Below are 53,869 nucleotides of genomic sequence, written 5' to 3'. Positions count from 1 at the left end.
AGAGCTTGCGAAACGAGTTGAACTGCCAGATGAACAACAGCAGGATCGCACCCAGCGCATGCGGGAAGTACTGCAACAACGCCTGGTTCGCTTGCTCAGAGTCCTCGATCTCGCCCCCCAGTTCGATCCGGTAGCCTGGCGGCAATTTCAGCGCTGCCACCTGACCGGAAAGTCGATCGACGATCTGGGTGGCGGTGAGAGCGGGATTGTGACCCGTCACGGTGATCGCACGACTCAGATTGCGCCGCATGATCGTGGATGGCTCGGTGTTGCTTTGAATCGTCGCGATGGCCGTCAGTGACACTGATGTTCCGCGGCCCTGAGGGTACACAACGGTGTCTCCCGGATTGCTGTTGGCGGCGCGCTCGCCTGCATCGCCGCGCAGAACGACCGGGACATTGACCCCGTCGTCGCGAATCACTGATGCATCTGCGCCGCTGTAGCGCATCTGCAGCGCCTGTGCGATGTCCTGGCTGGTGACGCCGGCACGGCGCGCCTTCAACTGGTCGATGTGCACCACGTAGCGCGGAATCCGCGCATCCCAGTCGTCGTAGACATCCTCCGTCCCTGGCAGGGCGCGCAGGGCTTGTGCGATCTTTTCGGCGGCGGCACGCAACACGGCCTCGTCAGGACCGACAACGCGATAGATCGCTACCCCCGCCTCGGTCGATCCCATCGAGAAGCGCTTAGGCTCGGCTCGCACTTCAGGATAGTGGGCACGGGTGTACTGGCGCGCGCGCGCGATGACGTCATCGATGTCGGTGCCCGCGCGGACGCTGACCGTGAAATAGGCGATGTTTGCCGCTGGCAGCGGCGGATTGAGGCCAAGCACGATGCGCGGTCCGCCGTCGGCGACGTAGCCAATGCTGTCAACCACCTCCGGATTCGCCTTTTCGTCAGCGAGCCATCGGCTGATCGATTGGACCGTCTGCAGCGTCTGCCGGGAGTCGCTGCCCGGCTGCAGAGTGACTGGCATCTGGAATTGCAGTCGATCTGATTTCGGCAGGAAGTCGTAGGGAATGGACGCGATGACCGTGATCGCTCCCGCCAGCAACAGCACCATCGTTCCTACGAATATCAGCTTGTGCCGCAGAAGACTTTCGATGATCTTGCGATAGCCCCTGTAAAACGCTGATTCGTAGTGCCCTTCTCCCTCGGTCGGGGATGCATGGGCACGCGCGAAATGCAGGCAAAGCAATGGTGTGACCGTGATGCTGAGCAGCCAGGATCCCAGCAACGTGATCGCCAGCACGATGGCCAGCGAACGCAGGTACTCGTTGGTACTGGTCTGACCAAGGAAGAAGGGGGAGAACGCCAGAACGATCACCAGCGAGGACGTCAACAGCGGCAATGCCAGCGTGCGCCCGGCGTCGATGCAGGCGGCACGGCGGTCTTCGCCAATGCCGAGCCGGCGCTCGATGTCCTCGGCGATGACGATCCCGTTGTCGACCAGCAGGCCGAGCGCGAGGATGATCGCTGCAATGGAGACGGTTTGCAGTTCCACACCGAGGGCGCGCATCACGATCAGTGCGCCCAGGATGGTCAGGGGCACGATCGCGCCCACGATCAGGCCGGTGCGCCAGCCGAGGAACAGCATGACCACCGCCATGACGATGACCACCGTCTCCCCCATGACGTGGTGCATCTTGCCCATTTCCCGCTCGACCACATCGGCTTGGAAGGTCACGATGTGTTGCTCGAAGCCCGCCGGCAACAGGGCAGCAGTCTCGTCAAGTTTGTGGCGCAATGCCTGGCCGAACTCAGCGATGTTTCTTCCGGGGGCCATCGATACCGAGACCACGACCGCGGTCTGTCCTTGGTAGATCGCAGCGCTCTCGGGCGGGTCGGCCGGCATCACCTGGATCTGTGCGAGCTGGGAAAGTGGCGTCTCTCGTGTGCCCGAGGCCCCGGGCACCGTCACGAGGAACTGACGCAGCTCGTCGACCGTGCGCACCTCGCCAGAGGTGGTGACGGTCATCGTCAACCCGGATGCAGAGACTTGACCGCCGGGCGTGACAATGTTCTGGGCGCGCAACTGTTCGACCACGCTGGCCGGGGTCAGGCCGGCCTCGAGCAGGCGGGCGCGATCGAACGTCGCATAGACGCGCTCCTCCTGCAATCCGTACGTGGTCACCTGCTCCACACCAGGCAAGGTGTAGAGCTGCTCGCGCATCCTCCGCAGTGGGCCGCGCATTTCGCTCATGCTGAAACTCGGCGCGACGATGGCGATCGAGGCGACGGAGACGCGGCCGAAATCGTCATCGACGAAGGGGCCCAGCGTCCCGGCCGGCAACGTGGCGCCGACCTCGGCGCTCTTTGCACGTACGCGCTGCCACAATGCGCCGAGCTCCTTGACGTCGTCGTAGGCGGTCAGCTGAATGATCGCGCTGCCCGGTCGCACCGTCGTCACGATCTTTTTGAGACCGGCGATCTCGCGCAGGCGCTCCTCTGTGGGGCGAGCCAGCAGGTTCTCGACTTGCTCGCTGGGCATGCCGGGAAATGCCACCGAGACAAGCGCATCGCGCACCGTGACCGATGGCTCTTCCTGCGAGGGGAAGCCGAGAAAGGCAACGATGCCGGCGACGAGGATGAACAGCGCAGCGAACAGTGTCAGCCGGCTGGAGGAAAGAGCCGCGCGTGTGAAATTCATTGTGCGGTACCTCCGCTAAGACGGGTTTCCGGGCGGAAGACCGTGACCGCCTGACCGTTGGTGAGGAACGAGGCGCCAGCGCTGACGACCTTTTCTCCAGGCGCCAGCCCCTGGCGTACATGCATGCGGGCACCCTCGATGGAGCCCGAGACGACGGCGCGGCGCTGCACATGACCAATTTGTGGTTCGTAGACAAAGACCACCGCGGCGTCCTTTTCCGACGTCGGGACAACCGCCGTCAGCGGGACAGTCAACTCGGTCGGAGCGGCGGGCAATGCAAGCAGCAAGCTCTCGCCGCTGCGCAGAGCCTCCTCCTGCGCTGGCAAATCGAAGATCGCCTGCACAGTCGCGGCGCCCTCCAACCGCGTCGATACGCTGCGAAGCTGCAATGCGAGCGGCTTGTCTGGCGCGTTGCTGCGGTAGCCCGTCGCTGACGCACCAGCAGCCAGGGTGGATGCAACATTGGCCGGCAGCAGGGCAACCACCTGCGCATGACCTTGTCCTTCGAGCTGGAGCACGGCCTGTCCTGCCCCGGCGTCCGTCTGTGGCTGGAGCAAACGTGCGACCACGCTGCCGTCGAAGGGAGCGCGGATATCGACCTGGCGAAGGGCACGCCTGGCCAGATCCCGGTCCGAATCCGCAACACGGGACCTGGACTGCGCTGCCTCGAAGGCAACCCGGCTGGTGGTCAACGTCGCCGAAGAGATTGCCCCGTCGTCGAACATGGCCTGCTGCTGGCGCAGTTGGGTCTTGCGCTCCTCGAACTCCGCCATGGTGGAACTGGCATTGGCGTCGGCTTGCTGCATCCTCAGGCGAGCCGGCTCCGGATCCAGGCGTGCGAGGACCTGCCCCTTGCGCACCCGATCACCGACGTCGACGCCGATCGCGGCGATGCGTCCGCCCCCCTCGAAGGCGAGGTCGGCACGTTGCTCCTGACGAACGACGGCCGCAAACCGTGTTTCGGCCAGCGCGCTCATCCCGACCGTTTCCAGTTTGACGGCACGAGGTGGCGCAGCGACAGACGCGACATTTCCGCCGCAACCGGCCAACACCAGGATGGCGATCAATCCGCACAGCCGAACGGAAGAATGAGAAAAAAATTTCACGGTATGCCCCTCCCTCATCGAGCGCTCGTCAGAAGGTGTAGGTCACTGCAGCATCGCCGGTGACGGAGGTCCGTTTTGCAACGAGCGGGCTGGCCTTGGCGTTGTCGACGTACTGCATGACCGCGACGTGCAGCGTGGTCGTCCAGTGGGGACTCAACGTGTGACTCCAGCTGGCACCGATGGAGTACGCGTACATTCCCGAACCGGCCTTGAACGCGCTGAAAGGCGTGCGCGCACTCTGCGCGTCGGTGACACCGAAGTAGGCCTGGTTGTAGCGTCGGTCGCCGGCATGCACGTCTACATCGAGCGCAACGGTGTCGGTGGAGTTCTTCAGAAGGTTGTACTCGGCGCCAAGGCGATAGTGGTTGCGGCGAGCTCCGTCCTTCAGGGAAAACTCGGCTTCGGCGTTGACCGAGAAACTGGGCGTGATCTGCTGCATGAGCAATGTCCGGGTGGTCACCGAGCCCGGCACATCGCCCATGCCTGCCAGCCTTGTGGAGCCCGGGCGCAACACGCTGTTGCGCTGGAGACGGCCGAAGTCGTAGTAGACCGATTGCGATGCATAGAAGCCGCTGTCGGTCTGGAACTGAACACCGGCGCCACGGCTGGTATCGGCAAAGAAGATGCCGCGCTCGATGGCAAACACCGGGAGCAACTGCACGCGGTAGCTGTCGGAGCCAAGGTAGCGCGGCGCCACGATCGTCGCGGCGCCAACGCTGACTTGGGTCTTGTCGCCCAGCAAGCGGTCACTCCAGGTCTGGGTTTCCTCGGCACGCGCAGCCAAGGGGACCAGCGCAATGACCAGCGGTCCCAGCAAGTTGGGAGCGCGGCGAAGCATGTGTTTTTTCATGTGAATTTCCAAGGAGGTCAGTTCAAAGGGAGGACGGCAGTTGCACGCCATAGAACGCACGGAACAGTGCGATGCGGTTCAGCACCAGGTCGCGAGCGATGCCCACGTGGTCGAGTTCGGACTGGGTCGCCCGGACCTGCTCAATCAGGAGCGTGTTTCGATCCTGCAGGCCCTGTGCGGTGCGTGCGGCCATGCGCTTGATTCGCAAGCGTTCGCGGTCGGCTTGCTCGCGCGATCTCGACTCGCTAACGGACAGGGTGGCGCGCGCATCGAGCGCGTCGGCGACTTCGCGAAACGCAGACTGGATTGCCTTCTCGTAGTCGGCGACGCTGGCCTGCTTGCGCACCTCGGCCAGGGTCAAATTGGCGCTGTTGCGGCCATGGTCGAGGATGGGCAGCACCAGCTGTGGCGTGAAGCTCCACATCCGACTGCCGGCCTCGAAGAGACCGTTCAGCCTGTCGCTCGCCGTTCCCAATGAGGTGCTGAGGCGTATGGAGGGGAAAAAAGCTGCCCGCGCGGCGCCGATGTCTGCGTCGCCAGCGCGCAGTTCGGCCTCGGCTTGCCGAATGTCGGGCCGCTGCAACAGCACCTGAGAGTCCAGACTGCGCAGCGCCGCCACGGATATGTCGGACGCGCGCAAGCCATCGAGATCGCCCTCGGCTGTGGCGAGATCGTAGCCAGTGAGCAATTGCAAGGCGCGCATCGCCGCACTGTCATCGTCGGCGGCCTGTAGCGTACGCACATGTGCCTGATCAGCCTGGCGCCGTTGATTGTTGAGTTCGTCGACCGAGCTCAGCCCCACTTCGTGCTGGCGCACAGCGATGGCCAGCAAAGCTGCGCTGTCGGCATCGATGGCCTCCATCTGCACACGTGCCTGAGCGGCAGCAAGCTTCAGGCTGTAAGCGCGAAGCACCTCTGCAATCAACGCACCTCGCGCTGCCTGCTGCCCATGCGTGGAGGCCAGGTATCGTTGCCGCGCCGACTCCGACAATGCTTTCATCTTGCCGAAGAAGTCGATTTCGAAGTCGCTGATGCCCACGCTGCCGTACACCAGGTCTTGGCCGTAGCGGGCCTGCAGCGTGGCGCTGTCGAAGCGCTGCCGTGTGCGTTGAGCATTGAGGCCAACCTGAGGCAGGCGTGCCGATTCCTCGACGCGATACTGCGCACGTGCCTGCTCGACCTTCAGCGCTGCCAGACGGAAGTCGGCGTTATGCGCCAGGGCGCGAGCCACCATCGGTGCGAGATCCCTTGCGGGCGAGAACGCTCGAAGGAACGCTCGTTCCTGCTCGGAAAGCTCAGCCGGTGCCGCCGTTCGAGCGCTCTCCTGCTCGGTATGGTGAGCCCCCAGGGTCGGAGGGAGCTCTGCTGCGGGGCGCTGGTAGTCGGGAGTCAATGAACAGCCGCCCATCAGCAGGGTGGCGACGGCCAGTGCCAACGGAAGGCAACTGGATCTGAGACCTGCGGGCAATAGAATCATGGTGTCAGTCGGGAAGGTCAATTTCGACTGAGAGTGTCTTGCTCCAAGTTCAAGGTTGCTTTCGGGAAATTTCAAGATTTCATTAAGACGCGCAGACCATGAATGAAAAAAGAGTGCTGGTGGTCGAGGACGATGCCGACAGTGCCAGCATCCTCGAGGCCTATCTGAAGAGAGATGGATTTGTGGTCGCCGTGGCCAGCGACGGCGCTCAGGCAGTGACCTTGCATGCGCAGTGGAAGCCGGATCTGGTGCTGCTGGATGTCATGCTGCCCAAGCTCGGTGGCACCGAGGTGCTGTCTGCGATCCGGCGCGCCGGCGACACCCCGGTGATCATGGTGACCGCCATCGGCGACGAGCCGGAAAAGCTCGGCGCCTTGCGCTACGGGGCAGACGACTACATCGTCAAGCCATACAGTCCGAAAGAGGTGGTCGCGCGCGTGTATGCCGTACTGCGCCGCGTCAACTCAACCAAGTCTTCAGGGGGGCCACTGAAGCATGGTCGCCTCACGGTAGACACCGGTGCCTTTGTCGCATCAGTCGACGATGCCGAGGGCCAGCGAATTCCGCTAGACCTCACCCCCACCGAGTTCAACCTGCTGGCCTCATTGCTTAGGACGCCGTTCAAGGCGTTTACTCGAAGCGAATTGTTGGAAGCATGCCTGCCCGAGAGCGACGCCTTGGAACGCGTTGTCGATGCCCATATCCACAACCTGCGTCGCAAGCTGGAATTGCATGGAATCACGGGCGTGCTGGTGACGGTACGTGCAGTGGGCTACCGCTTCCAATGAGGAGGCTTTTTTCCGCGGATTCCCGACACACCCCGCTCTGGCGATGGGTGGGATTTCGCATGAGCATGCTGGCCGTGATTACGGTCATTGCGATTGCTCTTGCAATGTGGCTGCGCTTCGCCATTTCAGATGCCAGGGTGCTCAGTCGGTTGCCGCCGGATGCGAGACAGGAAATGCAGCAACTGCGGGCCGATCCGCACAGCAACGCATCGCGGTTGTGGCAGCTGTTCGAGCAGCATTATGACGTGGTTGACTTTCTTCCTGGCGTTGCGAGCCGTGACTGGTGGTTGCTCGCGGGGATGGTGAGCTGTGCGATCCCTGTCATCGTGTTATGCGGACTGTATGCCTCGCGTCCGCTGTCCAGGCAGTTCACCAACGTCGCAGATGCTGCTCGACTCGTGAGCGAGGGTGACTTCTCGGCGCGAGCCAGCGTGGTTGCCGGCGCCCCGGACGAGCTGATCGGTCTCGCGGTGGACTTCAATGGCATGACCGCCAAGCTGCAGCAGTACGAGAGAGAGGTCAGGGAATCGAGCGCCATGGTTGCGCATGAATTGCGTACCCCGCTGAACGCTGCGATGGGCCGGGTTCAAGGCATGCTCGATCAGGTATTTTCATGCGATGAGACTCAGTTGAGCATGGTGTATCGCCAACTCGAGCAGCTCAACTTCCTGGTCGGCGACCTCCATCTTCTCTCGCTTGCTCGCGCGGGTCAGCTCTCGCTGGAGCGAGAAGAGTTCCTGCTTGACGATCTTGTTCAGGAGCGATTGGCGTGGGCAGCGCCGCGCTTGAACGAAGTCGGGTTGGTCCCTCGGGTGTCCATTTCAAGGAATGCAAGGGTGACCGGCGACCGCGACCGCATCGGTCAAGTCCTGCTCATCCTCATCGACAACGCAATCAGATACGCGGGCTCTGGAAAGCACCTATCTATCGATGTGATTCCATCGAATTCCGAGCTGCTCATTTCCGTGTGCGATCGCGGCCCAGGGGTCGACCCAGATGCACTGCCGAGAATGACCGAGCGCTTCTGGAGAGCCGAGCACTCGCGTGACCGCCACTTGGGCGGTAGCGGACTGGGGCTATCGATTGCCGCCGCGATCTGTCAGGCTCATGGCGGGCTCTTGGAATTGGTCAACAGGACGGGTGGCGGACTTTGTGCTCACGTCCATCTTCCCCTGTCTGGTTGAGCACAAGATAGATTCATTTCGAGCCACGCGTGGACTAATGGGATGGACGCCCCCCTTTTTGTACAAGGGGGCGTCCATCCCACTAGTCCAATCTTGGTGTTTGATTCCGCCGATCTCTGACCCTAGGGGTGCGGACGAAAACTTGGACTACCAGGAGATGTAATGGATGCCTCCCTGCCTGCGGGCAGCACAAATGCCGCGGGAGTACAGAGATGAACAGCGTGACCGTTGTGGGAATGTGGCTTGTCTTCTGGACAAGCTGGACCCTCGACTGGATACGGCATCAAAGTGCCCGTGGCGTGATAGACCAAGGTCTTCACAAACACCAGCGAGGATCCGTCATGCATCGTAGTACTACACAAAGCGCGGGGCAAACCATCGGCTGGATGGGTGGCCTGCAGGTCATTGGGATGGACATTGCCAAGAATGTGTTCCAGCTTCACACCGTGGACATGGGCACTGGCGAGATCGTCAACGTGCAGCTCAAGCGCTCCAAGGTTTTAGGGCACTTCGCCAACCATGCACCTTGCCTGATCGGCATCGAAGCCTGCGGCGGAGCGCACCACTGGGCCCGTGAGTTGACGGCGCAGGGCCATGCCGTGCGGCTGATTCATGCCAAAGCCGTGCGCCCATTCGTGAACGGCAACAAGACCGACGCTACAGACGCACGCGCCATCTGGCTGGCGATCCAGCAGCCGGGCACCAAATTCGTTGGCGTGAAGACGCTGGCGCAACGTAATAGTCCGACGAAGGCCGCCCTTGCCTGATGCGCAGGCTGCGGGAAGCATCTGACCCGAATCGCAGACCCGCATGGAGGTGTGCGCTAAAGGAGATGGTGCACACCATGAAGATTGCGCAAGACTCAGCGAAGGCGAGCCGGCGAAATCACGACCGGTCGTTCAAGCAAGAGCTGGTGCGACAAAGCCTGGAGCCAGGCGCGTCCGTATCGGCGATCACGCTGCGCAGTGGCATCAACGCCAACATGCTGTTCAAGTGGCGCAGGGAGCATGTTCGAGCCGCAGGCGACGCGCCGCCGGCGGTGCTGTTGCCGATAGAGGTAGCACCGGCGAGCGAGGTCATGTCCATTCCGACTTCCGCTGCGCCTGCCCCATCGTCATCGAGACCGACACTGCGGACCGGCGTCATCGAGCTGGAGTTCGCCGGCGCGCAACTGCGACTGCGTGGCGCTATCGACGAAGACAGTCTGTGCAGCGTCCTGCGTGCGCTGCGCCAGAGTGCATGATCGGCCCGCGCGCGGGCACCCGCGTCTGGTTGGCCGCTGGCGTGACGGACATGCGCTGCGGCATGGACACGCTGGCGACGAAGGTGCAGACGGCGCTCACCGAGGACCCGTACTCCGGCCACGTCTTCGTCTTCCGCGGGCGGCGCGGCGATCTGGTCAAGCTGCTGTGGAGTGACGGCGATGGGATGTGCCTGCTGGCCAACCAACTATCTTCATACTGCACCTCTTCCCGATGAAGGCGAGGGCATTGACGCCCCCGTTTTCTTGATGGCCACCGTCCGATCAACGAGCCGATCCCATCGACTGCAATGCTTGCTCGGCGGGGTCGCTCCTGGGTCCTCGTACAAGTAGGCGTGGGCGTTATAGGCGTGCCTTGCGATGAGCCCGTTCGTCGCCCAGCGCACGAGCGTGCACTCGTGGATGTTCAAGCGTGTCGCCGCCTCTGCCTTGGTTAGCATGCCCCGGTCTCGAAGTCGATCGTAGCGCGAGCGCAGGCCGTAGCTGCGGGCGAGATAGGCAACGCGCAAGGCAGTCGCTGGAAGTCCGTCGTCATCGTGAGGAGTCTTTCGCGAACCGTCTCGCCAAGGAGGCGCTCGTCTTCCTGCCTTCCTCGCTCGCGGTCCTCTCGCGCCCGGGCCAACGTTCTCAGCTTGTCGTTCCACTCGGATTCGAGCGTGTCAGCGACGAGACGGTTGCCAGGATCGACCAGCATGAAGCGACGCTGTGCAAGATCCGCGTCGACCTGGGCCCTCTCGATCGCGCGACGCCGCAATTGGTCGGCCTCCTCCTGTCGAGATTCAATCTCTGACCGGATCTCGAGCGCCAACTCGACCGCCGCCGGTGTCATCTCCTCGACGACCACCGCTGCGATCGCGGCGTCGATGGGCCCTCCCGCAATTGACTGGCAATTGGGCGCGGCGCTCTTGCCATGGGCGCGGTCGCAGACGTACCATGCCTCCAACCCTCCGCGCCTTGCGGCATACCGCACGCGCATGTGTTGACCGCACCGGCCGCAGACCACGCGCCCCTGCAGGAGCGCTGCACCTTCTCTCGGCGGCGAGGCGCGCGCCATCTCGTACGCACGACCGTTTGCCTCAAGGAGTTTGAGGTTCTCTTGGAATCGTTCCCAAGTGATGTAGCCGGGGTGAGCATCCGGGATACACGCAAGCCAGTCGTTGCAGTCGCGGGCTTGCTGCACCTTCATGCCGTCGGCAGCGCGGCGATAGCGTCGTCGACCATATGCGTACGCGCCAGCGTAGCGCGGGTTGTGCAGCGTGCGGATTGCCGTGGACGCGGTCAGAGGTCGGAAGACCACGACGTCGCGATTGCGCAGTCGAGATGGGAAGCGCAGGCCCTCGTCTCGGAATACCTTCACCGTCTGGCATGCTGAGCCCACGCGCGAGAAGGTGTCGAAGAAGTAGGCGATCGTCTCCCGTATTTGAGAGTCGGGGTCGAGGACCACATTGCCGGCCCCGTCGTAGACGAATCCGGTGGGCAGTACGCAGCGATACTCGCCTCGCCGAACCTTGTTGAGGATACCCCCGCGCAATCTGGCCTTGAGCACGTGAAGCTCGGCCTCGCTCATCGTTCCCTTGAGGCCCAGCAACAGCCGATCATTGAAGTTTGCGGGATCGTACACGCCGTCCTCGTCGAGGATCAGCGTGTCGGCGAGCGCGCAGATCTCCAGCAGCCGATGCCAGTCGGCATTGTTCCTGGCCAAGCGGGAGACCTCCAGCCCCATGACGATGCCGGCTCTGCCCAGGCCCACATCGCTGACCAGACGCTGGAAGCCTTCACGCCAGGCCGCTGACGCGCCCGACTCGCCCTGATCACTGTCGATGACGACGATGTGATCGTCCGGCTACCAACGCGCGACGGTCGAACGATGACACGCGCCAACGTGGCGCAGCGGCTGGCACTGGCCGTCGATGCAGCGGCGACCACGCACCCTGGGCTGAAGTCCATACGGGTATCGCCGCACGTCGTGCGCCACTCGACCGCGATGAGCCTTCTACAGTCCGGCTCCGACCCTTGTGAGATCGCGCTGTGGCTCGGTCACGAGAATCCGTCAACGACGCATATGTATGTTGAGGCGGACCTCGCCATGAAGGAGCGTGCACTCGCGCGCTTGAAGCAACCCGGTGTCAAGCAGGCGCGATACCGGCCGCCGAAGGCGTTGCTGGAGTTCCTACGATCACTGTGACTATGCGAAGTACCCCGGCTGCGCGTCGCGCCCGCAGTCGAGGGCAAGGAGACAGGCGACCGAGGAACACTTCGCATAAAAGCGCACTTCGCCTTATTGCGCTTATGTGAAGCTCCGCATAACCGCAAGAACTACCTGCATCTCGGCTCCGACAACGGCGGGCACAGCGCGGCGGTGATTTACACCTTGATCGGCTCGGCCAAGCTCGTTGGCCTCGATCCGCAGGCCTATTTGCGCCACGTGCTCGAGCGCATCGCCGACCATCCGAGCAACCGCATCGACGAGTTGCTGCCGTGGGCGGTCGCCAGTGAGCTTGCCAAGGCGGCGCCGACGAGCTCACAGCCGACCGACAAGCTCGCGGCCTGAGCGCATCGCCGCTGGCAAAATCGCCAGCATGCGTGTCAAGCAGATCGAAGATCTCCCCATGGCCACCAGCGCTGAGCTGTACCAGCTCAGCTGGGTCATCGAGCAACTCATGGCCGACCCCAGGCGCATCGTGCAGGCGCGCTCGCAGCTGCACATGGGCCAACTGGTGAAGTACTGGGACTGGGGGACCGGCAAGCTGCGCGAGGCTCGCATCGCGGCGATGAAGGACCGGCAGGTCACGCTGATCGACGAGCAAAGCAAACAGCGCTTCAGCGTGCTGTACGCGGCCGTCGTGCCTGTCGATGAGCAGCAGGCAGACAAGTCGCCCTCACCGGCGCATGCCGCACCATTGAGGCCACCGCCGGAGATCCATCACAAACAGGACTTCCGCGTCGGCCAGCGTGTGAGCTTCTCCGACCAAAGCCTCAAGCGCCACGTCGGAGAAATCGTTCGGATCAACCAGCGCACAGCCACGGTTCATTGTGATGGCCGCGCATGGCGTGTGGCGTTCGCTCTACTTCAACACGTCACCGACATCACGCCTTAAACCCCTAGCCGTCAACAACGGCCTCAAGCGGACTATTACAGAGCTGCTGCATGGCGCAGCCCTCTTTCTCTACTTTCAATAGCTCGCCTTCAAGGCGGGATCTCTTGTCAAGGAGCCACTTGAGGGAAGAAGGGATTCTGCGGACAGTCATGCTGCAAAGCTAACCGCCTGAATCCGTTGAGAAAAGAGTGACAGCTACCTCATAGCGCCGTCCAGCGCGACCAAGGCACATTTGCAGCCGGACGTGCCGAGGTCGATGGCAAGGACCAGACGTTGGGCAAGACTCATCAATGCCTCAGAACTTTCGCGAGACGGCCAAGACCAGGCGACGGCCATCTACCGAGCGGATCCTGTTGCCGTCAACCACTTGGAACAACTCGCGCGTTTTTGTTTTCGGCATCACGTATTCGGCGCTCCATTCGAAGCCCCATTGCTTGTGCAGTACGCCGATCGAATAGTCGCTGTAGTTGGCCTCTCTGAAATTCTTGATGCGCTGTGTGCCTGCGTGCAGCTTCAGCGTGGTCTTGTCGCTCAAGGGGATCTTGTAGTCCAGGTCGACAAGCCAGCTGCCTCGCGAGTTGTGGTCGCCGCGCGCATAGCAATCAAGGGCCCTGGCGGGATCGACCGACAACGCCAGCATCTGCCCGCAGACGCCGCCAGTGCTGGCGCCTCGAAAGTTCTTGGACAGGACGTTCAGAATGCGCGCATCGAGCGCACCCCATCCAAGTTCGAGCACAGCATAGGACGTGTCGTACCTGGTCCTTCGGACGTCGGCAGGCTCGCCTGTATTCAAATCGAAGGCATAGGGCGCATCGAACTTCGCGCCCGGAAAGAACTCAGTAGCAAGCCCCACGCCGAAATGCCAGCCATCTGGATCGCCGAAACGCCAGCCGGTGGCCAGCAGCACGTCGTAACCCGCGCTGCCGGTGTATGACTTGTTGCTGATGGTGGACAACTGCACCAGCGCAATCACGCCGCTTTCGTGTGCGAACTGCACGCCCAATTGCATTCCCGGCCGGTTCAGCGAATCGGAAATGCCGCGGGTGCGTTGGTCGCTGACCACTTTGACCTCGGTCTCGATGGAATAGCTCGCTATTTCGTCGGCTCGGGCGGGAGCGGCGATGCTGCTGAGCAGCGCGCTGATGGACACCAGAAAGACCAGGGGGCCATTGTTCATGCGAGTTCCTTTCGCTGGTTGGGTTGAACGTGACGGGATCAGGGCTTGCACACGGGGGTTTCTGGGGGAGCGGCGATGCGTTGCAGCCGCTCGGTCTGACCCAGGATCTCGGCGCCGAGAAACGCACGAATGTGCAGCTCTCCCGACTTCACTCGCAGCGCGCCCTTGTATTTCTTTCCATCGCGAGGGTCATAGACCCACCCATCGCGCCAAGCTTCGCTTTCGTAGCGTTCGAGCCGCGCAATCTGCACACCGCAGGTGTCATTGGGCTGGCCTGCATCCTTGTCCCACACGATGTGTCCGCATAGTGCCGTCGGGGTATCAGCACAGGGCTTGAACTCCAGGACCGCATCCTTTTCCGCGGCCAACCACAGGCCCTTGGCGTCGTCAGGGCCAGCTGCCAAGGCGGGCCGAACAAATAGCACCAGCAAGACTGCAGTGCGAAGGAGACGCGTGAATGAGGTCATCACAGTTACTCGGAGATAAGGTAGCGGTGAAATCTAAGATCTGCGCTCTGACTTGAATGGGTCTATATCGGCCAACGGAGTGACTTCATCGGCCGCTAGGGGTAGCGGAAAACCCTCGTACGCGGTCACCAAAGAGAACGTGTCGCGGGCGAATTGTTCGACGAACTACTCCGCGAGCGCCGGTGCAATCTGCTTCGCGAGTGACCGTGCGCATGTTCATCTCGGATGCCGCGCGCATGACGCGAATGGCGATCTCGGACCGGCTCGCGATGAGGACGGAACGAATCAATTGCGAACTCATTTGGTTTTCTTCGAAGTTGCCTGCTCACTCGGCGAGGATCTCACCGCCTCAGGTCAGTTTTTGTTGGATGCAGTCATTCGGGCGAGCCTGTTGAAAGCTGCTGGCGTAGCGTCTCGCGGCAGGTCACCCACATCCCGGATGGGCCGCCATTCGTCCCATTCGCAGGCATGCGAAGTTGGCGAGACCTTGCTTCCGGGCACCTGGGTCTGAGGCTGGTCAACCGGCAGTAGGTCTGGCGAATCGGATGGTGGGGCGTTGTTTTTTGAGTAGTGCATACGTCAACAGAGGAGTGGGGCGGTTCTCGAGTAGAGATTCAAAGCGAGGCGCCTTGAGGCTGACGAGCAGACTGGAGCGCCGAACCGGCGTCTGCGGGGCGCTGGCGGGTCGGCGAACAATGCGACAGGCGGAGGTTTTGCGCGCGTCACTTCTCAGTCCAGAGTGGCCCCCGTCAGCTTCACCAGGCCCGCGTAGCGGTCGAGTTCCGACTTCCAGAAAGTCGCGAAGCTGCCTGCATCGCCCGGCCGTAACTCGACGCCGATGTCCGTCAGGCGCTTGCCGAGCTCGCCCGACTTGAAGGCCGCCTGGACCGCGCCATTCACCTTGTCGACCACGGCCGCCGGGGTGCCGGCCGGAGAGGCAAGCCCATACCAGGCGTTCATGGTCATTCCCTTGATGCCGAGTTCGTCGAACGTAGGGACCAAAGGCAGCATGGGATGGCGTTTGTCCGAAGCCACCGCAATCGCATGGATCTTTCCGCCCTTTATTTGCCCGTAGGCGCCCGTGTCGAGCATGAAGTCGAGTTGGCCGGCCATCACGTCGGTCAGTGCGGGAGAGCTGCCCTTGTAGGGCACATGGATCACGTCGATCTTTGCGATCGACTTGAACAGTTCGCCCGCCAGGTGCGCCGAATTGCCCACGCCGCCGGAACCGTACGAGAGCTTGCCGGGCGCGGCCTTCGCGGCCTTGACGATGTCCGCCGGGGACTTGTGGGGCGACCCTGCGGCGACCACCATCACGCTGGGAATGAGGCCGAGCGCTGCCACCGGCACGAAGTCCTTCATCGGATCGAAGCCGGTCTTCTTGTAGAGGTAAGGATTGGCCGAGTTGGTCGAGCTGGTGGCCAACAGCAGCGTGTAGCCGTCCGCCGGCTGGCGGATGAACTGCTGGGTGCCGATGTTCCCTCCGGCCCCGCCGATGTTGTCGACGATCACGCTCTGGCCCAGTTGCATGCGAAGCCCTTCGGCCACCGCGCGCCCTACTGAATCAGCGGCACCGCCGGCCGGCCAGGGCACGATGAGCCGGATCGGCTTGCTCGGATAGGCCTGCCCGAAAGCCGTGGTGGCCAATGCGGCCAGCGCAATGCCGGCAACGACGTGCCTGCGAGGAAGAGTTCTGGTCATCTTGTTGTCTCCATGGGTGTCTGAACCGCGCCCCGGGGTCGTCGCGGGCACGGCGCCAGCGCTCAGGTCAGGCCCAGGCGCCGCAGCGTGTCCGCCAGGCCGAGCAGGTCGGCCGTGAACGCGCCGCGCTCGATGGCCTCGCGCTGCCCCGCTTCTTTTTCTTCTCGCGCCAGGCTGCTCGCGATGGTGGCTTCGACGTCGGCCTCGGGTACGACCACCAGGCCGTCGCGGTCCCCCACGACGATGTCGCCGGGTTGGATCGTCACGCCGCCCATGGTGATGGGTACGTTGACCTTGCCGGGCTGGTTCTTGCCCGTGCCCTTGATCGACAGCCCGCGGCAGAACACGGGAAAGCCAAGCTCGATGATCAGGTTGGCGTCGCGCACGCAGCCATCGATCACCAGTCCGGCAATGCCCACCTTCTGTGCCTGGATGGTCAGCACGTCGCCCCAGGGGCCCGCCTCCATGAAGCCCTTGGCATCGACCACGAGCACGTCGCCGGGCTTCGCCTTCTGCACCGCGTAGTGCAGCATCAGGTTGTCCGCTGGACGGCAGTCGACGGTCAGGGCGGGTCCTGCAAGGCGCACGGTGGGATCGATCGGCTTCATGCCGCTGTCCAATGCGCCCTTGGCGCCCTGCGCTTCATAAATGGTGGCTGCGCCAAGGGCGCGAAGTTGCGTGATCTGATCAGAAGTGGCCACGGGTATCTCCGACATGAAAAATTGACGAGGCGCGATAGCGACGGTTCAGTCCACCTTGGCGCCCGAGCGCTTCACGATGGATTCCCAGTAAGGAAGCTCCTTGTTCACGAACTGGGCGAACTGCTCGGCGCTCCCAGTGACGTCCCGCGAACCCATGTCAGCCAGGCTCTTCGACGCGTTTGCACTCTTGAGTACCTTGATCAGATCGCGGTTAAGACGCTCGACAAGTGCCGGGGGCGTCTTCGCAGGAACGAAGACGCCATACCAGTTCTCGACCACGAAGTTCGCGTGGCCGAGTTCCTTCATGGTGGGTACATCAGGCAAATTCTTTGAACGTGTGCTGCCAGTGGTTGCAAGCGCGCGGATGCGCCCCGACCCGAGCTGCGAAGCGATGGCCGTGGTCGTTTCGAAGGCGACCGGCACCTGCCCGGCGATCACATCGGCCAGCGCAGGTCCTTGCCCGCGATAGGGGATGTGCGTCATATCGAGCTTCATCTCGAGCTTCAGCATCTCGCCCATCAGGTGTTGCGGGCTGCCGCTGCCCCCGGAAGCGAAGCTGTACTTGCCGGGCTTGGCCTTGATGGCCGCGACCAATTCGTCAAGCGTCCTCGCCGATTCGGCCGAGTTGACGTACAGCACCAACGGCACAGAGGCGACCTCCACGACCGGTGCGAGCGACTTGATGGGGTCGAGTCGAAGCTTGTAGAGGTTGCGATTGATGACCACCCCCGTGTTGTTCCCCAGCAGCAAGGTACAGCCGTCCGGCGCGGCGGCCGACACGAACTCGGTGCCGATGTTGCTGCTGGCACCGCCCTTGTTGTCCACGATCACGTTGGTGCCAAGCTCTTTCGCGAGGCCCGGCGCCACCAGGCGCGCGAGGATGTCGGTTGTGCCGCCGGGCGGATACGGCGAGACGAGCCTTACGACCTGACACGGATACGCCGACTCGGCGGACGCTCCGCCTCCGACTGCGACCGCCAAGAGGCCGAACGCTGCAGCACGGAACAGATTGGGAACTGGTTTCATGATTTGTCTCCGACGAGGTAGCTCTGTGGCGCTTTGCTGTCAGCTGCCTTGACCTTGCAGCGCCGTGGGTGAACGCTGCAGCGTGTGGTAGCCATACTTCTTTCGCGATTCCGACAACGGCATGCCGGCCAGTGCGGCCTCGAGAATCTGGGCCTCGATGACGCGCGTCTCCAGCGCCTTCGTGAGCACTTCCTGCATGCGCAGGTGTGGCACCACCACGATCCCGTCCGCATCGCCGATCACGAGGTCTCCATTGCAGACGCGAACGTCGCCCAAGGTCACGGGCTGCTCGTAAGCCTCGACCTGAACCCGGTCCTTGCCAGTGCGCATGAATTTGCCGCACGCGTACAGGGGATAGCCGGCCTCGTCCGCCTCGGCGGTGTCACGGCACACGCCGTTGATCACAGTTCCGCCGATCCGCTTCTGGGCGGCCAACTGGCTCAGGATGCCGCCCCAGACCGTGCAATCGAGCCGTCCGCCGTTGTCTAGCACCACGACACTGCCGGGCAACAAACGATCGATGAAATCCCCGACTGTTCCAGGCTGAAATCGATCGATCGGCGCAAAGCGGATCGTGAAAGCCTGGCCGAAGAGCTTGGCCGGGCCTGCAACCGGGCGAATGCCCAGTGCGCTGCCAGGAAGATTGAAGAAGTCGAGGGCGTCAGACACCTCCGCGCTCGAGAGCGAGCGGGCTTGAGAGAGCCACAACGGCTCGTTCACTTCAGAAATCAAGGTTGTCTCCAGAAGAAGTTGGAACAGGCCCTGATACTCAGTTAAGTAAAGTAGATGCACAACCAAAGAATTTTGACCATAAGATCAAAAAATATGAACTTGAAATCGCTACGCTATTTCTGCGAGGTCGTCGAGACAGAAAGCGCGAACCTCGCGGCTACCAGGCTGCACGTGGTGTCCGCCGCAGTCAGCATGCAAATCGCGTAGCTCGAGGATCTGCTTGGCGGGAAACTCTTTGACAAAGCTACGCGCCCCATGAAGCTGACGCCGCTCGGCCGCTTTCTTTATCCCAAGGCGAAGGCGGTGCTCGGCTATCGTCCACCCAACGAATTCGAATCCCAATTCGCTGAGCAGGCGCTTAGTTCTGATGACCCCAGTGGTCCAGTCGATGGGGTTCAGTCCACCAACGCACTAATTCCGTCTAAGACTGACCCACGCAAAACCCTACCTGCTCATTTTTAAGGCAGGGGATCCTAGGAGTGATAGACGTGGCGACATTGAGTGTCATCAGACGCTCGAGCGAGATCGGCACTGGCCTCAATCGCTGCGTCATCTGCACCGTAGCGCCGCGCAATCGCGTCCGAGCACAGCTGCGCGAAGCGATCCTTCAATGAACGATGCACGAAAACATGGTCCGGCGCGACGCAGGTCTGGCCGGCGTTCGTCATCTTGCCCCACACCGCCAACTCGGCAGCATGCAACAAGTCCGTGCCAGCAGCCACGATGACCGGCGACTTCCCACCCAGTTCCAGCGTTATCGAGCTGAGGTGTTGCGCGGCGGCGGCCATCACGAGCTTGCCGACAGCGGGCGAGCCGGTGAAGAACATGTGGTCACACGGCAGCGCGAGCAGTCGCTGTGCAGTCGCGACACCGCCGTGCACCAGCGCAACCTCGGACGGATCGAAGACCTTGCGCACGAGTTCATCGATGACGGCAGTGACCGTCGGAGTCAACTCCGAGGGTTTCAAGACCACCGTGTTGCCGGCAGCGACGGCTGAGAGACCAGCGGACCGAGCAAGGTGTTCACCGGGTAGTTCCACGGTCCGATGATGAGGCAACGGCCCCGCGGCTGTAAGGCGATGCGAGCCGAGGTGCTGACTGTCGTCAGGGTGCTTCCAACGCTCTGGGCCCGCATCCACCTCGGGAGCCGGCGCATAGCTTGACGAGCCTCTTCGATCACTGACAGCAGGTCGGTCAGGTCGACCTCGACGGCTGTGTGCACAGATCGGCCTGGAAGGCTACATGGAGTGCTTCGCGCCGCTGCAGCAGTGCGTCGCTCAGCCGCGCGAGCTTGCGCACGCGCTCCGCAGCTGTCGCGTCGCGCAGCGCGAACGATGTCTGCAATTGTTGTTCGAAGATGCGCGAAATGGTGTCGGTGTCGGCGGGCAGTATCGTCATGCGGTCCCCATGGCCCGGCGCCGCGCTGCGCCGAGCACGAGCAACGCCGCCGCGACGGCGAATCCAGCGCTCACCAGAGGCACTGCGGAGGCATCGTCGCCAACGACAACGAATGAGGCCATCAGCGGCCCGAATGCACTGCCCAGCAATTGCGCCGCAGGGATCAGCGTGCCCAGGCGCCCGCTGCCATCAGTGAGAAACGTCAGGGCGAACTGGAACGGCTGCATGAACAGCCAGACGAAGCCGAACGCCGCGGTCGCGAGCATGAGGTGCTGCGCACCGCCGGTTGGCAGTCGAAACGTCATGGCCGTAACCGCGGCCAACCCGAGTGACGCGCCTACAAGGGATGCCACGGTTGGCCAACGGCGCACGGCGGCAGTGCCGGCGATGCCTCCGACCACCTGCATCCCGAGCATGCCGGCGACGAGGGTCTGTGCCGAGCGCGAGTCGAGCCCGGCTGCCTTGCCCAGCGGTTCCAGGTAGGCCGCGAACGCTCCCAATGCCGCCAGCTGCAGGAACACGACAGCCAGCGGCCGCAGTGTGTGAGGTGACCAACGAAAGCCCGAGACGGCGGGTGGCACCAACGGCGCCAGACGCGGCCGTTGCATGAAAGCCAGCGCGAGCGGCAGGAGCGAAGCCAGCGCTAGCGCCGTGAAGACGCCGCGCCAACCTTGGCCGGGGATGATCAGGTGTGCCAGCAGCATGCCGAAGGCGGCTTGGCCCAGCGCCATCACGACGACGAAAATGCCTGCCACCCGAGCGGGCTGTGCGGTGCGCACGAGCACGGCCGTCGTGCACCAGACGAGCACCCCCTCGGGCACGCCGGCTGCGACGCGCGCCGCCAGCATCTGAACGTCTCCATCGGCCAACGCGGAGAGCAGATTGATCACAACGGTGAGCAGAGCAGCGACGATTGTCACCAGGCGCAACCGTGCGACCGGAAGCATCGCATCGCCGATCAGCGAGCCTACCCCGAGTGCGACGATCTCACCCATCGCTACCACTCCCACGCCCTCGAGGCTGACCTTGCGAGCCTCCACCAGTTCGCCGAGTGCAATGGGCTGCACTCCGACCATCAGCAAGGCGACCGTACCGATGGCCAGCGCCGCGCCCACCTGCGGCGCACCAAGCGTCTCGTGTCGATCGGGTTGCATCAATACCCCTTCGTTTCTTCTGGCAGCAGCCCGTGGGCGAAACGCTCAGCGGCGCGGCGTTCATCCCAGATCAGTCGCCGGTTCGCGACGTGGCGCACCACCCACGGCAGAGGGTCCACCTGCCCACCGGTCGCGGCGGCCAGAACATAGGCCTCGGCACATTTCTCGAACAGCTCGGTGTTCATCGCCAGACGGGCGGCGGTGGTACCGATGCGCAGGAAGGGATGGTGGCAATCTTGTGGAACACGTCGGTCTTCATGAGCGGCACGTGCGCGCCGAGCCAGGACGAGGTGCCAAGGTAGGGATGGCTCTCATAGTCGTCAACCGCCGCACCGACTGCGACCGCCGAGCGAACTGCCACTCACAGATTAGATAGTAATAACTAGTATATAGTCATTACTAGCATGTGACGAGGCAAAAGACCTGGGAGAATCCCGATGTCGTCCATGATCAACACCACGCCCAAGCCGCGGGAGCAACAACCCTCGCTGGCCACCAAAGTGCAACCGGCGCAGCAGCGCGCGACCGACACTTTCGAGCGTATCCTCGTGGTGACGGCGCAGACGCTGGCCGATGTGGGCATCGAGCGGTTGTCAACCAATCTCGTATGCGAGCGCGCCGGGCTGACGCCGCCGGCGCTGTACCGCTACTTTCCGAACAAGTACGCGCTCCTGAGCGAACTCGGCCAGCGCTTGATGCAGCGCCAAAACGAGCGCATCGCCGAATGGATTTCGGTCGATGTGTTCCGCGGTACCGTGGAGGACCTCGAGGAGGCGCTCGAGGGGTTGATCCTCGACACCTACGAAGCAACCGTTCAAACGGTCGGAGGCGTGTGGATCATGCGGGCGATGCGGGCCGTCCCCGCGCTGCAACAAGTTCGACTGGAGTCACACGCCCAGGTCACGCAGGCTCAGGCCCAAGTGCTGGCGCAGGCCTTGCCAGAGGTCGATCTGGCCCAGTTGAGGCTGGTCAGCCGCGTCGTGGTGGACCTGATGTACGCGACCGTGGAGATGCTCTTCGATGAGCCCCTCGACGTGAAGGCTGTGGCCCGCGTTGTTGCCGGCATGGTGGCTAGCCACCTGCCTCGAATCCGGCCCGATGTCGGCCGCCTCGGCGAGACGGCACGGCGCAAGGGACGAGTGCGAAGCGGAGTGGCGAAGTAAGAAGGCCGCGACGACCGCACTCCGCTCTTCGGTGGCGTTGCGGGATGCTGGCTGACAGCGATCCAGCGGGTTCCGCGAGCTTGCAGCAGCGCGTCTTGTGCACGCAGTCGACCGCGCCGCACGTCCAGTACGGTGTTCAGATCGGCGAGACCTGCCTCGAACAGGCGCTCACTCTTACGGGCCCGCTCCCGTGCTGGCCTTCATCGCCTGTTCGAGCTCCACTACGCCGGCATCCGCCGCGCGCATCTGCGCGAATGCGACCTCCACATCGCGGCCAGCGCGCCCAGCATCGCCTTCTCGTATTCGGCCATGGTCTCTTGCGCCTGTGCATCGTACTGAATGTCCGTCAGGCGCTGGACAATCCCTTCCTTCAGGAAATCGACATGGTGAGGGATGTACCGCATCCAGCAGACCCAGAGATGAAGCTGCTCGCCAACCCGATCCGCTTTGACGGTTACCGTCTTGAACAGAAGGCGTGTCGCCGAGCTAAATCGGAGGGCCGCCTGATCGCGGAATCCGAGGCCTGGCCGAGATCTCGGGTCGGGCCTGCTCTTGTGTAACGGCAGCGCGGGAGGCCAGTCGCACCTAGCTGCAAGGCAGGCACAGCGCGCAGGCCCCGCATGATCCATACCCCGCCCACGGTCTGCACTGTCGCGTCATAGGTGTCGATGACCAGTTCCTCGATCGCCCGCTCCAGACTGTCGACGCCCCAGTTCAACACCTCCGGCGTGATCCAGCGGCCAACGCGCGCGTTCTGGGCCTGCATCAGGCGCGGCCTCAGTTCGGACAGCAGCGCGTACTTGTTGGGGAATAGCGATAGGGTGCCGGCGGCGTGAGTCCGGCGCGCTCGCTCACCAGGTTGGGTGACAGCCGCTCGATGCCGACGTCGACCAGCGTCTGCGCCGTCACTTCCAGGATGCGCTCACAAGTCTCTGTGGCGCGCTGCTGCGCGGGCTGTTTCTTCGTGACCAGCGAGGGTTGGGGGAGGGTGGATGGACGGTATGGGAGGGACGCGTGTGGCATCAGGAATCTTCCGAGCAATTTTTGACACAAATGGTAGTTATAGTTACATGATAGTTATGACTATATTATTCGATGCCCTGACGCGGACTCCATGAAGACCTTGACCTGCTTAGTGACCCGTTTGTTTGTGCCGCGAACGCAATGCACCATCCTGCCCCTGTCCAGGGCAACAGAACTTTACTTTTCTGACACACCAGTTGTTAGCAATCCATGAGCGCCATCCTGTCCCCACCGTCAGCCTTGAGATCCTTGATCCTGTGCACTGTCTTGTCTGTGCTGGCAGGCTGCGGAGCCAACACCGAGAGTGCCGGCACCGCCATCACCACTCTTGCCGTACCCAATGCCGCGCCCGCCAAGTCTGAACCTGCCCGCCCGGTCAGTGTGATGGCCGCCTTCAACTTGGTATCCGGCAGCGGCGGCAACGGCGCTGTGATGGCCGAGCTGAAAAACCACGGTGGCCAGTTGCGCGAGCCCGACGCCAAATACGACGTCTTTGACACCGACTCCTCCGCGGATCTCAAAACACTCAAACAAAGCATCCAGGCCAGCCTGGATCGGGATCGGCGGGTGTTGATCGACAGCGATGGAACGCCGGAATCGCGCGCCAAGGCCGCCCAAATTGCCTACGAAGCCATTGGTGCATCACTACCGGATATCACTGCAGTGGTGATTCGAAAAGCGCCTGAAGAGCACGGTGGAGGCTTGGGGCTCATTCCCATTTACAGCAAAGCCGATGTGGTCGAGCAAATCGCGCAAGGAAAAATCAACAAACCCGAGGATTTGAATAACTCGGTTGAGAATTTTTTCTTTGAGCCTCAAAAAAAAATATCCCCCTGAGTTCGTGAGTTCGTGAGTTCTCGTGAAGGGTCTCCTCATGAAATCATGATTTCAGAAACCCACCTTGCTGCATAAATAGCAGCCAATTTTCTTAAACCGTCCTTAAAAATCGAGAGGTCTTATGAAGCGAATAAAACAAGCGGCTGTCGCTGCAGGGCTGCTGGTAACTGCCGGGCATGCCTTGGCGTGGTTTGGTACCAACTCCTACTTGGGTGAGGCCCATGCCGATGGCGGCACACAGGCGCGCGTCATTCAACAAGCTAGCAGTACTTGGGATGACTGGGTCTGGCGCGGGAAATCAGATGGTACCGTCCAGTATTGCAGCTCCAATTCCAGCGGCTGCCACTTTACTTGGGGGCAAGGTAAGTCCACGTCCTATGCTCACACCATTGGCTGGAAGGTCGGCGGTGGCTTCGGCTTTCCAATTCAGGCTTTGGGTGTCAGTGTGTCAGGCGAATTTCAACGCCAGAAGACTTGGACTCAAACGCAGTCGGAGAATTTTGACATGCGTACCGAACTGAGGCCAGGGCAATGGGCTCAACCGGTCATCGTAGCGGTCCGCCGCTGGAAAAAGGGCCATTTTCATGGAGCCCATTTCCGCAGGGATCCGCAGACCAAATTTAATTATAGATATTTGTATTCGTGGGAATGGAGGGATTACGGTAGCTGGGAAGGCAACGAGCAACAATGGGGTTACAAAATGATTCACGTGGTGAACAACCGCAACCTACTTTGACACATAGCGCCTGTTCCCGCCCCGGCTCAGGCCGGGGCTTTTGTTTATGTGGGGCGGTATGCAGGAATCAGAAAAGTAGGACATAAATGCGCTGGAATATGCCAAGCCCCTTGATGCCTGGCCTAGTGTCTTGGTGTAAAGAAAAAGCCATCCCGTTGAGCGTCCAAAGTCTGGCCTGCTTGGCAGTGGCATGGATCGTTGCTCAAAGCTTCTGGTGGCGGGCCGCACCAGATAGCCCGGCGGTGATTGCCAAGGCTTCTTCAACGCTGTCGGAGCAGGTCAATCGCGTGACAGCCCGCCATTTCTTTGAAGTTGCAACTGAGCGACCACCGTCCAGCGAAGTTGGTGAATCCCCCCCTCCAAACACTATCGATGCCCGTTGGCGATTGATGGGCACCTACGTCGTGCCCGGTGCCCACAGCCGCGCAGTGCTTGCAACGGACGGTGGCTTCGACGTGGTCGTGGCCAAAGTGGGAGACCGATTGTCCTCGGGTCACGAGGTAGTCGAAGTGCGGCCCGACAGCGTCGTGCTGTCCAAAGACGCGCTGCGCGGTGAACTGCCATTGAGATCGTCAGCCCCAGGTGGGCCAGATCGAGAACCCCCGCAAGACCAATCCAGGCCCGCAGGCCCTCCCCCCTTTATCAAGGATTTCCGATGAGTTTTCGCAAGTTGCTGTGGGGTGCAGGCTTGGGGTTATGGGTGTTGACGGCGCTGGCCGCCGACGAACCCGTGACCCTCAATCTGGCCAACGCAGAAGTGTCGATGGTCCTGAAGCTGGCATCGGAATTGACCGGCAAGATGTTTGTCCTGGACCCCAAGGTCAAAGGCAATGTGAATGTGGTGTCGGCAGCGCCCATGCCGCGCTCGCTGGTCTATCCGACCCTGGTTGCGGCCTTGCGCCTGCAGGGCATTGCCGTGGTGGACGAAGGTAAAGTGGTACGCATCCTGCCCGAGGCCGATGCCCGCCAGCAGTCTGTGGCCGTGGGCCTTAGTGGCACCCCTATGGCGGGCGACACCATCACGACACGGATGTTTTCCTTGAAGTACGAAGCAGCCCAGGCCGTTGGGCCGGCCATCAAGCCCTTGCTTCACAACGCCGCCACCGTGATCGCTTACCCCGCGAACAACACCCTGGTGGTTACCGACTATTCGCAAAATCTGAAGCGGCTGGAGGTGATCCTCGGAGCTATTGATGTGCCAGGCATGGGTCTTCCGGTGATGGTGCCGCTGAGCCATGCCACAGCCACCGAACTGGCCCCCATCATCCAGAACCTGATGACCGACGGCCCTGCCCAACAGGGGGCTGTCGTAGGCCCCACCGGAACTGCAGCAAGCGGGGCTTCCGGAGCCAATGCCATGGCTGTTGCGGGTGACGGGTTTGCCGTATATGCAGAACCGCACAGTAACAGCCTGCTGATCCGTAGCAGCTCACCGGGCAAGCTGTTGCGGGCACAGCAACTCATCAAGCAGGTGGATCGCCCGGAAGCCGGGGGCAACATCGAGGTGATTTACCTGAAGAACGCGGTCGCCAGCGAAGTAGCCCAGATGCTGCGGGCCATCCTGTCTGCCGACCAGACCACTGCCAAGGCGGCCGGCGCGCTATCGGGGGAGAACAACACAACGTCCTCGCTCAACCCGAACCGGCAGTCCAATCTGGCGCCCAACAGCGGCATGGGGGGCAGCACCCAGACAGCCGTGGCCGGGGCCGGGGCTTCGGGGAGTGGCGGCGCCAGCAGCGGCGGCTGGCAGACGGCAGGTGGACTAGTGCAGGGGAGTTACGTCCAGGCGGATGTGGCCAACAACGCCATCCTGATCAGTGCGCCGAACATCGTGATTGAGCGGCTGCGCAAGGTGATCAAACAGATGGATTTGCGCCGTGCGCAGGTCTATGTCGAGGCCCTGATTGCCGAAGTGAACAGTGACACTGCTGCACAGTTCGGATTCCAGTGGCAGGCATTTAGCGGCCTTGACAAAAGCAGCACGGGTACCCGTGTGGTTGGGGGCTCGAATTTTCCGGGTGCGGCCACCGGCATCCTGAACATGGCTCAGAACCCGACGGGGACCGGAGTGGGCCTGAACCTGGGCATCGCCAACGGGACCATCACCTTGCCCAGTGGGGCCGTCATCAACAACTTGATGGCATTGGCATCGTTCCTGGAAACTACCAACGGCGGGAATATTCTGTCCACGCCCAATTTGATGACACTGGATAACCAGGAAGCGCAGATCATGATCGGGCAGGACGTCCCGATCATCACGGGCAGTTACTCCTCGACCAACTCATCGTCCACGGTCACGCCATTTCAGACGTTCGACAGGCGCAAGGTGGGGCTGTCTTTGCGGATTCTGCCCCAGGTGTCCGAGGGCGGCATGGTCCGCATGAAGATCATTCAGGAGGCTTCGTCCGTGGTGCCGAGCTCCGTGACCAACGCCTCCGGCCCCACCATCAACACCCGCACCATCGAAACGGCCGTGCAGGTGCAAGACGGCGGCCTGATCGTGCTGGGCGGCCTGTTGCAGGACAGCCTGAGCGACGGCGAAAACAAGGTGCCCGCGCTGGGCGATGTGCCGCTGGCCGGTGCACTGTTCCGTCACTCCAGCAAGACGCGCTCCAAAACCAATTTGCTGGTGTTCATCCGGCCCAAGACGTTGCGATCGGCGCAGGACGATGCCACGCTGTCCATGGATCGATACAACTACATCCAGGGCTTGCAAAAAGCGACCAACGAAAAGGCCAAGCAGGAAGCTGGCCCTTTGCTGACCCCTGTGGACCTGAAGACCAGCACATCGCTCAACCCGTCGTCCGCGCGAACAGCCCCTGCGGCAGAGACCGCGACAGTGATGGATGAGCCGAGGTAGCAGATGGAGGCCCTGAATGCTTTGGCCTCGGGCCGGATCCCGTACCTGTTTGCCCGTCGCCACAGCGTGCTACTGCATTCTGCCGCGGGCGATCCGGTCCTGTGGGTGTGCAAAGGCACGCCCGTGGCCGCCCTGTCGGAAGTCCGCCGCGCCGTGGGTGCGCAGGTTCCCGTCAGCGTGGTCCCAGACGAGGAATTCTTGCAAGCGCTGACGTCCATTTATGCGGATGGCGGGGATAGCGCCGCATCGATTGTGGACACCGCCGGGCAGGAGGTGAACCTGAACCAGTTGGTCAATGATTTGCCGCCGGTCGAAGACCTGCTGGCCAGCGACGGCGATGCGCCGGTGATCCGCCTGATCAATGCGCTGATCGCCCAAGCCGTGCGCGAGGGGGCATCGGACATCCACATAGAACCCGAAGAACACCGCACCGTGGTCCGCATGCGCCGCGACGGCGAGTTGCTGGAAGTGCTGGCACCGCACCGGGCGCTGCATGCGGCCATGTCTTCACGCATCAAGATCCTGGCGCAACTGGACATTGCCGAAAAGCGCCTGCCGCAGGACGGACGCATTGCCATCCGGCTGGCGGGCAAGACAGTGGACGTGCGGGTGTCCACGGTGCCCACGTCGCACGGCGAACGCGTGGTGATGCGCCTGCTGGACAAAGACCCCAAGCGCATGGACCTGGCCGTGCTGGGCATGGCGCCCGATACGCTGGCAAGCTTTGACGCTGCCATCCACGCGCCGCATGGCATTGTGCTGGTGACCGGCCCCACGGGATCCGGCAAGACGACCACGCTCTATGGGGCGCTGATGCGGATGAATTCGCGCAACCGCAACATCATGACGGTGGAGGATCCGGTTGAATACGATCTGGCAGGCATTGGTCAGGTGCAGATCCACTCACGCATCGACATGACTTTTGCGCGCGCTCTGCGCGCGTTGCTGCGACAGGATCCGGATGTGGTGATGATCGGCGAAATCCGGGATCTGGAGACGGCGCAGATCGCCATCCAAGCCAGCCTGACGGGCCATCTGGTGCTGGCCACCGTGCACACCAACGACTCCGTCAGTGCCATCACCCGTCTGGTGGATATGGGGGTAGAGCCGTTCTTGCTTGCATCCAGTCTGATCGGCGTGTTGGCCCAGCGTCTGGTGCGCCAGTTGTGCCCGCACTGCAAAGAGCCAGACCCTGTCTATGCGGACGAGGCCGCTGGTCGGGGCCATGCATTTCGCCCGCGTGGCTGCCCGGAGTGCAGAGGAACCGGCTATGCAGGACGGCTCGGTATCTACGAATGGCTGGCCATAGACGATCGGCTGCGCCGCCTGGTCCATGACGGCGCCGGCGAGCATGTCCTGCGCGACACCGCACGCGAGCACGGCGGACTTCGGCTGCTGCAAGAGGACGGCCAGCGCTGGGTCCGGGCGGGGGTGACTTCCGTCGATGAGTTGATGCGTGTGGCTGGAGATCGATGAAAGCCTTCCGCTATCAGGCCATCGATGCATCCGGAACCCGGGTCGCAGGCACCCAGGAGGCCGACAGCGCCCCCCAGTTGCGCACCGCCCTGCGGGAAAAAGGACTGCTGCCGGTGTCCGTGGACGAGGCCGGCGCCCCTGCATCGGCGGCGGGTGGGCACCGGGGCCGCATTCCGGCGCGGGCCCTGTTTCTGCTGACGCAGCAATGGGCGTCGCTGCTGCGGGCAGGCCTGAATGTGGATGCGTCACTGGTCACCTTGGCCGGCCAGGTAGACAAACCCGCGCATGCGCTCATCATCAACGCGGTGCGCAATGAAGTCCGCGCCGGCCACAGCCTGGCTCATGCGTTGGCCATGCATCCGCGCACTTTTCCGCCGCTGTACATCGCCTTGATCCGGGCCGGCGAGACGGCGGGCGAACTGAGCGAAGTCATGTCGCGCCTGGCCGACTACCTGGCAGAAAGCCAATCGCTGCGCAGCAAGACGCTGGAAGCCATGATCTACCCCCTGGTCATGCTGGTGGTGGCCCTGGCCGTGGTGGGCGTGCTGCTGGCCTACGTGGTTCCCCAGGTGGTGACGGTGTTCGAGAATCAGCGCCAGACCTTGCCGCTGCTCACCCGCGCCTTGCTGAGCGTGAGTGCAGGTGTGCGCGAAGGCGGAGGCTATGCCCTGGGCGCGGCGATGCTGGCCGCCGTGTGGTGGCGCAATGCCATGAAGAAATACGGATTCCGGCGTGCAGTGGATACCAGGCTTCTGCAATTTCCCGTGCTCGGAAAACTGATGCGCTCTGCAGACACGGCCAGGTTCGCCAGCACCTTGGCCATCCTGGTACGCAGCGGCGTCCCGCTGCTTCTCGCCCTGGAGGCCGGCAAGGGGCTGCTGGAGCGCCTTCCCCTGAAGGAGATCGTGGGCGAGGCGCTGCAGGAGGTCAATGCCGGCAAGAGCCTGAGCCGGGCGCTCAGGCGCAAAGAGGGCTTCCCGCCCCTGCTGATCAACCTCATCGCCAGTGGCGAGCAAAGCGGTCAGCTGGCCGAGATGCTCGCCCAGGCCGCCCGGTTGGAGCAAATGTCGCTGGAACATGATGTGACCATTCTGGTGCGGCTGCTGGAGCCTCTGATGATTCTGGTGATGGGGGGCATGGTCCTGTTAATCGTGCTGGCCATCATGCAACCCATCTTCAACATCAACCAGGTGCTCATGTGATGGTTGCCAGGACGCTTCGTGGCCGAGGATTCACGCTGATCGAGATCCTGGTGGTGATGGTCATCCTGGGGGTGATGCTGGTCATGGCCATGCCCAGCGCCCGCAACGCCGCGGCGGTCCAGCGGCAGGTTTCGCTGGAAAAGTTCGTCGCCACACTGGAGGCGGCCATGTTCGCCAGCGTGATCGGGGGGCAGCACCTGCGCCTGGGGACCAATGGCCGTCACTATCACTTCGAGAAGCGCCAAAACGACGGCACCTGGATCCGCACCTCCGACACCGAGGGGCTGAAGGCGGGCGAATTGAGCGACGACGTCCGCATCGAGCAGGCTTGGCAAGACAACAAGGCCATGCAACCGCCGTTGCGCATCGAATTCATCGGGGCCACACCGCCACTGCTGCGCCTCCGGCTGCGCGATGGGCCGCGGACCATCCGCCTCGACACCACAGCTTCCGGCAGCGTGGTGCAAACGGTGGAGCAAGGAAGCTGAATGCGCTGCACACGCTTGCATCGTGCCGGGCCCCATGGCGTTCAGGGCATCAGCCTGCTGGAGGTGCTGGTGGCGCTGCTGGTGCTCAGCATCGGTCTCATCGCGGCCGTCAGGTCCACGGGCCTGACAGCCGCCAATGCACTGCGCCTTCGCACCCAGATGTGTGCCGACTGGGTGGGGCAGAACCGGCTCGAACTGCACCATGCACGCGCCGACTGGCTGGACGCAGGCATACAGCCCGCACAGGCCGAGCGCCAGTGCGGGCTTGATTTTGTCGTTGTCGAAGAAGTGAGTGACACCCCTAGCCCGTTGGCACGCAAGGTGGACGTGCATGTGTCCCTGAAAGACGATCCGACGGCAAAGGTAGTGGTTCAAGGGTATTTGATCCATCAGTCCAATCCAAGACCAGGGGAGCCCTTTTGACTTCTCGGCGCACGACAAAGGGCATGACCCTCTTGGAAGTCATGGTCGCCATTGCCTTGCTGGCAGTGCTGGGGGCCATGGCGAGCAAAGGCCTGGCGCAAGTCATCAGAGCCCGCGACGTGGTGTATGACGAACAAGCGCGCTGGCGCAGCATCGCCATGGCCTGGGCACGCATGGGGGACGACGTCACTTGCGCTGTCGATGGCTTGCCCGCGGATGTTCCCCAGGTCCGTTGGCGGGGCCATGGCGCCGCGGCCCACTGGACCATCTGGGGCACTGCGGGAAGCGTGCGGCCCGTCCAGTACGCGTTGCGCAATGGCACTTTGGTACGCATGCTGGAAGCAGACTTGTCCCGCCCGCAGGATACAGGGCCTGGTACCGGACGAACGGAGGTCACTGTCCAAGGCCTGGAGACGCCACTGCTCGGCGGCGTGCGGGCCATGACCCTGTCCTTCCTGGATGACCAGGGCGAATGGCACGGCAGCTGGCCACTCGAAGGCACTCCCTATGCCAGGCCCCGCGCCTTGCGCGTCACCCTGGTGCTGGACGACGGGCGCGACGTCACACGGGTCTATGCCCTGCCATGAGCACCCGCGCAACGGCCTCCATGCGTCATCAGCAAGGCGTTGCCCTGGTGATGGCGCTGCTGCTGGTGGCGGTAGTCACCGTGCTGGCATCGGCCATCCTCTGGCGCGTCGATGTCTGGGTCACTCAAGTGAAGATGCTCCGAGACGCACGCCAGGCCCACCGGCTGGTGATGGGCGGCGTTGACTGGGCCCGTTCGGTCGTGTACGAACGGCAGCGTCAGCGCATCCGCAAGGACCACTTGGGAGAGGCCTGGGCCACCCGGGTTCCCCCGATCCCGGTGGCTGGTGGCGAAATCAGTGGCCAGATGTTTGACGAGCAATCCAAATTCAACATGGCGTGGCTGCTGTCGGGCGATCCCTACGCGTGGGAACAGTACGAACGCCTGTTGGGGGCGCTGGAACTGCCTCAAGCGCTGGCCGTATCCCTGAGATCGAAGCTGTCTGGCAAAGCCTCTGAACGGGTTCGTTACATGGGCACCGCCAGCTTGGAGGCCATACCTGGGTACACGTCTGAGGTGATTGAAAAGCTGGGCAAATACATCACCCTGCTGCCCGACACCAGTTCCAAGCTGAACGTGAACACCGCGCCGGTGGAACTGATCTACGCCATTGTTCCGGGACTCAGCTTCCAGCAGGCCAAGGAGATTTTCGACAGGCGCGCGGCCTCGCCGTTCGACTACACCCCCGATTTCTATACCTTGCTGACCGGTGATGTGAGAGACGGATTCCGCACCGAGTCGATCTCGGTCCGCAGTGATTTCTTCAGGGTTGAAGTGCATGCCACCTTCGGGCAAGGGCGCGCTTCTGCGGTTGCCCTGTTGAGACGAAAGCCCGGCACCTGGCCCGACGTTGTTTGGATGAAACGCCCATGAGCCGAACCTTGTATCTCTACCTCGATGCGGGCTGGCCGCATCGCCACCTGGACTGCGCGTGGAGCCTGCTCGACGGGGAGCGCTCCATCGCCACCGGGCAGGATGCGCCACAGCGGTGGCCCCAGGCCACCGAGCACGTGGTGATCCTGTCCCAGGAGCAGCTGGTCTACCACCGCGTGAAACTGCCCCCCGGCGTGAACTGGAAAGACACCGCCGCGGTCGCCATGGCGCTGGAAGACGCGCTGATCGACGACCTGGGCCGTCTGGTCGTCATCCCCTTGCGCCTGCACGGGGATGACGTGGTTTGCTGCACATTGCAACGCCAACGGCTGGAGCAGCTGCTCGCCAGCTTCCGGGAACTGGGTCGGCCTTTGGTGCGCGTGGAGTCGTTGGCCGACAAACTCCCCGCTGCGCCGGACGAATGGCGGATTTTCCAGAACGAGGACGGCCATCTGTGGCTGCACGACGGCGTGGCGGCCATGGCCTTGGACATGCCCGCCGACTGCGGCGAGCCTCCCGTGGCGCTGACCTTGCGCTGGGCACAGAACCCTGGCCAGTCACCGGCCCGCATGGTCTTGCACGGCCTTGCGTCCACGCTCTTCCTTGGACAGGAACGCCAATGGGGCATTCCTGTCCAGCGGACGGCTGCGCTGGATTGGCACACCACCTTGTCGCAACCCAGCCCCAACCTGCTGGTGGGCGACTGGATGCCCCGGCGCAAACTCCTCGCCGAACCCGCGTTCAGGACCGCGCTGGTCGCGATTGCCGCCTGCATGGCCATTCAGACGCTGATGGCCCTGACCGATCTGGGCAAGACCTGGTGGTCCACACGCCAGGTCAAGGCTGAGCAGTCGGCTCTCTGGCAGGAGGTGGGCGGCAGCGCCGAAAAGACCGACAAGCCCGCCCGCCACTTGCACCAGATGTGGCAGGCAGCGCGTGCGCACGTCGGCGAATCGCGGTCGGAGGAGTTCGTGCCGGTGCTGGCCGCCTTGGCGCAGCAACTTGCGCAAGCCAGGCTGACGAGCCTGGACTATGAGCAGGGGCGAATGATCGTCGTCTGGAACGGCACGGGGCAGAATGCCCGCGCACTGGAAGCCGGCATGCGGCAGCGCGGATACACCGCCGTCACCCAATCAGCCAACAACGGCGTCGTCACCACGGCGCTGGTGTCAAAGGAAGGCACATGAAGCACCTGCAATTCTGGTGGAAGGGCCTGTCCAGAAGAGACCAACGCCTGCTAGCGGCATGGTTCGTCGGCATGGCCGTGGCGGCATTGGTCTGGTTCTGGTTTGCACTGGCCTCGGCCCAGGAGCAGGCGCGGGCCCAATGGGCGGCTGAACTGAAGGCGCTGGGCGTCATGCGCGTCCAGGCCGACGAACTGCGGCAAATCAAGCAGCTTCCTGCAGCTGGCAGCAATGTCAAAAAGGTGCATACGCCTTCGGTGATCGATTCACTTTCCAGATTCGGCTTGCCCACCGAAATCATCCAGACTCTGGACGCCCAAGACCAGGTTGGATTGCAAGGCTTGGTTCCATTCGATCAATGGTTGGAATGGGTCGCCTTTGTGCAGAAAGACATGCGCCTGGTCGTGCAGAAAGCAAAAGTCACTCGGACGGATCGACCAGGCATTGTCGAAATCCAGGCCACCCTTGCACTTGGAAAGGACTAGACGGTGAAGCGCTTCCATCAGATCGCTGTCACTGGCCTGCTGACCTTGGTCTTCATCGTATGGCTGGCCCCGGCCAGTCTCATCGGCATCGTGCTTCAACAGGCATCCCATCGCTTGTGGAGTCTGGCCGATGTCGACGGCACGCTTTGGAACGGGCGTGGCGTGATCACCGGCAAGCCGGACAAGAGCCCGCGCCAGGTCTCCCTGCCACCACTGAGTTGGAAGCTGCTTGGCTTTCAGAATGGACGCCTGCTTTTCCAGGTCAGCGCCAACGGGCAGCCCGTGGGGCACCTGCAGATCGGCTCGAGCGGATGGCAGGCCAATCTCCATGGACTGGACATCGAGGCCAGGGAACTCACGCCGCTCTTGCCTGGCATCCTGAACAAAGGCGAATGGCACGGTCTTGTGAACTTCCGCCAGATTTCGGCGCAAGGAAACTGGCAGTCCACCAAGATATCCCAGGTGGAAGTGCAGTGGCTTAACGCCGCAACCAGCTTGATTCCCAAAGGGCAGTTGGGTTCATTTGTGCTGAAGGGCCATGCCGAAAGTGTCGGGATGAGCTTCTCGGTCACCAGTCAGGACGGTCCTCTGATGATTTCTGGCGAGGGCAAGCATTCTGCGCAGCAAGGGCTTCAGTTCAACGGAGAGCTTGCCGACGCTGCCGGTTTGATCAGCCAATCCCCGGGATTTCTCAGCGCTTATCTCCGGCCCGCTGGAGCTCCCAATCACTACACCCTTCAAATTTCCCAATTGAATTTTTGAGCAAGGACATTTGCATATGCCACGTCGTCAAAGAAGCAGCGGCTTCACGCTGATCGAAGTTCTGGTTGTCATCACGATCCTCGGGATCCTTGCTGCGCTGGTGATCCCCAAGATCATGGATCGCCCCAACGATGCGCGGGTTGCCGCAACCAGGCAGCAGATTGCAGATATCGTGCAAGCCCTGAACCTGTACAAACTCGATGCCGGGGGCTATCCCACCTCCAGCCAGGGCCTCACTTCCTTGGTCCAGAAGCCCAGCAGCGGCAAGATTCCGCCCAACTGGCGCCCTTACATGGACAAATTACCCAAGGATGCATGGGGTAATGACATGCAATACCGTGCCCCGGGCTTGCACGGTGAAATCGATGTGTTCAGTCTGGGGGGCGACGGTGAAACTGGTGGGGAAGGCTACAACGCAGACATTGGCAATTGGATGCAGTGACCGCCTTTGCAGGCGCGTAAGCCTAAGCCCATGACTCACAGCATAGAGCCCTCGGCTCCATGGGGCCCTCTCTCGCTCTGTGCAAGTGCCGTTGGAGAGATCATTGAGATCCACGTGAAGTGGTTCACCTATCCCGTGCCTCCGACGGGAGCGAACATCAACCTTCCGATGCCGAACGCCGTCAAGGAGGCGGGGCGTCTGAATCGGCAGCTTGGACTGAGCGAGCACAGGAGTTTTTCCGCTCCCCGGCGCCCAGCTTGGCAATGACTGTATCGACAGCTGGATTGGCGCGCGCGTTGCTCCATGCAACAGCCGTGGTGACGACGTTCCGGCGCTCCTTGAGGCGCCGGAAAACGACGTTCTCCGGCGCCAGGTGCTTGAGGATGAATGCACCAGCGCGATGCCCTGTCCGCATCCGACGAAAGCAAGCTGGGACGAGATCGAGCGAATCCCGTGGATCACGCGCAGCGAGAAGCCGTTCGCCAGGCAGGCCGCGACGAGGCTGCCGGAGTAGACCGGGCTGACCTGCCGGGAGAACATCACGAACGCCTCCTGCGCGAGCGAGGCCATACACGACAAGGAATTCGAAGCCATCAACCAAGGAGCCGGCAGATGAACGCGAAAGACAAGGAACTCGTCGATCTCTTCGACGGACTGGATACCCCTGACCCCAGTGTTTCGGACGCGGCGGCTGCGAGCGTCAACCTGATCGTGCACGCGGCAAGCCAACGCGTAGAACGCAGCCCGTGATCGACCATCTCAGAACGATTGCCGTGACCGTGGAGGAATCGGAGTGCGGCGTCTTCCACTGGCTCATCATCGAGAGCATTGACGATCCCACCGGTTTTGCGGTGCTCTTTGGCAGCGCGGGGGTATTCGACAGTTGGGAGGACGCGCTCGACGGCGGGGTCGCAACCCTGAAGAGCTTGGTCGCCGATCGCACCATCGGGCCGAGGCTGATTGGCGAGGACGAAGATCCAGAGCCGATCGGGCGCAGAATGCGCCGGGCGATGAGATTTAGTTAGCAATCGTTCTGCTCATGGGCTGCGAGTGCGGCGGCGACCCCGCCCGCAGCGAGCCAGCGAACAGCCAGTTCGAACGCCCGAGCGGGATCGGACGGATCTGGTTCGCCACCCAGTTGTTGTCGATCGGCAATTGCCCATCGTCGATGTAGCGCGTGAGCGCGGTCCATCGCTTCAGGCTGTAGTCCAGCACCCGGGCCAGCGCCGTGCCATCGGTCGCGCGAAGGCGGTGCGCGATCATCCATGCGTGTAGCGCATCGGCCACGGGCCTGGCCTTAGAGCTCACCGAAGAACTCCATCGCCTGCTCGGCCACGGCACTCTTGGTGCTCGCCTGGAGCCTCGAAGAACTTGCGCCTCGCGTGCGCAGTGCGTATTCCGGCGAACGTGACCGACGATTCCGCTTGATCGTGACCGGTCATCATGCGTACTGAGTTGCGCGATCAGATTGTAGAAGTGGCGGTCACGATGGGTCTTTGTTCTTCTCCTTTTGGGACGTTTTCGCGGTCTGCCGCAAGGACTCACCCGTGAGGGTGAGTCGGTGGTTTTGCTGCATCAGGCGATCGAGGATCGCGTCGGCAATGGTGGCGTCTCCAACCCATGCATGCCAGTGCTCGATGGGCAGTTGGCTGGTGATGATGGTGGCCTTGCTGGCCGCCCGGTCGTCGATGATCTCCAGCAGGTCGGATCTGGCCTGGACATCCAGCGCCGCCATGCCCCAGTCGTCGAGCAACAGCACGTCGGTCTTGGCCAGCTGGATCAGCCACTTGCCGAAGGTGCCGTTGCCGTGCCGGATGCGCAGCTCCTCGCCGAGCCGGGGCATGCGCTGGTAGTACGCAGAGCGGCCTCGCCGGCAGGCGTACTGCGCCAGCGCACAAGCAAGCCACGACTTGCCCGCACCCGTCGGGCCAGTGATCAGCACGCTGTGGCCCGAATCGATCCAGTCGCCCAGTGCCAGGCTCATGACGGCCTTGCGATCGACACCGCGACCGGCGCGCGCATCCATGTCTTCGATGGCCGCCTGGGGATACTTCAGCCGCGCTTCCTTCAAGAGCCGTTCACGACGCTTGTCGCCGCGCCAGTGGATCTCGCGCTCGACCAGCAACGCCGTGCGCTCCTCGAAGCTCATGGTCGTCATGCCGGCGCTCGTGAGCTGGTCCTGCTGCCATGCCCAGCAACTTCAGGCTGCGCAGCTGGTCCAGAGTCGTGTTCATCATCATTGGATTCCTTGTTGTCCGGGATGTTCAGCGGGTGCGCTCGACCGTCACTGGTAATAGCCTGGGCCGCGCACATGCTCATGGGGAGGGCTGATCCAGCTCGGCGCCGTGCTCGGGGCAGCCTTGTCTCGCTCGTTGACCAGAATGGCCTTCACATGCGCGTACTTCGCTGTCCCCAGCTCCAGGGCGATCAGGCTGGCCGCCTCCAGTCGGTCCTTGCCATAGCGGCGTGCCAGCGACAGCAACCCGAGGCACGCGCGGTAGCCGTGCTCCGGGTGGCGCCGCTCCTCGATCAAGCGCGCCACCAGGCGGCCCGTGGCCACACCGATGCTCTGCCCCCAATGCACCAGGCGCTCGGGTGTCCATTCGAGATGCGCGCGGTGCGCCGCCGGCAGGTGGGCGACGACGGTCGTGAAGCCACTGGATAGCGTCAAGCAGCATGGCCGGTTAAACGACATTCATCTTGGCCGGTTGGGCAGGGGTGAATGTCGTTTTTTATGGGACTAGGGTTGTGGCTCCTTGGACTGGTTGTCGTTGTCGCTGGATGATTGACGCCGGCGATTCGCCTTGTCGTTGTCGCGCTGGACCTTCTGTTCCCGGGCGGCCTGCTTGCCGCGGTAGCTCTCCACGTTGTTCAACTCGAAGATCGTCGAGTGATGGACCAGGCGGTCGATGGCGGCCACCGTCATGCCGGCATCGGGGAACACGGTGTCCCAGCCCGAGAAGGGCTGGTTGGCCGTGATGAGGATGCTGCGCCGCTCATAGCGCTCGGCGATCAACTCGAACAGCACGCTGGTCTCGGCCTGGTCCTTCCGCACGTACGAGATGTCGTCAAGAATGAGCAGGTCGTAGCGGTCGAGCTTGGCCAGAGCCTGGGGCAACTGGAGGGTCTGGCGAGCAGCCTGCAGGCGCTGCACCAGCTCGCTGGTGCGCATGTAGAGCACGCGCCGGCCGGCCTCGATCAGTGCATGGCCGATGCCGCAACCGACATGGCTCTTGCCCACGCCTGGCGGACCAAAAATCAAAATGTTGGCTCCCTTCTCGAGCCACGAATCCCCGCTGGCCAGCGCCATGACATGGGCCTTGGACAGCATCGGCACCTCAGCGAACTCGAAGCTGGCCAGCGTCTTGGTCACATCCAGGCGCGACTCCACCCGGTGGCGCTCGATGCGGCGCTTCTCCCGCTCGGCCACTTTGTGCTCCAGCAGCCCACCCAGGAAGCGGCTTGCTGGCCAGCCTTCCCTGTCCGAGCGCTCAGCGAAGTCGGGCCACAGCCTGCCGATCGTCGGCAGGCGCAACTCGTTGAGCATCAAGGCGTTGCGACCGGGCTCGAATGCTGCGGCGGTCATGCTGCGACCTCTTCCAGCTCGTCTTCGTGCTCGCTTGGCAGCAGCGCGTCGTAGCGGCTCGCCGGCGGAATCTCGATCGTGATCTGCGGCACCTCGGTCTTGCGTGGGGCGAACTCCTCGCGCAAACGCTTCACATCGGGCAACTCGCCGGCCAGGCGCAGCGCGTCGAGACGTTCGGCCAGCACGCCTTCCACACCGTCGCGAGCAGCCATCTCCAGCAGCGCGACGATGGCCTGGCAGGCCTGGCGACGTGTCAGCTTCAGGTCGAGTTGCTCCCAGGTGAGGCGGTACGCCTCGCGCGGGAACAATGCATCACGGAACAATAAGCCCTTGAACGCCTGGGGCTTGCGCTTGAGCTCGTCGATGAAGTGCCGGTAGTCGATCACCCGCCCGCGGGTGGTGCCGGGCGATCGCGCCCCGCGCGCAAGCGTCAGCACGAGCGCTCCCGAGAGGTAGCAATCCAGTCGGTCGCTGTACAGCCGCACCTTCAGGCGGTGGCCGATCAGGCGCGATGGCGCGCTGTAGAGGATGGCGCGTACGGTGAAGGTGCCGCAGCGCGTGACGCGCGCCTCCTCCTCGACGAAGTCGGTGGTGCGCCTGTGCGGCAGATCCAGCAACTGCTCGCGCTCGATACGAAACGCAGCCGCGTTGCGCCGGTTGCGCCGCATCACGGCGTCACGAACGAACCCCTCGTAGGTCACCCGATCCTCGAAGTCGCGGTGCCCGCGAAGCAGCAGCGCCTGGTCGATCGCCTCCTTGAGGTACCGATGCGAGGACTCGACGCTGCCGTTCTCGTGGCTCACGCCTCGGTTGTTGCGCGTGCCCAGCATGCCGTAGTGATCCAGCAGCGCTGTGTAGCGCACGGTGAAGTCCTCTTCTTCGGCCAGGTTCTTGAACGCTGCCGACAGGCTGTCGCTGCGATGCTCGTGCGGAGCGCCGCCGGCTTGCCACAGGGCGTTCTGCAAGCCCTTGGACAGCGCCTCGAAGCTCTCGCCACCCTCAACCACTTCAACATGCTCCCAGCGAGAGAACGCCAGCACGAAGTGGTACAGGATGTGGACGAACGGCGCGTTTGAGATCGTGACGCGCAAATCGCCCATCGCGGTGAAGTCCGAAAGACCTTGATGGCCCGGAGCATGGGCCTGGGGGAAGAACACTTCCTTGGGCGGGCCTTGCACGGCGCGCCACTGGCGAATGTGACGCTGCAGCGTGCGCACCATGCCGTCGGGGAAGCGATCGGGATGGTCGTCCTGGAGCTTGCGCAGCAGCGTGACGGCCATCAGCTTGGGCGCGGCCTTGAGCAGCGGAACGATCTGCGCCTCCCAGACGTCAGCAAACGGATCGGGCCTCGAGCGCCAATAGCGCCGAGGGTTCTGGGAGGGCAGCGTCACCGCGCTCTCGATGCGCCGCGCGCTGCGCTCGCTGATGCCGGCCTTGGCCGCGGCCAACTCCTGGGACTTCTTCTTGCGGGTGTTCATGTAGAGGCGTACCTGCTGATCGGTGATTCGGGAACCTGGCACTGGGCCGACCTCTTCTTGAGACCTGAACCCGCCATCGTGAACCCCCACCAAACCGGCGCCGCCGGTGGCTCGTCGTCTACGGCGGCTACGCCGCCTTCGACTCCTCACCACCGGCCATCATGCTTGTCGTTCAGCCGGCCAAGATGAGTGTCGCCGTCCAAGCCACCCTTGTGGGCGCTGCGCTGATGCGCGGCGACACGCTGGCCGCGGTGCAGCAGTTCGACCGCGTGCTCCGTGATGCGCGCCTCCAGGAGCAGCCCCACGAGGTTCTGCGGGACGCTGTAGCGATGACCGTCGATCTCGATGTGGTGATCGATATGGACGCGCACGCTCTTGAAGGCCGCCCACTCCCAGGGCTGCAGCGGCAGCGACTGCAAGGCAGGTGCATCCAGATCGGCGAAGGCGCTCGCGCGGCTGCCGGGCAACTTCTGGAATGGCTTGCTGTTGAGTCTCTGCAGCAACGGCTCGATCGCCTCATTGACATCGTCCACGTTGGCGAAGCGCTGATGGCGCAAGCGCATGAGGATCCAACGCTCCACGACCTGGACGGCCGACTCGACCTTGGCCTTGTCCTGCGGATGGCGGGGCCGTGCCGGCAGCACCGAGGTGCCGTAGTGACGCGCGAAGTCCTCCACCGTGTCGTTGGCCCGAGGCTCGTAGCGGTTCGGGCTCGCGATCATCGCGCGCGGGTTGTCGGGGACGATAAGCTGCGGCACGCCACCGATGAAGCTCAGGGCGCGTGCGCAGCCCTGCAGCCAGTCGACCATGGTCTCGCGTGGCGTGGCCCAGGCGAAGGTGTAGCTGGACGCGCCGAGCGCGGCCACAAAGATGTGGGCCCGATTGCCATCGGTGAGCTCGATCGTCGGGCCGGCGTAGTCGACGAAGAGCTTCTCGCCGGCGCGGTGGATCTGGCGCATCGAGCGCTTCAGGCGCAGCGCGTAGCGCCGATACCGCTCGCAGAACTGGCTGTAGCGGTAGGTCGGCTGCCCGGGGTGGGCCGCGACGTGCTCTTCCCACAGCAGCATGAGTGTCATGCCCTTGCGCCGCAGCTCCTGGTGCACGCGGCCGTAGTCAGGCAGCACGTAGTGCGAGGGACGGTCCAGCCTGCCTTGCACGACACGACGCTCCAGCGCCGTGTCGCTGAGCGTTTGAATGGTGGGCCAGTCCAGGCCCGCGACGCTGGCAAGGCCGACGTACTTGGCCACAACGCCCTTGGAGATGCCCAGAGAGGCGGCGATTCGTTCGTGGGAGAGGCGGGCTTCGAGTTTGAGACGTAAGACGTCTCTGATCTTGCGCATGTTGATCCTTGGTGCGGGCACGCCTGTCTCCGGCAAAACCGGGCAGGCTACCCCGCATGGGGTGGATGAAATGCGCAACACCAACACGCTGACGTACGGCAGCGTTCCGCTGCTGTGACCATCGATTCCGCCATCGTGACCGGCGATTCCGGACTACCCGGAAATCGGTCACGTTGAGCCCGGAATCAACGGTCACGTTCGATCGGAATGCTCGGTCACGATGGCCCGGAATGGGCGGTCACGATGCCCCGGAATACCCACGCAGCGCAGCCGATCTCGGTGACGCCCTGTGTGAAGCTGGCCTTGTATCCGGCGTAAGTCGTCGCACACCAGATCCACGGCTCGCTGCCCTGAAGCACCTGCATGGCCCACAGGGAACGACCTAGAAGCACCGCTTCCAACGGAAGTCGTTCACTGATCGCAGGATGCATTCATTCGAGGAACGGATCGCTCACCGACCAGTTCCGAATTGAAATTGGCTCGACTACGCTTATTCGCCCAGCCATCGAACTGCGCGCCAATCGCCATGAAGCACGGCCTCGTGCATGCATCTCACGAGTTCTGCGACGACACAACGTACAGGCGTCCTCGTGTGGCGGGTGGACGACGTGGCAAGAACGATTTTGCGCTGCAGAGCAGGCTCGATCAGCGGGGCACCCGCAAGCTGACCGCGTGACAAGTCATCTGCTACCGCGATGGTGGGCAGAATGGTCAGCCCATGTCCCCCGAGCACCAGACTCTTCTGAACGCTCATGGCGTTGGTCTCAGCCACGACATTCAACTGAAGACCAATCAGCGTGGCAGCATGGTCGACCAGCGTGCGCAAACCATGCGGCGCGCTGGGCAAGACCAGCGGCCGCCCGGCCAGTTGTGAGAGCGGCATGGGCTTGTTCTTGCGCAGCCGGCTCGAAGGCAAGCCGATCACCCACAGTCCTTCTTCGAGCAGCGGCTTGACCCGGATCGTTGGCGTGGGCATGGGGTCGTACAACAGGGCCGCATCGATCTCTCCCGCTTCGAGCCAGGTCTGCAGCGTACCGGCGTAGCCCATGGCGATTCGAACGCGGATTCCCGGGTAGCTCTGCGCCACGGCCGTGATCAGCGCGCTGGAGAGCAGGTCGCAGGTGCTTGGCAGCAAGCCGACGCAAACGATGCCCCCGATGGCTCCCTTGGTGGGGCGAATCTCGGCGCGTGCCCGATCAAGCTCCCCCAGGACTCGCCGCGCATATTCCACAAGCGTCTTACCGGCTTCTGTCAGTTCCATGCCATGCCGCTTGCGATCGAACAGTTCCGCGCCGACGTCCTCCTCCAGCATTCGGAGCTGGCGAGAGACTGCCGGCTGCACGATGTTGAGCAATGCCGAAGCGCGGGTCACGTTCCCGGTTTCAGCCACCGTGACGAGTGCGCGCAACTGTTTGAAATCCACGGTGCTTCCGATGCTGAAATGAAATGGCGGCAATCACCTAATTCTATTGTTCAACAGATGTAATCACAAAATAAGATTGCTGCATCGGAACCAATTGGAATACCAGATGGAAGCAATCAAGGAGCCGCCGAACTGGCAGAAGGCCGTGTTCGACGCACTCAAGGAAGGCGGCATTCAGCAGATCGCCTATGTGCCTGACGCAGGCCATTCCTACGCCATTCGTGCCGCGCAGGCCGACCCCGAGATCATCGACACCGTGCTGACGACCGAGGAAGAGGGCGTGGCCCTCGTCAGCGGCGCGTGGCTCGGCGGCCAGCGCGCCGCGTTGCTCATGCAAAGCAGCGGCGTCGGCAACTGCGTCAACATGTTCTCGCTGCTGAACAGTTGCAACTTCCCCTTCCTCACCCTCGTGACGATGCGCGGCGAGTACGCGGAGTTCAACCCGTGGCAGGCCCCGATGGGAAAGAACACCCAAGGCGCGCTCGAGCTGATGGGCATCACCGTGCTGAGAGCTTCCGACCCCGACGAAGTGGGAGAAATCGTCAGCGCGGGCCTGGATGCTGCCTTCCTCGCGGGCGAGAAGGTTGCCGTACTGCTGTCGCAAAGCCTGATCGGGCGAAAGAAATGGGAGCGCAACTGATGACGACCTCCACACAGACGGCGGTGGACCGCCGCGCTTTCGTCGCGCGGCTGCTTGCAGCCACACCCTCGGCCCTGGTTGTCTCCGGCCTCGGCTCGCCCTCGTACGATGTTTTTGCCGCCGGAGATCGCGACCGGAACTTCTATCTTTGGGGGGCCATGGGTGGTGCCACCTCGCTGGCCTTGGGACTGGCGCTCGCCCAGCCTTCGAGGCCGGTCGTCGTGATCACGGGGGACGGTGAGCAATTGATGGGCATCGGCAGCCTCGGCACCATCGGCGCACGTCAACCGAAGAACCTCACGATCGTCGTGCTGGACAACGGGCACTTCGGTGAAACCGGCATGCAGCGCAGCCATGCGAGCCTGGGCACCGACCTCGTGGCCGTCGCCAAGGGTTTCGGCATCGAAGACTCGTTCCGCATCGACCGCCTTGAGGGTGCCGATGAAGTTGCGGAGCGCGCCAACGCGTGCCAGGGCGTGGCCTTCGCGCAGATTGCGATCCATGCAGACGAGCCCCCCCGTGCCTTGCCGCCGCGCGATGGTGTCTTCGTGAAGAACCGGTTTCGCGCTGAACTCGGTTTCCCTCCGTTCTGAGGTGGTGAAGCAATGAGTCAACCGGACACGAGCTACCAGGAAATCCGCGACGCGGTGCGCGCGCTGTGCGCAGAGTTCCCGGACGAGTACCACCGCAAGGTGGACGAGCAGCGCACCTACCCCGAAGCGTTCGTGGACGCGCTGACCAAGGCCGGCTGGCTGGCCGCCATGATCCCGGCGGAATACGGCGGCTCGGGCCTCGGCCTCACCGAGGCGTCGGTCATCATGGAAGAGATCAATCGCTCGGGAGGCAACTCCGGCGCGTGCCATGGCCAGATGTACAACATGAGTACGTTGCTGCGTCACGGCTCCAAAGCGCAAAAGGATCTGTACCTGCCCAAGATCGCAAGCGGAGAGTGGCGCCTGCAATCCATGGGCGTGACCGAGCCGACCACCGGCACGGACACCACGAAGATCAAGACCACGGCGGTGAGGAAAGGAGACCGCTACGTCATCAACGGCCAGAAGGTGTGGATCAGCCGCGTGCAGCACAGCGACTGGATGATCCTGCTGGCGCGCACGACGCCACTGGCCGAGGTGAAAAAGAAGACCGAGGGCATGTCAATCTTCATGGTCGATCTGCGCCAGGCCGAGAAGAGCGGACTGACCGTGCGGCCGATTCCGAACATGGTCAACCATGAAACCAACGAGCTGTTCTTCGAGAACCTCGAGATTCCGGCAGAGAACCTGATCGGGGAGGAAGGCCAGGGCTTCAAGTACATCCTCGACGGGCTCAATGCCGAACGCACGTTGATCGCCGCGGAATGCATCGGCGACGGCTATTGGTTCATCGACCGGGTGAGCCGCTATGTGAAGGACCGGGTCGTGTTCGGCCGGCCGATCGGCCAGAACCAGGGGGTCCAGTTCCCCATCGCGGAAAGCTACATCGAGGTCGAGGCTGCGAACCTCATGCGCTTCAAGGCCTGCGAGCTGTTCGATGCGAAACAGCCATGCGGGGCCCAGGCCAACATGTCCAAGTACCTGGCGGCCAAGGCAAGTTGGGAAGCAGCCAATGCATGCATCCAGTTCCACGGCGGCTTCGGCTTTGCCAACGAATACGACGTCGAGCGCAAGTTCCGCGAGACGCGGCTCTATCAGGTCGCACCGATCTCCACCAATCTGATCCTGAGCTATGTGGCCGAGCATCTGCTCGGGCTGCCGAGGTCGTTTTGAGATGAAACGCTATCAGCTTCGCATTGGAGGGCAGTCCGTCGACCCCGCCGACGGGCAGTGGTTCGAGACCCAGAACCCCTACACCGGAGAAACCTGGGCTGAAATCCCGAAGGGAACGGTCGCAGACGTCGAGCGCGCGGTGCATGCGGCACATGCCGCGCTGACGGAAGGCCCATGGGCCGAGATGAGCGCCACGCAGCGCGGGCTTTTGCTGCACCGCCTCGCGGACTTGATTGCACGCGACGCGCAAAGGCTCGCTGAGATCGAGGTGCGGGACAACGGCAAGCTGCTTGCGGAGATGCTGGGGCAACTCAACTACATCCCCCAGTGGTACCGCTACTACGGCGGGTTGGCCGACAAGGTCCAAGGCAGCGTGCTGCCTCTGGACAAGAAAGGCTATCTCGCCTACACGCGCAATGAGCCTCTCGGTGTGGTGGCGGCGATCACCCCCTGGAACTCGCCGCTGATGCTCGCCAGCTGGAAGATCGCACCGGCACTGGCAGCAGGCTGCACGGTGGTGATCAAGCCATCGGAGTTCACCTCGGCATCGACGCTGGAGTTCGCTGAGCTCTTTGACGAAGCCGGTTTCCCTCCGGGCGTGATCAACGTTGTCACGGGCTTCGGCAAGGACGTAGGGGCGCCACTGGTCGAGCATCCCCTTGTGCGGAAGATCAGCTTCACGGGGTCCGACACGACAGGCCGCACGATCAACGAACAGGCCGCGCGGCACTTCAAGCACACGGCGATGGAGCTGGGCGGCAAGTCGCCCAATATCGTGTTCGAAGACGCCGACCTCGAGCAGGCCGTGTTCGGCGCGATCTCGGGCATCTTCGCGGCCACGGGCCAGACCTGCATCGCCGGCTCGCGCCTGCTGGTGCAGGACAGCATCTACGACGCCTTTGTCGAAAAACTCGTCGATATCGCGCGCAGCGCAAAGATGGGCGATCCGATGGAGGCCGGGACGCAGGTTGGTCCTGTCACGACGCCGGCCCAATACAGCAAGGTGCTCGAATACCTCGAGATCGCCCGCAAGGACGGCGCCAAGCTTCTTCTGGGCGGGCGTGCAGCCGACAAGCCCGAGTGCGGGAATGGCTGGTTCGTCGAGCCGACCATTTTCGGCGAAGTGAAGAACAGCATGCGCATCGCCCAGGAAGAGGTCTTCGGGCCGGTGCTGTCGGTCCTCCGGTTCAAGGACGAGGCTGAGGCGGTAGCCATCGCCAACGACGTGCGCTTCGGACTTGCCGCCGCCGTCTGGACCCGCGACATCGGTCGCGCGGTCCGCATGTCGGAGCGACTGCAGGCCGGCACCGTCTGGGTCAACACCTACCGCGCCGTGAGCTTCATGGCGCCTTTCGGCGGCTACAAGGATTCCGGTCTGGGGCGCGAGAACGGCATCGACGCCATCCGGGAGTTTCTCCAGGTCAAGACCGTCTGGATCAACAGCGGCGCGGTCGCCGGCAATCCCTTCGTCATGCGATGAGGCACGCGGCGCGTAACGCGCCGGCCGATCGCCAGCGATTCCACTTTCTCGTACTTTTCTGGAGATGTTCATGGATCTGAAACACGCGCTGATTTCCGCATTCGTCATGCTGGCCGCACAAGGCCACGGAGTGGCCACCGCCCAACCAGTGGATACGCTGCAGAAGATCAAGGACAGCGGGGTCATTCATCTCGGGGGGCGGGACGCGTCATTCCCGTTCTCGTACAAGGTATCCGCGGCCGCCGACCCGATCGGCTATTCGGCCGACCTTTGCATGAAGGTCGTCGATGCGGTCAAGGCCAAGCTGAACATGCCCAACCTCAAGGTGCAGTACACGATCGTGACGCCAACCAACCGCGTTCCCCTGGTTCAGAACGGCACCGTCGACCTCGAGTGCAGCACCACGACCAATACGGTGGCACGCGCTCAGCAGGTCGATTTCGCCCCCACGATCTTTGTCGGCAGCATCGCCGCGGCGGTCAAGAAAGACTCTGGGATCAATACCTTCTCGGATTTCGGTGGCAAGACGGTCGCGACGGTGTCTGGGAGCACAGCGATTCAACTGCTGCGCGCGTATCGCAAGACCGAGAAGGTGGACATTGCCGAGATCTCCGGCAAAGACACGTCCGAGGCCTTTCTCCTGCTGTCCAGCGACCGCGCCGTTGCAATGGTTCTCGAGGATGTGCAGCTCGCCGGACTCATCGCCAACGCGCGTGCCCCGGGCACCTACAAAATTCTGCCGGAGCGCCTGCGGGACGAACCCTATGGATTCATGTTCCGCAAGGAAGATGCACGCTTCAAGGAACTGGTCGACCAGACTCTGACAAGCCTGATGAAGAGCGGCGAGGTCAACGAGCTCTATGCCAAGTGGTTCACGCGTCCGGTCCCGCCGAACAACGTGAATCTCGAGTTCCCGATGTCGAATGCGGTGCGCGAGGCGTACAGCAATCCGTCGAACAAGGGAATTTAATCGTGCACGGCGAGCCTCACAATTTCGACAACCCGATGCATCCGGAAGCACGGCTTTCGCTCGCTGGGCTGGTGCTTCCGGACCCGATGGCGCCGAGCGCCAACTATGTGCCGTTTCGCAAGGTCGGAAATCTGCTCTACCTGTCGGGGCACGGACCGAAGTTTCCCGACGGTTCGTACCTGCGGGGACGACTGGAGACAGCGGACGATATTCCGCGCGGCTACGACGCGGCCCGTCAGACCGCCCTCAATCTGCTCTCGACGGTCAAGCTGGCCGTGGGGGATCTTTCAAAGGTGCAGTCCATCGTGAAGCTGCTTGGAATGGTGAATGCATCCGCGGACTTCGCATTCCATCCTCGTGTGATCGACGGATGCTCCGACCTCCTGACGGCGCTGTTCGGCGAGGCCGGTGTCCATGCGCGTTCGGCTGTGGGCATGGGTTCCCTGCCGCACGGGATGGTTGTCGAGATCGAAGCCATCCTGGTGGTGCGCGATTGACGCGCCGCACGCCCATGCCCGGCTTCTCAATCTCTGATATTCGCAGAGCCGCAGAACGCCTGAGGGGGCGCGTGGTGCGGACGCCGTTGTTGGATTCGCCCATGCTGGACCAGCTCGCGGGGTGCAAGATTCATGTCAAGGCGGAATCGTTGCAACGCACGGGCGCGTTCAAGTTCAGAGGGGCTTTGAACAAGCTCCTTGCCATGGACGATGCGTCCAGGGGAGGGGGCGTGGTCACCTTCTCGGCTGGCAACCACGGGCATGCGTTGGCAGCCGCGGCCCATGCCGTGGGTTGCCCCGCCTTGATCGTCCTTCCGAACAATGCGGCCGCCATCAAGGTCGACAACTGCCGATGGTGGGGCGCGGAGATCGTCGTCTACGACCCGCTCACGCAGGATCGGGCCGAGATCGCGGGCCGCATCGCCCAGCAGCGCGGCATGACGTTCGTGCCACCCTTCGACGACCTGGACATCATGGCCGGGCAGGGGACCTGCGGCCTCGAGATGTGCGAGCAACTTGACGAGCTTGGCGTACAGCCCGATGCGGTCCTCTTGAACACAAGCGGTGGCGGCTTGGCGTCCGGTGTTGCGGAAGCGGTCAAGAGCGCCTTCCCGCAGGCGCAGATCTACGTCGTCGAACCCGCGGGGTTGGAGAAAATGGCGCGCTCGCTACAGAGCGGAAAGCCCGAGAGCAATCCGCCGGGGCGGCTCACATTGCTCGACGGCATCAACGGTCCGCTGGCGGGGGCGTTGCCCCTGACGGTGCTCCAGCGCCATGGCGCAAGAGGGCTGAGCGTGTCCGATGAGGACGCGCTTGCTGCGATGGCTGCAGCCTTTCGCTTTCTCAAGCTGGCGGTCGAGCCAGCGGGTGCCGCCTCTCTCGCCGCAGTGCTCGCGAAGAAGATCGATCTCGCTGGCAAGAACGTGGCCGTTGTAGCCTCTGGCGGCAACGTGGACCCCGAAGTCTTCATTCGCGCTCTGGCTCCGCGCTGAAGCTGCGGATCGGAAGAGAAAGTACCGTGTCCCGCTTGTTGCTGGAACTTCAGACAGGCGAACAGTTCGACTCGGTACGGCTGATGCTCGAGGCTCCGGCAGGGCGCATCGAGTTGCTCGTCGATTCGCCTGCCGACGCGCCGTGCGGCTTGGCGCTTGTCGCCCATCCACAGCCCCTGCTCGGCGGAAGCGCGCGCCACAAGATTCCGCACCTGCTGGCGCGCGCCGCGCGCGACCTCGGGTGGCTGTCATTGCGGCCGAACTTCCGGGGCGTGGGAAAAAGCGACGGGCAGCACGACCACGGATATGCGGAAACCGAAGATCTGCTGGCGGTGATCGCCCAGGTGCGAGACAGCTATCCTACGCTCCCATTGGCCCTGATCGGCTTTTCCTTCGGATCATTCGTCATGTCCCGCGTGGCCAAGCGCCTGTCGGACTCAGGAGCGGCTGCCGGTCGCATTGTGCTGTTCAGCCTGCCTGTGGGGGAGGTTGATGGGAAACGCAGCTACCCGACAGAGTCCGTCCCACCTGGCACGCTTGTAGTTCACGGTGAGATGGATGAGAGCGTACCTCTCGGCTCGATCTTGCAATGGGCTCGTCCGCAGACGTTGCCCGTCGTTGTCGTCCCCGGGGCGGACCACTTCTTTGCGGGCCATCTGCCGGTTCTGCGCTCGCTGTTCGTCTCGTATTTGATGCAGCCGTCATAAAAGCGGCGAGCGGGATCGACGGCGGTCGATCAAGCCGCCTTCATCAAGGGCCCACGACTGGAGTTCGCGGCTCCAAGGACGGGCCAAAGCTGTCTTAGGGTTTACCAATGTTTCTTGAGCCCGGCCGGCAGTTTAAAATGTACGTACATTAGGATATCCGTACAAATGAATCTCAAAACCTTCTCGCTCAGTGATGCCAAACCGCCAGTCCTTGGTGATAGCTCACCGGCTGCGCGCGTCCAGACGCTACTGCCGAATGCGACGATCTCCTTTTCCCGACCCTACCTGTCCATCGCACAATGCTTGCTTATCGCGAGGAGGCTCGACGAGCAATGCCTCATTGCGAGCGAACGGAAGCAAGGACATTCATTTCATGGCAGAAGAAGTAGCGCCCAAAGAGCAGCTCGGTGCGACAGGGCCTGGGCGGCAGCCGTTGTACTCCGCACTGGCAGGCGTGCTGACTCGGGACATCCAAGAGGGCAAATACCAGGCCGGCAGCATATTGCCCTCAGAAAAAGAATTGACCGAGCGCTATGGTGTGAGTCGGCAGACGGTCAGACAGGCGTTGCGCATTGTTCGGGAAGAGGGGCTGATCTCTTCGCACCCGGGCATCGGCACGACCGTGCGCGGGCCCGGTCCACGCGCCATGTTCAGCGCGGTCAACTCGATCGAAGACCTGTTGAGCTTCGTGGGCAACACGCAGATGCACGCGGTGTCGCTCGGCGAGGTGACGACGACCCCGGAACTCGCACGCGAGCTCGATTGCAAGGAAGGGCTCCTGCTTTCCGAGGCTGGATTCTTGCGAAAAGTACCGGGCTCGGACTTGCCGATGAGCTACGTGTTGATCTATGTGCAACCGCGGTACGCCCAGGCGCAGGTGACTCCACCGGTCTCCAATACGCCGATCTACAAGAACATCGAACGGATGTTCGGCGTGCGTGTCCACGAAGTCAGGCAAGACGTCTCTGCGGTCAACCTGGACCGGAAACTGGCCGAGATTCTGCACGCCGAGGCGGGGGTCGCCGCGCTGCTGATCAAGCGCTTCTATTACGACGTCAATGGCACGCTGATCCAGTCGTCGATCAGTTACTACCCCAGCGATCGCTACACCCAATCGGCTCGCTTCCGGGCCACCAGCGGCATGACCTAGCCACGCACCCGCTGGCGCGGTGCGCCATAGTCTTGCCGGCTGCACAGTGAAGGCAAGACCATGGACGCCAAAGTAATCGAACTCGAGATCAGCGATGGCTATGCAGTCATCGTTCTGAACAATCCTCCGATGAACGTCGTGTCGGCGCCGCTCACACGGCAGCTGTACGAGACGCTCAAAGCCCTGGAAAGGGCCGACAGCGTCCGCGCACTCATTCTGACCGGTGCTGGAGCCCGCGCATTCTGCGCGGGCTCCGATATCACAGAACTGACCCAGATGTTCGAGCCTGGGGCAGCGTTGGAAAAAAAGCTCATTTTCCAAAACAAGGTCTTCGAACAGCTGCGTTCGTTTCCCAAGCCCACGATCGCGGCCTTGAACGGCTACGTCTACGGAGGCGGGCTTGAAATCGCCGTCTGCTGCGACCTGATCGTCGCCGAAGCCCAAGTCAAGCTGTGCCTGCCGGAGATCAAGCTGGGGGTATTCCCAAGCAGCGGGGGAACTTATCGGGTCGCGCGCCGGATTGGGGAGGCGCGCGCAAAAGAGATGGTCTTTCTGGGCGAGCCGATCACTGCGGCGCAAGCCTTGGCATGGGGCTTGGTAAATCGCGTCGTGGATCAGGGCACGGCGCTCGCTTCTGCCAGAGAGATCGCGCAAAAACTCAGTCGTGGTCCAGCGCTCGCGCTGCAAGCCGCAAAGGCAACCATCCAGTTGGCCTTCGAGAGGTCCGATGCGGAAGCCGTGGGCGAGTCGCTCAAAGCCAGCGACCGTGTGTTCTCTTCGGCGGACGCGAAGGAAGGCATCTCGGCCTTTCTCGAAAAGCGCTCCGCCAACTTCGCTTAAGGCGGCCGGCGGGTCCAATGAACTATCAGCACTTGCGCGGCGTACGCGTGATCGAGAGCTCCGCATTTATCGCGGCGCCACTCGCTGGCTTGACCCTTGCCCAATTTGGCGCCGACGTCATTCGTATCGACATGATCGGGGGCGGCATTGATTACGGCAGGATGCCGACCGCGGAGAGCGGCAGAAGCCTCTACTGGACCGGTCTCAACAAGGACAAGCGATCCATCGCAGTCGACATTCGCCGGGCAGAAGGCCGGGAACTGGTGCAGCGCCTCGTCTGCGCCCCGGACGAAGAAGGTGGTGTATTGCTGACCAACATTGCAACGCCCTGGCTCTCTCACGAGACCCTGGCCGCACTGCGAAGCGACGTCATCAGCTGCACCATCCAAGGGAATGCCAACGGGTCCACGGCCGTTGACTACACGGTGAATTGTTCGACAGGCTACCCCCAGGCTTCGGGCCTCCGCGGGGAACCGATCAACAGTGTGTTTCCGGCCTGGGATGCATGTTGCGCATACCAGGCGGCCTTCGCCCTGACTGCGGCACTTCGGCATCGGAAGCTGAACGGGCAGGGGGCGGAGCTGCAGATTGCACTATCAGATGTGCGTTTTCTTCGCTGTCGCACCTGGGTGTGATGACGGAAGCCGAACTCTACGGTCGAGACCGCCCGGCCATTGGAAACAACATCTACGGTGCCTTCGGCCGTGACTTTGTCACGGCAGACGGTCGGCGCGTCATGGTGGCGGGCATTTCGGCTGGTCAGTGGCGCGCGCTTGTGGCCGCTTGCGATGCGGAGTTGAGCATCGCTTCGATCGAACGGGTGACCGGGCGTGATCTTTCCAAGGAAGCGAGCAGACACGAGTCGCGTGAGGAGATCGCCGACGCGCTCGCACCGTGGTTCGCGGCGCGTACTTTCATTGAAGTCGGTGCTGCCCTGGATGCGCGGAATGTGTGCTGGGGGCCCTATCGGACCGTTACCCAGTTGCTCAACGAAGACTCGCGCGTCGGAAGCCGCAATCCTATCTACGAGCGTGTCGTGACCCCAGGGGTAGGTGAGCATTGGGCAGCAGGCACACCTGTGCGTCAGATCGGCACTCCCAGGAGCGCTGTCAGACCGGCAGGACTTCTTGGCCAGGACACGGACGCAGTGCTGGCCGAAGTTCTGCGCCTGTCCGCGTCCGAGATTGGCAGGCTCCACGACAGCGGCATCGTTGCAAGCAGCGAACTCGATCCAACGTTTTCCGCCGCGGCGTAGAGCTACGGGCTTTCATCCATTGCCTAAAACTGAACAGGAGACAACCGTGAAATTCAGAATGCAGCGTCGCACCATCGTCGGCGTCGCCGGGGCCCTCGCCGCGTCGACCATCTTTTCGTCCTTGGCCACAGAGCCAGGGTCCGCCTACCCGACGAAGCCTCTCAAGGTCATCGTGCCATTTCCCGCGGGAGGCACTACCGATACGTTGATGAGAATCATCGGGCCCCGTTTGAGCAAGAGCTTGGGCCAGGCTGTCGTCATTGAAAACAAATCCGGTGCATCGGCCACGGTCGGTGCGGACTTCGTGGCAAAAGCCGCGTCGGATGGCTACACGCTGTTGGTCGGCGCGGCGCATCACACGATCGCGCAGGCAGTCTTTGCCAAATTGCCGTACCGCTTTGAGAGAGATCTCGCCCCGATCGGCCTGATCGCCCT

General features: G+C 62.8%; 60 protein-coding genes and 7 pseudogenes (2 of these 67 running past the window's edge). 41 read left to right on the top strand and 26 right to left on the bottom strand.

Annotation, left to right across the window (positions count from 1 at the left end; all coding sequences use genetic code 11):
• The 4 genes in view from ACJ7Z0_RS10005 to ACJ7Z0_RS09990 are tightly spaced (at most 28 nt apart) and all read right to left on the bottom strand, a layout consistent with a single transcriptional unit that may run on beyond the window.
• Positions 1–2,650, bottom strand: partial view of an efflux RND transporter permease subunit gene (locus ACJ7Z0_RS10005; protein ID WP_434789734.1) — the 5' portion only. Its footprint begins 425 nt before the window's first position; only the first 2,650 of its 3,075 coding nucleotides appear in the window; the start codon lies at positions 2,648–2,650; its stop codon lies off the left edge, out of view.
• Positions 2,647–3,756 (bottom strand): efflux RND transporter periplasmic adaptor subunit, encoded by a 1,110-nt coding sequence (locus tag ACJ7Z0_RS10000; protein ID WP_434789733.1) that lies wholly within the window; start codon positions 3,754–3,756, stop codon positions 2,647–2,649. Before ACJ7Z0_RS10000 ends, ACJ7Z0_RS10005 begins: the two co-directional genes overlap by 4 nt.
• 28 nt (positions 3,757–3,784) lie before the next feature.
• Complete coding sequence (locus ACJ7Z0_RS09995) at positions 3,785–4,606, bottom strand: MipA/OmpV family protein (protein WP_434789732.1); 822 nt, start codon at positions 4,604–4,606, stop codon at positions 3,785–3,787.
• Positions 4,607–4,628: 22 nt separating this feature from the next.
• Positions 4,629–6,083 (bottom strand): efflux transporter outer membrane subunit, encoded by a 1,455-nt coding sequence (locus tag ACJ7Z0_RS09990; protein WP_434789731.1) that lies wholly within the window; start codon positions 6,081–6,083, stop codon positions 4,629–4,631.
• A gap of 98 nt (positions 6,084–6,181) precedes the next feature.
• Here ACJ7Z0_RS09990 and ACJ7Z0_RS09985 point away from each other — a divergent pair, with 98 nt between their 5' ends.
• From ACJ7Z0_RS09985 to tnpB, 5 genes and pseudogenes are all read left to right on the top strand, one after another.
• Entirely contained in the window at positions 6,182–6,871 is a 690-nt protein-coding gene (locus ACJ7Z0_RS09985) for a response regulator (RefSeq protein WP_434789730.1), read from the top strand.
• A 59-nt stretch (positions 6,872–6,930) separates the two neighbouring features.
• Complete coding sequence (locus ACJ7Z0_RS09980; RefSeq protein ID WP_434789729.1) at positions 6,931–8,055, top strand: sensor histidine kinase; 1,125 nt, start codon at positions 6,931–6,933, stop codon at positions 8,053–8,055.
• A gap of 386 nt (positions 8,056–8,441) precedes the next feature.
• Positions 8,442–8,792 (top strand): annotated as a pseudogene (locus ACJ7Z0_RS09975) (IS110 family transposase); the annotation flags it as partial.
• Positions 8,793–8,899: 107 nt separating this feature from the next.
• Positions 8,900–9,298 (top strand): IS66-like element accessory protein TnpA, encoded by a 399-nt coding sequence (gene tnpA / locus ACJ7Z0_RS09970; protein ID WP_434789728.1) that lies wholly within the window; start codon positions 8,900–8,902, stop codon positions 9,296–9,298.
• The gene (gene tnpB, locus ACJ7Z0_RS09965) at positions 9,295–9,534 is read left to right on the top strand and encodes an IS66 family insertion sequence element accessory protein TnpB (RefSeq protein WP_434789727.1); all 240 of its coding nucleotides are present in this window, start codon (positions 9,295–9,297) and stop codon (positions 9,532–9,534) included. Before tnpA ends, tnpB begins: the two co-directional genes overlap by 4 nt.
• A gap of 215 nt (positions 9,535–9,749) precedes the next feature.
• Here tnpB and ACJ7Z0_RS09960 read toward each other — a convergent pair whose 3' ends face one another.
• Positions 9,750–11,138, bottom strand: coding sequence for a recombinase family protein (locus ACJ7Z0_RS09960; protein WP_434792640.1), 1,389 nt, complete (start codon positions 11,136–11,138; stop codon positions 9,750–9,752).
• Positions 11,139–11,147: 9 nt separating this feature from the next.
• Between ACJ7Z0_RS09960 and ACJ7Z0_RS09955 the strand changes: the two genes are divergently transcribed.
• The 3 genes and pseudogenes from ACJ7Z0_RS09955 (at position 11,148) to ACJ7Z0_RS09945 (ending at position 12,414) form a co-directional block, all read left to right on the top strand.
• Complete coding sequence (locus tag ACJ7Z0_RS09955) at positions 11,148–11,501, top strand: tyrosine-type recombinase/integrase (RefSeq protein WP_434789726.1); 354 nt, start codon at positions 11,148–11,150, stop codon at positions 11,499–11,501.
• Positions 11,502–11,624: 123 nt separating this feature from the next.
• Positions 11,625–11,867: pseudogene (locus tag ACJ7Z0_RS09950) on the top strand (transposase domain-containing protein); the annotation flags it as partial.
• A 58-nt stretch (positions 11,868–11,925) separates the two neighbouring features.
• Positions 11,926–12,414 carry a hypothetical protein gene (locus tag ACJ7Z0_RS09945; protein WP_434789725.1) on the top strand — a complete coding sequence of 163 codons (489 nt, stop codon included), beginning with the start codon at positions 11,926–11,928 and terminating at the stop codon, positions 12,412–12,414.
• 295 nt (positions 12,415–12,709) lie between these two features.
• On the opposite strand, the gene ACJ7Z0_RS09940 is transcribed toward ACJ7Z0_RS09945, so the two are convergent.
• The 7 genes and pseudogenes from ACJ7Z0_RS09940 to ACJ7Z0_RS09910 form a co-directional block, all read right to left on the bottom strand.
• On the bottom strand, positions 12,710–13,591 hold the full coding sequence (locus tag ACJ7Z0_RS09940) for a TorF family putative porin (RefSeq protein WP_434789724.1): 882 nt from the start codon (positions 13,589–13,591) through the stop codon (positions 12,710–12,712).
• A gap of 38 nt (positions 13,592–13,629) precedes the next feature.
• On the bottom strand, positions 13,630–14,058 hold the full coding sequence (locus ACJ7Z0_RS09935; protein ID WP_434789723.1) for a DUF2147 domain-containing protein: 429 nt from the start codon (positions 14,056–14,058) through the stop codon (positions 13,630–13,632).
• A 202-nt stretch (positions 14,059–14,260) separates the two neighbouring features.
• Positions 14,261–14,359: pseudogene (locus ACJ7Z0_RS09930) on the bottom strand (biotin carboxylase N-terminal domain-containing protein); the annotation flags it as partial.
• 428 nt (positions 14,360–14,787) lie between these two features.
• The gene (locus tag ACJ7Z0_RS09925; protein WP_434789722.1) at positions 14,788–15,759 is read right to left on the bottom strand and encodes a Bug family tripartite tricarboxylate transporter substrate binding protein; all 972 of its coding nucleotides are present in this window, start codon (positions 15,757–15,759) and stop codon (positions 14,788–14,790) included.
• A gap of 62 nt (positions 15,760–15,821) precedes the next feature.
• Positions 15,822–16,475: a 4-carboxy-4-hydroxy-2-oxoadipate aldolase/oxaloacetate decarboxylase gene (locus tag ACJ7Z0_RS09920; protein WP_434789721.1), complete on the bottom strand. Its 654-nt coding sequence runs from the start codon at positions 16,473–16,475 to the stop codon at positions 15,822–15,824.
• 30 nt (positions 16,476–16,505) lie between these two features.
• Positions 16,506–17,486, bottom strand: coding sequence for a Bug family tripartite tricarboxylate transporter substrate binding protein (locus ACJ7Z0_RS09915; RefSeq protein ID WP_434789720.1), 981 nt, complete (start codon positions 17,484–17,486; stop codon positions 16,506–16,508).
• 39 nt (positions 17,487–17,525) lie between these two features.
• A complete protein-coding gene (locus ACJ7Z0_RS09910) occupies positions 17,526–18,206 on the bottom strand; it encodes an RraA family protein (protein WP_434789719.1) in 681 nt (226 codons plus the stop codon).
• 66 nt (positions 18,207–18,272) lie between these two features.
• Here ACJ7Z0_RS09910 and ACJ7Z0_RS09905 point away from each other — a divergent pair, with 66 nt between their 5' ends.
• Together ACJ7Z0_RS09905 and ACJ7Z0_RS09900 are read left to right on the top strand one after the other, a co-directional pair.
• Positions 18,273–18,425 (top strand): LysR family transcriptional regulator, encoded by a 153-nt coding sequence (locus tag ACJ7Z0_RS09905; protein WP_434789718.1) that lies wholly within the window; start codon positions 18,273–18,275, stop codon positions 18,423–18,425.
• A 48-nt stretch (positions 18,426–18,473) separates the two neighbouring features.
• On the top strand, positions 18,474–18,680 hold the full coding sequence (locus tag ACJ7Z0_RS09900) for a hypothetical protein (protein WP_434789717.1): 207 nt from the start codon (positions 18,474–18,476) through the stop codon (positions 18,678–18,680).
• An 11-nt stretch (positions 18,681–18,691) separates the two neighbouring features.
• Here ACJ7Z0_RS09900 and ACJ7Z0_RS09895 read toward each other — a convergent pair whose 3' ends face one another.
• The 5 genes from ACJ7Z0_RS09895 to ACJ7Z0_RS09875 all read right to left on the bottom strand — a co-directional run bounded on the left by ACJ7Z0_RS09895 (position 18,692) and on the right by ACJ7Z0_RS09875 (position 21,131).
• The gene (locus ACJ7Z0_RS09895; RefSeq protein ID WP_434789716.1) at positions 18,692–19,192 is read right to left on the bottom strand and encodes an aldehyde dehydrogenase family protein; all 501 of its coding nucleotides are present in this window, start codon (positions 19,190–19,192) and stop codon (positions 18,692–18,694) included.
• 220 nt (positions 19,193–19,412) lie between these two features.
• The gene (locus ACJ7Z0_RS09890) at positions 19,413–19,616 is read right to left on the bottom strand and encodes a hypothetical protein (RefSeq protein WP_434789715.1); all 204 of its coding nucleotides are present in this window, start codon (positions 19,614–19,616) and stop codon (positions 19,413–19,415) included.
• Positions 19,613–20,770 carry an MFS transporter gene (locus ACJ7Z0_RS09885; RefSeq protein WP_434789714.1) on the bottom strand — a complete coding sequence of 386 codons (1,158 nt, stop codon included), beginning with the start codon at positions 20,768–20,770 and terminating at the stop codon, positions 19,613–19,615. Before ACJ7Z0_RS09885 ends, ACJ7Z0_RS09890 begins: the two co-directional genes overlap by 4 nt.
• A complete protein-coding gene (locus tag ACJ7Z0_RS09880; protein WP_434789713.1) occupies positions 20,770–20,955 on the bottom strand; it encodes a hypothetical protein in 186 nt (61 codons plus the stop codon). The genes ACJ7Z0_RS09885 and ACJ7Z0_RS09880 overlap by 1 nt, the downstream gene beginning before the upstream one ends.
• Complete coding sequence (locus ACJ7Z0_RS09875; protein WP_434789712.1) at positions 20,952–21,131, bottom strand: hypothetical protein; 180 nt, start codon at positions 21,129–21,131, stop codon at positions 20,952–20,954. Before ACJ7Z0_RS09875 ends, ACJ7Z0_RS09880 begins: the two co-directional genes overlap by 4 nt.
• 76 nt (positions 21,132–21,207) lie before the next feature.
• Here ACJ7Z0_RS09875 and ACJ7Z0_RS09870 point away from each other — a divergent pair, with 76 nt between their 5' ends.
• Positions 21,208–21,933 (top strand): TetR/AcrR family transcriptional regulator, encoded by a 726-nt coding sequence (locus ACJ7Z0_RS09870; protein WP_434789711.1) that lies wholly within the window; start codon positions 21,208–21,210, stop codon positions 21,931–21,933.
• Between the two features lie 221 nt (positions 21,934–22,154).
• Here the strand turns inward: ACJ7Z0_RS09870 and ACJ7Z0_RS09865 are convergent, their stop codons facing one another.
• Together ACJ7Z0_RS09865 and ACJ7Z0_RS09860 are read right to left on the bottom strand one after the other, a co-directional pair.
• Positions 22,155–22,337 (bottom strand): hypothetical protein, encoded by a 183-nt coding sequence (locus ACJ7Z0_RS09865; protein WP_434789710.1) that lies wholly within the window; start codon positions 22,335–22,337, stop codon positions 22,155–22,157.
• A gap of 373 nt (positions 22,338–22,710) precedes the next feature.
• Positions 22,711–22,956, bottom strand: a complete 246-nt coding sequence (locus ACJ7Z0_RS09860) for a TetR/AcrR family transcriptional regulator (protein WP_434789709.1) — start codon at positions 22,954–22,956, stop codon at positions 22,711–22,713.
• Between the two features lie 210 nt (positions 22,957–23,166).
• Between ACJ7Z0_RS09860 and ACJ7Z0_RS09855 the strand changes: the two genes are divergently transcribed.
• The 16 genes from ACJ7Z0_RS09855 (at position 23,167) to ACJ7Z0_RS09780 (ending at position 36,335) form a co-directional block, all read left to right on the top strand.
• Positions 23,167–23,793 carry a hypothetical protein gene (locus ACJ7Z0_RS09855; RefSeq protein WP_434789708.1) on the top strand — a complete coding sequence of 209 codons (627 nt, stop codon included), beginning with the start codon at positions 23,167–23,169 and terminating at the stop codon, positions 23,791–23,793.
• A 121-nt stretch (positions 23,794–23,914) separates the two neighbouring features.
• Entirely contained in the window at positions 23,915–24,529 is a 615-nt protein-coding gene (locus tag ACJ7Z0_RS09850; protein ID WP_434789707.1) for a hypothetical protein, read from the top strand.
• 86 nt (positions 24,530–24,615) lie between these two features.
• Positions 24,616–25,188, top strand: coding sequence for a type II secretion system protein N (locus ACJ7Z0_RS09845; RefSeq protein ID WP_434789706.1), 573 nt, complete (start codon positions 24,616–24,618; stop codon positions 25,186–25,188).
• Entirely contained in the window at positions 25,185–27,389 is a 2,205-nt protein-coding gene (gene gspD / locus ACJ7Z0_RS09840; RefSeq protein WP_434789705.1) for a type II secretion system secretin GspD, read from the top strand. Before ACJ7Z0_RS09845 ends, gspD begins: the two co-directional genes overlap by 4 nt.
• 3 nt (positions 27,390–27,392) lie before the next feature.
• The gene (gspE, locus tag ACJ7Z0_RS09835; RefSeq protein ID WP_434789704.1) at positions 27,393–28,865 is read left to right on the top strand and encodes a type II secretion system ATPase GspE; all 1,473 of its coding nucleotides are present in this window, start codon (positions 27,393–27,395) and stop codon (positions 28,863–28,865) included.
• A complete protein-coding gene (gene gspF, locus ACJ7Z0_RS09830; RefSeq protein ID WP_434789703.1) occupies positions 28,862–30,067 on the top strand; it encodes a type II secretion system inner membrane protein GspF in 1,206 nt (401 codons plus the stop codon). The genes gspE and gspF overlap by 4 nt, the downstream gene beginning before the upstream one ends.
• On the top strand, positions 30,067–30,555 hold the full coding sequence (locus tag ACJ7Z0_RS09825; RefSeq protein WP_434789702.1) for a prepilin-type N-terminal cleavage/methylation domain-containing protein: 489 nt from the start codon (positions 30,067–30,069) through the stop codon (positions 30,553–30,555). Before gspF ends, ACJ7Z0_RS09825 begins: the two co-directional genes overlap by 1 nt.
• Complete coding sequence (locus ACJ7Z0_RS09820) at positions 30,556–30,978, top strand: type II secretion system protein GspI (protein WP_434789701.1); 423 nt, start codon at positions 30,556–30,558, stop codon at positions 30,976–30,978.
• Complete coding sequence (locus ACJ7Z0_RS09815; RefSeq protein ID WP_434789700.1) at positions 30,975–31,565, top strand: type II secretion system protein GspJ; 591 nt, start codon at positions 30,975–30,977, stop codon at positions 31,563–31,565. The genes ACJ7Z0_RS09820 and ACJ7Z0_RS09815 overlap by 4 nt, the downstream gene beginning before the upstream one ends.
• A complete protein-coding gene (gspK, locus tag ACJ7Z0_RS09810) occupies positions 31,562–32,437 on the top strand; it encodes a type II secretion system minor pseudopilin GspK (RefSeq protein ID WP_434789699.1) in 876 nt (291 codons plus the stop codon). Before ACJ7Z0_RS09815 ends, gspK begins: the two co-directional genes overlap by 4 nt.
• Positions 32,434–33,624, top strand: a complete 1,191-nt coding sequence (gene gspL / locus ACJ7Z0_RS09805) for a type II secretion system protein GspL (RefSeq protein WP_434789698.1) — start codon at positions 32,434–32,436, stop codon at positions 33,622–33,624. Before gspK ends, gspL begins: the two co-directional genes overlap by 4 nt.
• Positions 33,621–34,106: a type II secretion system protein GspM gene (gspM, locus tag ACJ7Z0_RS09800; RefSeq protein WP_434789697.1), complete on the top strand. Its 486-nt coding sequence runs from the start codon at positions 33,621–33,623 to the stop codon at positions 34,104–34,106. The genes gspL and gspM overlap by 4 nt, the downstream gene beginning before the upstream one ends.
• Before the next feature lie 3 nt (positions 34,107–34,109).
• A complete protein-coding gene (gene gspN, locus ACJ7Z0_RS09795) occupies positions 34,110–34,868 on the top strand; it encodes a type II secretion system protein N (RefSeq protein WP_434789696.1) in 759 nt (252 codons plus the stop codon).
• Positions 34,869–34,884: 16 nt separating this feature from the next.
• A complete protein-coding gene (gene gspG / locus ACJ7Z0_RS09790; protein WP_434789695.1) occupies positions 34,885–35,310 on the top strand; it encodes a type II secretion system major pseudopilin GspG in 426 nt (141 codons plus the stop codon).
• 612 nt (positions 35,311–35,922) lie between these two features.
• Positions 35,923–36,060 carry a hypothetical protein gene (locus ACJ7Z0_RS09785; RefSeq protein WP_434789694.1) on the top strand — a complete coding sequence of 46 codons (138 nt, stop codon included), beginning with the start codon at positions 35,923–35,925 and terminating at the stop codon, positions 36,058–36,060.
• Positions 36,057–36,335 carry a hypothetical protein gene (locus ACJ7Z0_RS09780; protein WP_434789693.1) on the top strand — a complete coding sequence of 93 codons (279 nt, stop codon included), beginning with the start codon at positions 36,057–36,059 and terminating at the stop codon, positions 36,333–36,335. The genes ACJ7Z0_RS09785 and ACJ7Z0_RS09780 overlap by 4 nt, the downstream gene beginning before the upstream one ends.
• A 37-nt stretch (positions 36,336–36,372) precedes the next feature.
• On the opposite strand, the pseudogene ACJ7Z0_RS09775 reads toward ACJ7Z0_RS09780, so the two are convergent.
• The 6 genes and pseudogenes from ACJ7Z0_RS09775 to istA (ACJ7Z0_RS09750) all read right to left on the bottom strand — a co-directional run.
• Positions 36,373–36,606: pseudogene (locus ACJ7Z0_RS09775) on the bottom strand (IS66 family transposase); the annotation flags it as partial.
• A gap of 187 nt (positions 36,607–36,793) precedes the next feature.
• Positions 36,794–37,550 (bottom strand): annotated as a pseudogene (istB, locus tag ACJ7Z0_RS09770) (IS21-like element helper ATPase IstB).
• A gap of 44 nt (positions 37,551–37,594) precedes the next feature.
• A pseudogene (locus tag ACJ7Z0_RS09765) lies at positions 37,595–37,966 on the bottom strand (IS21 family transposase); the annotation flags it as partial.
• Between the two features lie 84 nt (positions 37,967–38,050).
• The gene (istB, locus tag ACJ7Z0_RS09760) at positions 38,051–38,896 is read right to left on the bottom strand and encodes an IS21-like element helper ATPase IstB (RefSeq protein ID WP_434789692.1); all 846 of its coding nucleotides are present in this window, start codon (positions 38,894–38,896) and stop codon (positions 38,051–38,053) included.
• Complete coding sequence (gene istA / locus ACJ7Z0_RS09755; protein ID WP_434792639.1) at positions 38,893–40,416, bottom strand: IS21 family transposase; 1,524 nt, start codon at positions 40,414–40,416, stop codon at positions 38,893–38,895. Before istA (ACJ7Z0_RS09755) ends, istB (ACJ7Z0_RS09760) begins: the two co-directional genes overlap by 4 nt.
• A gap of 161 nt (positions 40,417–40,577) precedes the next feature.
• Positions 40,578–41,714: pseudogene (istA, locus tag ACJ7Z0_RS09750) on the bottom strand (IS21 family transposase); the annotation flags it as partial.
• Between istA (ACJ7Z0_RS09750) and ACJ7Z0_RS09745 the strand changes: the two are divergent.
• Positions 41,707–41,832: a hypothetical protein gene (locus tag ACJ7Z0_RS09745; RefSeq protein WP_434789691.1), complete on the top strand. Its 126-nt coding sequence runs from the start codon at positions 41,707–41,709 to the stop codon at positions 41,830–41,832. The pseudogene istA (ACJ7Z0_RS09750) and the gene ACJ7Z0_RS09745 sit on opposite strands and share 8 nt — an antisense overlap.
• 372 nt (positions 41,833–42,204) lie before the next feature.
• On the opposite strand, the gene ACJ7Z0_RS09740 is transcribed toward ACJ7Z0_RS09745, so the two are convergent.
• Positions 42,205–43,137 (bottom strand): LysR family transcriptional regulator, encoded by a 933-nt coding sequence (locus tag ACJ7Z0_RS09740; protein WP_434789690.1) that lies wholly within the window; start codon positions 43,135–43,137, stop codon positions 42,205–42,207.
• Between the two features lie 106 nt (positions 43,138–43,243).
• Here ACJ7Z0_RS09740 and ACJ7Z0_RS09735 point away from each other — a divergent pair, with 106 nt between their 5' ends.
• From ACJ7Z0_RS09735 to ACJ7Z0_RS09675, 13 genes are all read left to right on the top strand, one after another.
• On the top strand, positions 43,244–43,777 hold the full coding sequence (locus ACJ7Z0_RS09735) for a phosphonopyruvate decarboxylase (RefSeq protein WP_434789689.1): 534 nt from the start codon (positions 43,244–43,246) through the stop codon (positions 43,775–43,777).
• Positions 43,762–44,370, top strand: a complete 609-nt coding sequence (locus ACJ7Z0_RS09730) for a thiamine pyrophosphate-dependent enzyme (protein WP_434789688.1) — start codon at positions 43,762–43,764, stop codon at positions 44,368–44,370. The genes ACJ7Z0_RS09735 and ACJ7Z0_RS09730 overlap by 16 nt, the downstream gene beginning before the upstream one ends.
• A 12-nt stretch (positions 44,371–44,382) precedes the next feature.
• Entirely contained in the window at positions 44,383–45,543 is a 1,161-nt protein-coding gene (locus ACJ7Z0_RS09725; protein WP_434789687.1) for an acyl-CoA dehydrogenase family protein, read from the top strand.
• Between the two features lies 1 nt (position 45,544).
• Positions 45,545–47,023, top strand: coding sequence for an aldehyde dehydrogenase (locus tag ACJ7Z0_RS09720; protein ID WP_434789686.1), 1,479 nt, complete (start codon positions 45,545–45,547; stop codon positions 47,021–47,023).
• 70 nt (positions 47,024–47,093) lie between these two features.
• Positions 47,094–47,993 (top strand): amino acid ABC transporter substrate-binding protein, encoded by a 900-nt coding sequence (locus ACJ7Z0_RS09715; RefSeq protein ID WP_434789685.1) that lies wholly within the window; start codon positions 47,094–47,096, stop codon positions 47,991–47,993.
• Positions 47,994–47,995: 2 nt separating this feature from the next.
• The gene (locus ACJ7Z0_RS09710; RefSeq protein WP_434789684.1) at positions 47,996–48,490 is read left to right on the top strand and encodes a RidA family protein; all 495 of its coding nucleotides are present in this window, start codon (positions 47,996–47,998) and stop codon (positions 48,488–48,490) included.
• Positions 48,491–48,504: 14 nt separating this feature from the next.
• The gene (locus ACJ7Z0_RS09705) at positions 48,505–49,482 is read left to right on the top strand and encodes a threonine ammonia-lyase (protein ID WP_434789683.1); all 978 of its coding nucleotides are present in this window, start codon (positions 48,505–48,507) and stop codon (positions 49,480–49,482) included.
• A gap of 26 nt (positions 49,483–49,508) precedes the next feature.
• Entirely contained in the window at positions 49,509–50,189 is a 681-nt protein-coding gene (locus ACJ7Z0_RS09700) for an alpha/beta hydrolase (RefSeq protein WP_434789682.1), read from the top strand.
• 373 nt (positions 50,190–50,562) lie between these two features.
• Positions 50,563–51,339 carry a GntR family transcriptional regulator gene (locus ACJ7Z0_RS09695; protein WP_434789681.1) on the top strand — a complete coding sequence of 259 codons (777 nt, stop codon included), beginning with the start codon at positions 50,563–50,565 and terminating at the stop codon, positions 51,337–51,339.
• A 60-nt stretch (positions 51,340–51,399) separates the two neighbouring features.
• Positions 51,400–52,179 carry an enoyl-CoA hydratase/isomerase family protein gene (locus ACJ7Z0_RS09690; RefSeq protein WP_434789680.1) on the top strand — a complete coding sequence of 260 codons (780 nt, stop codon included), beginning with the start codon at positions 51,400–51,402 and terminating at the stop codon, positions 52,177–52,179.
• Between the two features lie 17 nt (positions 52,180–52,196).
• A complete protein-coding gene (locus ACJ7Z0_RS09685; RefSeq protein WP_434789679.1) occupies positions 52,197–52,814 on the top strand; it encodes a CoA transferase in 618 nt (205 codons plus the stop codon).
• Positions 52,814–53,434, top strand: coding sequence for a CoA transferase (locus ACJ7Z0_RS09680; RefSeq protein WP_434789678.1), 621 nt, complete (start codon positions 52,814–52,816; stop codon positions 53,432–53,434). The genes ACJ7Z0_RS09685 and ACJ7Z0_RS09680 overlap by 1 nt, the downstream gene beginning before the upstream one ends.
• 58 nt (positions 53,435–53,492) lie before the next feature.
• On the top strand, positions 53,493–53,869 hold the 5' end (the start) of the coding sequence (locus ACJ7Z0_RS09675; protein WP_434792638.1) for a Bug family tripartite tricarboxylate transporter substrate binding protein. Its footprint extends 604 nt past the window's final position; the window shows 377 of its 981 coding nt (coding positions 1–377); its start codon is at positions 53,493–53,495; the stop codon falls past the right edge of the window.

It is taken from the genome of Variovorax palleresanus, assembly GCF_051144945.1.
Classification (GTDB): Bacteria; Pseudomonadota; Gammaproteobacteria; order Burkholderiales; family Burkholderiaceae_C; genus Variovorax; species Variovorax paradoxus_S.
This window is presented reverse-complemented; position numbering and strand designations above follow the sequence as displayed.

Excerpts from the sequence above, each read along its gene's own strand:
- ACJ7Z0_RS09995 (WP_434789732.1), bottom strand. The coding sequence starts at position 4,606 with ATGAAAAAACACATGCTTCGCCGCGCTCCCAACTTGCTGGGACCGCTG.
- ACJ7Z0_RS09990 (WP_434789731.1), bottom strand. The coding sequence starts at position 6,083 with ATGATTCTATTGCCCGCAGGTCTCAGATCCAGTTGCCTTCCGTTGGCA.
- ACJ7Z0_RS09985 (WP_434789730.1), top strand. The coding sequence starts at position 6,182 with ATGAATGAAAAAAGAGTGCTGGTGGTCGAGGACGATGCCGACAGTGCC.
- ACJ7Z0_RS09980 (WP_434789729.1), top strand. The coding sequence starts at position 6,931 with ATGAGCATGCTGGCCGTGATTACGGTCATTGCGATTGCTCTTGCAATG.
- tnpA (WP_434789728.1), top strand. The coding sequence starts at position 8,900 with ATGAAGATTGCGCAAGACTCAGCGAAGGCGAGCCGGCGAAATCACGAC.
- tnpB (WP_434789727.1), top strand. The coding sequence starts at position 9,295 with ATGATCGGCCCGCGCGCGGGCACCCGCGTCTGGTTGGCCGCTGGCGTG.
- ACJ7Z0_RS09945 (WP_434789725.1), top strand. The coding sequence starts at position 11,926 with ATGGCCACCAGCGCTGAGCTGTACCAGCTCAGCTGGGTCATCGAGCAA.
- ACJ7Z0_RS09940 (WP_434789724.1), bottom strand. The coding sequence starts at position 13,591 with ATGAACAATGGCCCCCTGGTCTTTCTGGTGTCCATCAGCGCGCTGCTC.
- ACJ7Z0_RS09935 (WP_434789723.1), bottom strand. The coding sequence starts at position 14,058 with ATGACCTCATTCACGCGTCTCCTTCGCACTGCAGTCTTGCTGGTGCTA.
- ACJ7Z0_RS09925 (WP_434789722.1), bottom strand. The coding sequence starts at position 15,759 with ATGACCAGAACTCTTCCTCGCAGGCACGTCGTTGCCGGCATTGCGCTG.
- ACJ7Z0_RS09920 (WP_434789721.1), bottom strand. The coding sequence starts at position 16,475 with ATGTCGGAGATACCCGTGGCCACTTCTGATCAGATCACGCAACTTCGC.
- ACJ7Z0_RS09915 (WP_434789720.1), bottom strand. The coding sequence starts at position 17,486 with ATGAAACCAGTTCCCAATCTGTTCCGTGCTGCAGCGTTCGGCCTCTTG.
- ACJ7Z0_RS09905 (WP_434789718.1), top strand. The coding sequence starts at position 18,273 with ATGCACAACCAAAGAATTTTGACCATAAGATCAAAAAATATGAACTTG.
- ACJ7Z0_RS09900 (WP_434789717.1), top strand. The coding sequence starts at position 18,474 with ATGAAGCTGACGCCGCTCGGCCGCTTTCTTTATCCCAAGGCGAAGGCG.
- ACJ7Z0_RS09890 (WP_434789715.1), bottom strand. The coding sequence starts at position 19,616 with ATGACGATACTGCCCGCCGACACCGACACCATTTCGCGCATCTTCGAA.
- ACJ7Z0_RS09885 (WP_434789714.1), bottom strand. The coding sequence starts at position 20,770 with ATGCAACCCGATCGACACGAGACGCTTGGTGCGCCGCAGGTGGGCGCG.
- ACJ7Z0_RS09880 (WP_434789713.1), bottom strand. The coding sequence starts at position 20,955 with ATGAACACCGAGCTGTTCGAGAAATGTGCCGAGGCCTATGTTCTGGCC.
- ACJ7Z0_RS09870 (WP_434789711.1), top strand. The coding sequence starts at position 21,208 with ATGTCGTCCATGATCAACACCACGCCCAAGCCGCGGGAGCAACAACCC.
- ACJ7Z0_RS09865 (WP_434789710.1), bottom strand. The coding sequence starts at position 22,337 with ATGCGGTACATCCCTCACCATGTCGATTTCCTGAAGGAAGGGATTGTC.
- ACJ7Z0_RS09860 (WP_434789709.1), bottom strand. The coding sequence starts at position 22,956 with ATGCCACACGCGTCCCTCCCATACCGTCCATCCACCCTCCCCCAACCC.
- ACJ7Z0_RS09855 (WP_434789708.1), top strand. The coding sequence starts at position 23,167 with ATGAGCGCCATCCTGTCCCCACCGTCAGCCTTGAGATCCTTGATCCTG.
- ACJ7Z0_RS09850 (WP_434789707.1), top strand. The coding sequence starts at position 23,915 with ATGAAGCGAATAAAACAAGCGGCTGTCGCTGCAGGGCTGCTGGTAACT.
- ACJ7Z0_RS09845 (WP_434789706.1), top strand. The coding sequence starts at position 24,616 with ATGCGCTGGAATATGCCAAGCCCCTTGATGCCTGGCCTAGTGTCTTGG.
- gspD (WP_434789705.1), top strand. The coding sequence starts at position 25,185 with ATGAGTTTTCGCAAGTTGCTGTGGGGTGCAGGCTTGGGGTTATGGGTG.
- gspE (WP_434789704.1), top strand. The coding sequence starts at position 27,393 with ATGGAGGCCCTGAATGCTTTGGCCTCGGGCCGGATCCCGTACCTGTTT.
- gspF (WP_434789703.1), top strand. The coding sequence starts at position 28,862 with ATGAAAGCCTTCCGCTATCAGGCCATCGATGCATCCGGAACCCGGGTC.
- ACJ7Z0_RS09825 (WP_434789702.1), top strand. The coding sequence starts at position 30,067 with ATGGTTGCCAGGACGCTTCGTGGCCGAGGATTCACGCTGATCGAGATC.
- ACJ7Z0_RS09820 (WP_434789701.1), top strand. The coding sequence starts at position 30,556 with ATGCGCTGCACACGCTTGCATCGTGCCGGGCCCCATGGCGTTCAGGGC.
- gspK (WP_434789699.1), top strand. The coding sequence starts at position 31,562 with ATGAGCACCCGCGCAACGGCCTCCATGCGTCATCAGCAAGGCGTTGCC.
- gspL (WP_434789698.1), top strand. The coding sequence starts at position 32,434 with ATGAGCCGAACCTTGTATCTCTACCTCGATGCGGGCTGGCCGCATCGC.
- gspM (WP_434789697.1), top strand. The coding sequence starts at position 33,621 with ATGAAGCACCTGCAATTCTGGTGGAAGGGCCTGTCCAGAAGAGACCAA.
- gspG (WP_434789695.1), top strand. The coding sequence starts at position 34,885 with ATGCCACGTCGTCAAAGAAGCAGCGGCTTCACGCTGATCGAAGTTCTG.
- ACJ7Z0_RS09785 (WP_434789694.1), top strand. The coding sequence starts at position 35,923 with ATGAACGCGAAAGACAAGGAACTCGTCGATCTCTTCGACGGACTGGAT.
- istB (WP_434789692.1), bottom strand. The coding sequence starts at position 38,896 with ATGACCGCCGCAGCATTCGAGCCCGGTCGCAACGCCTTGATGCTCAAC.
- ACJ7Z0_RS09735 (WP_434789689.1), top strand. The coding sequence starts at position 43,244 with ATGGAAGCAATCAAGGAGCCGCCGAACTGGCAGAAGGCCGTGTTCGAC.
- ACJ7Z0_RS09730 (WP_434789688.1), top strand. The coding sequence starts at position 43,762 with ATGGGAGCGCAACTGATGACGACCTCCACACAGACGGCGGTGGACCGC.
- ACJ7Z0_RS09725 (WP_434789687.1), top strand. The coding sequence starts at position 44,383 with ATGAGTCAACCGGACACGAGCTACCAGGAAATCCGCGACGCGGTGCGC.
- ACJ7Z0_RS09720 (WP_434789686.1), top strand. The coding sequence starts at position 45,545 with ATGAAACGCTATCAGCTTCGCATTGGAGGGCAGTCCGTCGACCCCGCC.
- ACJ7Z0_RS09715 (WP_434789685.1), top strand. The coding sequence starts at position 47,094 with ATGGATCTGAAACACGCGCTGATTTCCGCATTCGTCATGCTGGCCGCA.
- ACJ7Z0_RS09705 (WP_434789683.1), top strand. The coding sequence starts at position 48,505 with ATGCCCGGCTTCTCAATCTCTGATATTCGCAGAGCCGCAGAACGCCTG.
- ACJ7Z0_RS09695 (WP_434789681.1), top strand. The coding sequence starts at position 50,563 with ATGGCAGAAGAAGTAGCGCCCAAAGAGCAGCTCGGTGCGACAGGGCCT.
- ACJ7Z0_RS09690 (WP_434789680.1), top strand. The coding sequence starts at position 51,400 with ATGGACGCCAAAGTAATCGAACTCGAGATCAGCGATGGCTATGCAGTC.
- ACJ7Z0_RS09685 (WP_434789679.1), top strand. The coding sequence starts at position 52,197 with ATGAACTATCAGCACTTGCGCGGCGTACGCGTGATCGAGAGCTCCGCA.
- ACJ7Z0_RS09680 (WP_434789678.1), top strand. The coding sequence starts at position 52,814 with ATGACGGAAGCCGAACTCTACGGTCGAGACCGCCCGGCCATTGGAAAC.